The sequence below is a fragment of the Bradyrhizobium sp. BR 10289 genome, assembly GCF_019455385.1.
Taxonomy (GTDB): domain Bacteria; phylum Pseudomonadota; class Alphaproteobacteria; order Rhizobiales; family Xanthobacteraceae; genus Bradyrhizobium.
The window spans coordinates 1-56347 of sequence record NZ_JACOFR010000035.1 but is presented as its reverse complement, the minus strand read 5'-3'; the positions used below and the strand labels follow the sequence as shown (position 1 = coordinate 56347).

At 65.1% G+C, this 56347-nt stretch carries 53 protein-coding genes and 1 tRNA gene; 31 read left to right on the top strand and 23 right to left on the bottom strand.

Annotated features, from left to right (window positions below; all coding sequences use genetic code 11):
* Positions 1-125: 125 nt before the first annotated feature.
* Genes HYH08_RS34735 through HYH08_RS34725 form a run of 3 tightly spaced genes read right to left on the bottom strand, consistent with a single transcriptional unit; the run spans position 126 to position 1969 of the window.
* Positions 126-485, bottom strand: a complete 360-nt coding sequence (locus HYH08_RS34735) for a VOC family protein (protein WP_220014315.1) — start codon at positions 483-485, stop codon at positions 126-128.
* Positions 486-541: 56 nt separating this feature from the next.
* The gene (locus tag HYH08_RS34730) at positions 542-1381 is read right to left on the bottom strand and encodes a helix-turn-helix transcriptional regulator (RefSeq protein WP_220014314.1); all 840 of its coding nucleotides are present in this window, start codon (positions 1379-1381) and stop codon (positions 542-544) included.
* Positions 1382-1390: 9 nt separating this feature from the next.
* On the bottom strand, positions 1391-1969 hold the full coding sequence (locus HYH08_RS34725) for a methylated-DNA--[protein]-cysteine S-methyltransferase (protein ID WP_220014313.1): 579 nt from the start codon (positions 1967-1969) through the stop codon (positions 1391-1393).
* Between the two features lie 172 nt (positions 1970-2141).
* On the opposite strand from HYH08_RS34725, the gene HYH08_RS34720 reads away from it, so the two are divergent.
* From HYH08_RS34720 to HYH08_RS34705, 4 genes are all read left to right on the top strand, one after another.
* Positions 2142-2215, top strand: a tRNA-Gly gene (locus HYH08_RS34720).
* Between the two features lie 175 nt (positions 2216-2390).
* Entirely contained in the window at positions 2391-2972 is a 582-nt protein-coding gene (locus tag HYH08_RS34715; protein WP_220014312.1) for a helix-turn-helix domain-containing protein, read from the top strand.
* Positions 2972-3484 carry a GNAT family N-acetyltransferase gene (locus HYH08_RS34710; protein WP_220014311.1) on the top strand — a complete coding sequence of 171 codons (513 nt, stop codon included), beginning with the start codon at positions 2972-2974 and terminating at the stop codon, positions 3482-3484. Before HYH08_RS34715 ends, HYH08_RS34710 begins: the two co-directional genes overlap by 1 nt.
* A gap of 2 nt (positions 3485-3486) precedes the next feature.
* Positions 3487-3957 carry a GNAT family N-acetyltransferase gene (locus HYH08_RS34705; protein ID WP_220014310.1) on the top strand — a complete coding sequence of 157 codons (471 nt, stop codon included), beginning with the start codon at positions 3487-3489 and terminating at the stop codon, positions 3955-3957.
* 4 nt (positions 3958-3961) lie between these two features.
* Here the strand turns inward: HYH08_RS34705 and HYH08_RS34700 are convergent, their stop codons facing one another.
* Positions 3962-4489: a DUF1003 domain-containing protein gene (locus tag HYH08_RS34700; protein WP_220014309.1), complete on the bottom strand. Its 528-nt coding sequence runs from the start codon at positions 4487-4489 to the stop codon at positions 3962-3964.
* 112 nt (positions 4490-4601) lie between these two features.
* On the opposite strand from HYH08_RS34700, the gene HYH08_RS34695 reads away from it, so the two are divergent.
* The 8 genes from HYH08_RS34695 (at position 4602) to HYH08_RS34660 (ending at position 13296) form a co-directional block, all read left to right on the top strand.
* Positions 4602-5657, top strand: coding sequence for a LacI family DNA-binding transcriptional regulator (locus tag HYH08_RS34695; RefSeq protein ID WP_220014308.1), 1056 nt, complete (start codon positions 4602-4604; stop codon positions 5655-5657).
* 80 nt (positions 5658-5737) lie between these two features.
* Complete coding sequence (gene xylB, locus HYH08_RS34690) at positions 5738-7192, top strand: xylulokinase (protein ID WP_220014307.1); 1455 nt, start codon at positions 5738-5740, stop codon at positions 7190-7192.
* Complete coding sequence (gene xylA / locus HYH08_RS34685; protein ID WP_220014306.1) at positions 7193-8515, top strand: xylose isomerase; 1323 nt, start codon at positions 7193-7195, stop codon at positions 8513-8515.
* A 12-nt stretch (positions 8516-8527) separates the two neighbouring features.
* Positions 8528-9286, top strand: coding sequence for an ATP-binding cassette domain-containing protein (locus tag HYH08_RS34680; RefSeq protein ID WP_220014305.1), 759 nt, complete (start codon positions 8528-8530; stop codon positions 9284-9286).
* On the top strand, positions 9286-10356 hold the full coding sequence (locus tag HYH08_RS34675; RefSeq protein WP_220014304.1) for an ABC transporter permease: 1071 nt from the start codon (positions 9286-9288) through the stop codon (positions 10354-10356). Before HYH08_RS34680 ends, HYH08_RS34675 begins: the two co-directional genes overlap by 1 nt.
* Before the next feature lie 91 nt (positions 10357-10447).
* Complete coding sequence (locus HYH08_RS34670) at positions 10448-11380, top strand: sugar-binding protein (protein ID WP_220014303.1); 933 nt, start codon at positions 10448-10450, stop codon at positions 11378-11380.
* A gap of 92 nt (positions 11381-11472) precedes the next feature.
* Positions 11473-12450: an aldo/keto reductase gene (locus tag HYH08_RS34665; RefSeq protein WP_220014302.1), complete on the top strand. Its 978-nt coding sequence runs from the start codon at positions 11473-11475 to the stop codon at positions 12448-12450.
* A 3-nt stretch (positions 12451-12453) separates the two neighbouring features.
* Complete coding sequence (locus HYH08_RS34660; protein ID WP_220014301.1) at positions 12454-13296, top strand: amidohydrolase family protein; 843 nt, start codon at positions 12454-12456, stop codon at positions 13294-13296.
* Positions 13297-13486: 190 nt separating this feature from the next.
* Here HYH08_RS34660 and HYH08_RS34655 read toward each other — a convergent pair whose 3' ends face one another.
* From HYH08_RS34655 to HYH08_RS34640, 4 genes are all read right to left on the bottom strand, one after another.
* A complete protein-coding gene (locus tag HYH08_RS34655) occupies positions 13487-13852 on the bottom strand; it encodes a nuclear transport factor 2 family protein (RefSeq protein WP_220014300.1) in 366 nt (121 codons plus the stop codon).
* 112 nt (positions 13853-13964) lie between these two features.
* Positions 13965-14315: a RidA family protein gene (locus HYH08_RS34650; RefSeq protein WP_211402612.1), complete on the bottom strand. Its 351-nt coding sequence runs from the start codon at positions 14313-14315 to the stop codon at positions 13965-13967.
* Between the two features lie 109 nt (positions 14316-14424).
* A complete protein-coding gene (locus HYH08_RS34645; RefSeq protein ID WP_220014327.1) occupies positions 14425-15342 on the bottom strand; it encodes a CE1 family esterase in 918 nt (305 codons plus the stop codon).
* Between the two features lie 3 nt (positions 15343-15345).
* Entirely contained in the window at positions 15346-17004 is a 1659-nt protein-coding gene (locus HYH08_RS34640) for an FAD-binding dehydrogenase (protein WP_220014299.1), read from the bottom strand.
* Positions 17005-17284: 280 nt separating this feature from the next.
* On the opposite strand from HYH08_RS34640, the gene HYH08_RS34635 reads away from it, so the two are divergent.
* From HYH08_RS34635 to HYH08_RS34615, 5 genes are all read left to right on the top strand, one after another.
* Entirely contained in the window at positions 17285-17806 is a 522-nt protein-coding gene (locus HYH08_RS34635) for a hypothetical protein (protein WP_220014298.1), read from the top strand.
* Between the two features lie 128 nt (positions 17807-17934).
* On the top strand, positions 17935-18129 hold the full coding sequence (locus tag HYH08_RS34630) for a hypothetical protein (protein WP_220014297.1): 195 nt from the start codon (positions 17935-17937) through the stop codon (positions 18127-18129).
* A gap of 23 nt (positions 18130-18152) precedes the next feature.
* Positions 18153-18743 carry an SCO family protein gene (locus HYH08_RS34625; protein ID WP_220014296.1) on the top strand — a complete coding sequence of 197 codons (591 nt, stop codon included), beginning with the start codon at positions 18153-18155 and terminating at the stop codon, positions 18741-18743.
* A 155-nt stretch (positions 18744-18898) separates the two neighbouring features.
* Positions 18899-19831: an ABC transporter substrate-binding protein gene (locus HYH08_RS34620; RefSeq protein ID WP_220014295.1), complete on the top strand. Its 933-nt coding sequence runs from the start codon at positions 18899-18901 to the stop codon at positions 19829-19831.
* Between the two features lie 101 nt (positions 19832-19932).
* Positions 19933-21627 carry a lysine--tRNA ligase gene (locus HYH08_RS34615; RefSeq protein ID WP_220014294.1) on the top strand — a complete coding sequence of 565 codons (1695 nt, stop codon included), beginning with the start codon at positions 19933-19935 and terminating at the stop codon, positions 21625-21627.
* A 117-nt stretch (positions 21628-21744) separates the two neighbouring features.
* On the opposite strand, the gene HYH08_RS34610 is transcribed toward HYH08_RS34615, so the two are convergent.
* The 3 genes from HYH08_RS34610 to HYH08_RS34600 all read right to left on the bottom strand — a co-directional run bounded on the left by HYH08_RS34610 (position 21745) and on the right by HYH08_RS34600 (position 23514).
* Positions 21745-22728, bottom strand: coding sequence for a hypothetical protein (locus HYH08_RS34610; protein WP_220014293.1), 984 nt, complete (start codon positions 22726-22728; stop codon positions 21745-21747).
* Between the two features lie 24 nt (positions 22729-22752).
* The gene (locus tag HYH08_RS34605) at positions 22753-23157 is read right to left on the bottom strand and encodes a DUF2513 domain-containing protein (RefSeq protein WP_220014292.1); all 405 of its coding nucleotides are present in this window, start codon (positions 23155-23157) and stop codon (positions 22753-22755) included.
* 138 nt (positions 23158-23295) lie between these two features.
* Positions 23296-23514 carry a hypothetical protein gene (locus HYH08_RS34600; RefSeq protein ID WP_220014291.1) on the bottom strand — a complete coding sequence of 73 codons (219 nt, stop codon included), beginning with the start codon at positions 23512-23514 and terminating at the stop codon, positions 23296-23298.
* A 126-nt stretch (positions 23515-23640) separates the two neighbouring features.
* On the opposite strand from HYH08_RS34600, the gene HYH08_RS34595 reads away from it, so the two are divergent.
* The 6 genes from HYH08_RS34595 to HYH08_RS34570 all read left to right on the top strand — a co-directional run bounded on the left by HYH08_RS34595 (position 23641) and on the right by HYH08_RS34570 (position 32225).
* Positions 23641-24606 (top strand): nucleotidyltransferase family protein, encoded by a 966-nt coding sequence (locus HYH08_RS34595; RefSeq protein WP_220014290.1) that lies wholly within the window; start codon positions 23641-23643, stop codon positions 24604-24606.
* A gap of 545 nt (positions 24607-25151) precedes the next feature.
* Complete coding sequence (locus tag HYH08_RS34590; RefSeq protein WP_220014289.1) at positions 25152-25874, top strand: hypothetical protein; 723 nt, start codon at positions 25152-25154, stop codon at positions 25872-25874.
* Positions 25875-25940: 66 nt separating this feature from the next.
* The gene (locus HYH08_RS34585; protein ID WP_220014288.1) at positions 25941-28130 is read left to right on the top strand and encodes a TnsB C-terminal domain-containing protein; all 2190 of its coding nucleotides are present in this window, start codon (positions 25941-25943) and stop codon (positions 28128-28130) included.
* A 3-nt stretch (positions 28131-28133) separates the two neighbouring features.
* Positions 28134-29228, top strand: coding sequence for a TniB family NTP-binding protein (locus HYH08_RS34580; protein WP_220014287.1), 1095 nt, complete (start codon positions 28134-28136; stop codon positions 29226-29228).
* Positions 29218-31122 (top strand): TniQ family protein, encoded by a 1905-nt coding sequence (locus HYH08_RS34575; RefSeq protein WP_220014286.1) that lies wholly within the window; start codon positions 29218-29220, stop codon positions 31120-31122. Before HYH08_RS34580 ends, HYH08_RS34575 begins: the two co-directional genes overlap by 11 nt.
* A 38-nt stretch (positions 31123-31160) precedes the next feature.
* The gene (locus tag HYH08_RS34570; protein ID WP_220014285.1) at positions 31161-32225 is read left to right on the top strand and encodes a hypothetical protein; all 1065 of its coding nucleotides are present in this window, start codon (positions 31161-31163) and stop codon (positions 32223-32225) included.
* Positions 32226-32999: 774 nt separating this feature from the next.
* Here HYH08_RS34570 and HYH08_RS34565 read toward each other — a convergent pair.
* Positions 33000-33752 (bottom strand): carbonic anhydrase, encoded by a 753-nt coding sequence (locus HYH08_RS34565; protein WP_220014284.1) that lies wholly within the window; start codon positions 33750-33752, stop codon positions 33000-33002.
* Positions 33753-33842: 90 nt separating this feature from the next.
* On the bottom strand, positions 33843-34493 hold the full coding sequence (locus tag HYH08_RS34560) for a S24 family peptidase (RefSeq protein WP_220014283.1): 651 nt from the start codon (positions 34491-34493) through the stop codon (positions 33843-33845).
* A 286-nt stretch (positions 34494-34779) separates the two neighbouring features.
* Here HYH08_RS34560 and HYH08_RS34555 point away from each other — a divergent pair, with 286 nt between their 5' ends.
* Positions 34780-35124, top strand: a complete 345-nt coding sequence (locus tag HYH08_RS34555; protein ID WP_220014282.1) for a DUF952 domain-containing protein — start codon at positions 34780-34782, stop codon at positions 35122-35124.
* On the top strand, positions 35121-36218 hold the full coding sequence (locus HYH08_RS34550; protein WP_220014281.1) for a quinone-dependent dihydroorotate dehydrogenase: 1098 nt from the start codon (positions 35121-35123) through the stop codon (positions 36216-36218). Before HYH08_RS34555 ends, HYH08_RS34550 begins: the two co-directional genes overlap by 4 nt.
* Before the next feature lie 87 nt (positions 36219-36305).
* Here the strand turns inward: HYH08_RS34550 and HYH08_RS34545 are convergent, their stop codons facing one another.
* The 5 genes from HYH08_RS34545 to HYH08_RS34525 all read right to left on the bottom strand — a co-directional run bounded on the left by HYH08_RS34545 (position 36306) and on the right by HYH08_RS34525 (position 41766).
* Positions 36306-37688, bottom strand: a complete 1383-nt coding sequence (locus tag HYH08_RS34545; RefSeq protein ID WP_220014280.1) for an MATE family efflux transporter — start codon at positions 37686-37688, stop codon at positions 36306-36308.
* 1 nt (position 37689) lies between these two features.
* Positions 37690-38424, bottom strand: a complete 735-nt coding sequence (locus HYH08_RS34540) for an MBL fold metallo-hydrolase (RefSeq protein ID WP_220014279.1) — start codon at positions 38422-38424, stop codon at positions 37690-37692.
* Between the two features lie 29 nt (positions 38425-38453).
* On the bottom strand, positions 38454-38756 hold the full coding sequence (locus HYH08_RS34535; protein WP_220014278.1) for a DUF6460 domain-containing protein: 303 nt from the start codon (positions 38754-38756) through the stop codon (positions 38454-38456).
* Positions 38757-39070: 314 nt separating this feature from the next.
* Positions 39071-40732 (bottom strand): ATP-dependent DNA ligase, encoded by a 1662-nt coding sequence (locus tag HYH08_RS34530; RefSeq protein WP_220014277.1) that lies wholly within the window; start codon positions 40730-40732, stop codon positions 39071-39073.
* Positions 40729-41766 carry a ligase-associated DNA damage response exonuclease gene (locus tag HYH08_RS34525; RefSeq protein WP_220014326.1) on the bottom strand — a complete coding sequence of 346 codons (1038 nt, stop codon included), beginning with the start codon at positions 41764-41766 and terminating at the stop codon, positions 40729-40731. The genes HYH08_RS34530 and HYH08_RS34525 overlap by 4 nt, the downstream gene beginning before the upstream one ends.
* Positions 41767-41820: 54 nt before the next feature.
* Here HYH08_RS34525 and HYH08_RS34520 point away from each other — a divergent pair, with 54 nt between their 5' ends.
* The 5 genes from HYH08_RS34520 (at position 41821) to HYH08_RS34500 (ending at position 48163) form a co-directional block, all read left to right on the top strand.
* A complete protein-coding gene (locus HYH08_RS34520) occupies positions 41821-42747 on the top strand; it encodes a class I SAM-dependent DNA methyltransferase (RefSeq protein ID WP_220014276.1) in 927 nt (308 codons plus the stop codon).
* Between the two features lie 126 nt (positions 42748-42873).
* Positions 42874-44103, top strand: a complete 1230-nt coding sequence (locus HYH08_RS34515; RefSeq protein ID WP_220014275.1) for an ABC transporter substrate-binding protein — start codon at positions 42874-42876, stop codon at positions 44101-44103.
* Between the two features lie 219 nt (positions 44104-44322).
* Entirely contained in the window at positions 44323-46899 is a 2577-nt protein-coding gene (locus HYH08_RS34510; protein ID WP_220014274.1) for a ligase-associated DNA damage response DEXH box helicase, read from the top strand.
* Between the two features lie 42 nt (positions 46900-46941).
* Positions 46942-47613, top strand: coding sequence for a ligase-associated DNA damage response endonuclease PdeM (gene pdeM, locus HYH08_RS34505; RefSeq protein ID WP_220014273.1), 672 nt, complete (start codon positions 46942-46944; stop codon positions 47611-47613).
* Positions 47614-47731: 118 nt separating this feature from the next.
* Positions 47732-48163: a hypothetical protein gene (locus tag HYH08_RS34500; protein WP_220014272.1), complete on the top strand. Its 432-nt coding sequence runs from the start codon at positions 47732-47734 to the stop codon at positions 48161-48163.
* Between the two features lie 63 nt (positions 48164-48226).
* On the opposite strand, the gene HYH08_RS34495 is transcribed toward HYH08_RS34500, so the two are convergent.
* Both HYH08_RS34495 and pyrE read right to left on the bottom strand, forming a co-directional pair.
* The gene (locus tag HYH08_RS34495) at positions 48227-49003 is read right to left on the bottom strand and encodes a DUF2865 domain-containing protein (RefSeq protein ID WP_220014325.1); all 777 of its coding nucleotides are present in this window, start codon (positions 49001-49003) and stop codon (positions 48227-48229) included.
* 306 nt (positions 49004-49309) lie between these two features.
* Positions 49310-49873, bottom strand: coding sequence for an orotate phosphoribosyltransferase (gene pyrE / locus HYH08_RS34490; protein ID WP_220014271.1), 564 nt, complete (start codon positions 49871-49873; stop codon positions 49310-49312).
* A gap of 186 nt (positions 49874-50059) precedes the next feature.
* Here pyrE and HYH08_RS34485 point away from each other — a divergent pair, with 186 nt between their 5' ends.
* A complete protein-coding gene (locus HYH08_RS34485; protein ID WP_220014270.1) occupies positions 50060-50686 on the top strand; it encodes a glutathione S-transferase family protein in 627 nt (208 codons plus the stop codon).
* A gap of 120 nt (positions 50687-50806) precedes the next feature.
* On the opposite strand, the gene HYH08_RS34480 is transcribed toward HYH08_RS34485, so the two are convergent.
* From HYH08_RS34480 to HYH08_RS34470, 3 genes are all read right to left on the bottom strand, one after another.
* Complete coding sequence (locus HYH08_RS34480) at positions 50807-51442, bottom strand: LysE family translocator (RefSeq protein ID WP_220014269.1); 636 nt, start codon at positions 51440-51442, stop codon at positions 50807-50809.
* 270 nt (positions 51443-51712) lie between these two features.
* A complete protein-coding gene (polA, locus tag HYH08_RS34475; RefSeq protein WP_220014268.1) occupies positions 51713-54790 on the bottom strand; it encodes a DNA polymerase I in 3078 nt (1025 codons plus the stop codon).
* Positions 54791-55036: 246 nt separating this feature from the next.
* A complete protein-coding gene (locus HYH08_RS34470) occupies positions 55037-56104 on the bottom strand; it encodes an acyltransferase family protein (protein WP_220014267.1) in 1068 nt (355 codons plus the stop codon).
* Positions 56105-56347: the final 243 nt, after the last annotated feature.

Here is a 56347-nt window from a genome sequence, read left to right as displayed (position 1 = left end):
GCCCGGCTTGACCGGGCGATCCAGTATTCCAGAGACCATCGGGATGGAATCGAGAAGCCGCGGCGTACTGGATGCCCCGGTCAAGCCGGGGTATGACGGCGCGTCTGGTGACCGCCACCGCGCCTCTACACGCAAACCGCCTCGACATTGTTGCCGTCAGGGTCGATCAAAAACGCCGCGTAATAGGTCGGACTGTAATCCTTGCGCGGGCCGGCGCCGCCATTGTCGCGGCCGCCGCTCTTCAGGCCCTCGCTGTGAAACGCCTTGACCGCGTCATGATCTCCGGCGCGAAACGCGATATGCGCGCCGTCGGCCTTGCGTCCCTTGCTCAGATGCAGCCACAGCGCCGGCTCGCCCTTCGGCCCGAAGCCGGCATAGCCGTCGCCGCTGGAGCACAGGACATAACCGAGCGGCGCCAGCACCGCCGTGTAGAAGCGCGTGGCGGCGTCGAGGTCGGCAACGCGCAGTCCGATGTGGTCGTACATGATCGTCTCCATTCGCAAAGCGCGCCGAAACTGGCGCGCGCCGGAGACGAATCTAGTCAGTTGAGGGCAAGCCGCTCTTGGAGAATCTTGCGCTCCCCGCGCGAGGCCTGCCGGAACTTCGTCGGCGATACGCCGGCCGCGCGGTGAAAGGTGCGGACGAAATTGGAGAGATCGCCGAAACCGACGTCATAGGCGATGTCGGTGACCGCGATGTCGTCCTCGGTGAGCAGGCGCGCGGCGTGGCGCAGCCGGGAGCGCACCAGATATTGGTGCGGGGTGACGCCGAGCACGCTGGCGAACAGCCGCAGGAAATGGAACGGGCTGAGGCCCGCCTGCTTTGCAGCCTGTTCGAGATCGACCTCGGCATGCGAATTGTCGTCGATCCACAATGCGGCCTCCACCGCGCGGCGGCGGTCGCGTGCATTTGGCGTTGCCGGCTTGCGCGCCTTGCCGGAGACGATTTCGACAAAGCGGCCGGCAAGAATCTGCCCGGCCTCGTCGAGGCCGAGATCGCTGTTGCCATCTGCCGCCGTCTGGGCGAGCTCGCCCAGCACCATCAGCTCGGGCAGCGGCGGCGTCGCGCCAACCTGCCAGATCTCGCGTCGTCCCCCGAGGGCATCGACCAGATCCTCGCTGAAGAAGAAGCCCAGGCAGACATCGCCCGAGACATGCTCATGCGTGCAGGTGTATTCCTCGCCGGGCGCGCCGACCAGCATCGCGCCTGCCACCAGTTCGAAGAAACCGGCGCGGCAATGGCAACCAAAACTGCCGGAGCGGACATAGGCGATGGAATGACCGCTGCGGCACTCCGCAAACGGCTTGTCTCCCGGTCCCGCGTCGCAGCGAAACTCCGAGACCGTCATCGCGCGTGTCGTCAGCAGCGTGGTCGCATCCATGCCACCTATCTAGGTGGGCGCTCGCGGCGGAGCAACGGGCAGCAGCACCTCGAACAGCGTCTTGCTGGCGACCGGATGGGCGCCCTCCAGCGACAGCAACCGTCGCTTGGAGATCACCCCGCCATAAGGCGACAGCCGGCCGGTGTAGTTGCCGGCCTCCAGCACCCTGTGACAGGGCACGATCAGCATGTAGGGATTTTTCGCGATCGCCTGCGCCACCGAATGCGCCGCGCCGGAGGCGCCCAGCGCCTTGGCGATCTCGTGATAGGTGCGCGTCTCCCCGCGCGGGATCGTGCAGGTGTATTCGTAGACCCGCCGGCTGAAGGCCGGCACGCCGCCGGCATCGAGGCTGACGTCGGAAAAATCGGGATCGTGGCCCTGCAGCAGGCCGACGATGCCCTCGATCGCAAGCTCGGCGTTGAGCGGAGGCCGCTGCTCACGGGCTTCAGGGTGGACCTGGAAGATCCGGCGGCGGGTGTCGATCTCCCGCGCCTCCGGCAATTGCACGGCCACGACGCCGGTGCTGCTCCAGATGATGCCGCAGCGCCCTATCGCCGTGTCGAATATCGTATAGCCGCGCCCCACCATGCACACGCCCCACTCAGTGCACGCAACTCCCCCGACGGGCTAATCATAACACCGCCACAATCCGGCGCACCTGGAATCTTGCTGAAACCTTAAGAACCGTCCGGCCGGGTGCGCCAAAGCGCTTGGCGGGCGGCGCCGTCTCGGCTAATCAGAGCGGGCGCAACAGCGCTCCGCGGGCGTAGTTCAATGGTAGAACGGCAGCTTCCCAAGCTGCATACGAGGGTTCGATTCCCTTCGCCCGCTCCAAGTCTTCCCGACAGCATCACCATCTGATCCGCCGGCGCTCATGACGCGCTTCGCATGCAGTCCGAAGATTCTAATATATTAGCCCCTTGCTCCCGGCACGCGCGCCCCGCCCGCCCTAAGCTCTTCGTGCCCCCATGGGTGCGGTCCTCGTGTCGGGAATGTTCGGATGACAACCATGGACCAGCAGAAACTCGACCGTGCGATCGGTCGTCGCTTGAAGACGTTGAGGACGCAGGCGGGCATGACGTTGAACGAACTCGCAGGCCGCTCCGGCGTCAGCCGGGCCATGATCGGGCGGGTGGAGCGGGCGCAGAGCAGCGCCACGGCGGCGCTGCTCAACAAGCTCTGCGCGGCGCTCGATGTCACGCTCAGCGACGTCGTCGCGCTCACGGAGAAGCCGCCGGAGCGCTTGGTGCGGCTCGCCGACCAGCCGCACTGGCGCGATCCCGACAGCGGCTACCGGCGGCGCCATGCCTCGCCGCCGGATGCGGCAAGCGGCATCGAGATCATCGTCGTGGATCTGCCGGCCGGCGCGCGCGTGTCCTACAGCCCCTGGGGCCGCAATGCCTTCACCCAGCAACTCCTGATGCTGGAGGGGGCGGTCTGTGTCCATATCGACGCCAAGACGGTGCGCCTGCGCGACGGCGACTGTCTCGATTTCGACGTCATGCGCGCGGTGACCTTCGAGAACGAAACCAAGCAGGATGCGCGCTACGTGATCATCACGCGGCGCGGCGCATCGTACGGAAAAATGTGATGCCGCTGATCGTGCGGGACGCAACGCTGGAAGATGCCGCGGATATCCTCGCCATCTACAATTACGCCGCGGTCAACACCACGGCGGTGTGGACCGATGGCCCGGTCGATCTCGATTCGCGGCGCGCGTGGATCCGCGCGCGACGGGAAGCTGGCTATCCGGTTCTAGTCGCCATGAAGGGCAGGGATGTGGTCGGCTTCGCATCGTTCGGTGATTTCCGTCCCTGGCCCGGCTATCGGCACACGGTCGAGAATTCCATCTATGTCGACGAGCGGCATCATCGCGCGGGCATCGGTCGCGGCCTGATGGTCGCGCTGATCGAGCGCGCCACCGCGCTGAGCAAGCACACGATGGTCGCCGCGATCGAGGCCTCGAATTCCGCCTCGATCGCTTTGCACACATCGTTCGGTTTTGCCGAGGTCGGCCGTATGCCTGAGGTCGGCTGCAAGTTCGGCCGCTGGCTTGATATGGTCCTGATGCAGAAGCACCTTGCAAGCGGGGTGCGGCCCTGACCATGCAGATCCGGACCGGCGACACCTTCGATCCGCGCGTCGTCGCGCTGCTCGACCATCACGTCACGACCGCGCGGGCCCAGACTGCGCCCGGCAGCGCCCATGCGCTCGACCTTGCGGGTCTGCGCGCCAGCGATGTCGCGTTCTGGACCGGCTGGGACGGTGAGACCCTGGTCGCCACCGGCGCGCTGAAGACGCTTTCCGCCGATCACGGCGAGGTCAAGTCGATGCATACGCTACAGACCACGCGGCGGCGCGGGTTTGGCGGCCAGATGCTCCGTCACATCATCGCCGAGGCCCGCGCGCGCGGCTTGAGGCGGCTGAGCCTCGAGACCGGCTCGTGGGACTATTTCAAGCCGGCGCATGCGCTCTACCAGGCGCATGGCTTCGTGCCCTGCGGCCCGTTCGAGGGTTATGTCGAAGATCCCAACAGCCTGTTCCTGACGCTGGAGCTTTCAGCACCGTCAGGCTGACGGTTCAGGGGCGCGTCTCCTCGATCTTGTCGAGCACGCGCTCCGGCGCGATGTCCCGGGCCGCTTCGTCCAGATCGCGCTTTGCGTCCGGCTCGACGTCGAGCCGTTCGGCGATTTGGGTGAGCAGGCGGGCAACCTTGGTCAGCTCGTGTTCCGCGAGCAGGCTGATCTGGAGATCGAGATCGGCGCGCTTGTCGGCTGCCGCGGTCATGCGGTTCTGCGAGATCAGGACGAAGGTGGAGAGGAAGATCGCCTCGACCGAAGCGATCATCGCCAGCACCACGAAGCTCTCATCCCAGGCTGGGATTCCCGGCAGCCAATGCAGGTTGGCGATGATCCAGAAACCGAACGCGGCAAGGTGGAGGTAGACGAACGTCATGCTGCCGGTGAAGGCCGTGACGGCGTCGGCAACCTTGTCCTGGCCCCTTGCTGCTTGTTGCTCGCGGCGGCGGCGCTCCACCAGCGCCTGGATGTTGCGCTCCAGCGTCGGGCTCAGTCCTTCGCTGGGGTCATGGGTGATGTCGTTGCGCACGCGACGGCAACGGCCGACTTGAACGGCTGTTCCTGCCAGTGGCCCGGCAAAAATCGCTGGCGCTCCTCAAAATGAGTTGCGTACCTCAAAACACCTCTGGTAGCCTTCAGATATGGCCCAGGAGACCCATTCCGACACCCTGACCGCGGCGGCGCTGACGCTGAAGGACATCGCCCGTCAGGCGGGCGTCAGTCTGGCCACGGTGGACCGTGTCCTGCACAACCGGCCGGGTGTGCGGCCGGATACGGTGCGGCGCGTCAGGGAGGCGATCGAGCGCAATTCGTTCCAGCCGCATGTGGCGGCCGCCGAGCTTGCCCGCGGCCGCGCCCGCCGCTTCGCCTTCGTGATGCCGTCGGGGCCGAACCCGTTCATGCAGCAGATCCAGGCCTATCTCGGCGAGATGTCGGCCTGGCTTGCGGCGCGCCGTCTGAACGTCGAGATGATCGCGACCGACGTGTTCGATCCCTCGGTGCTCGCGGCCTCGCTGGAGGCGCTGTCCGGCGATTATGACGGCGTCGCCGTGGTGGCGCTGGATCATCCCGGCGTTCGTGCGGCGATCAACGATCTCGTCGATGCCGGCACCAAGGTGGTGACCCTGGTCTCGGACGTGCCGTCCTCGCGCCGCCACCACTATGTCGGCATCGACAACATCGCGGCCGGCCGGACCGCCGGCGCGCTGGTCGGGCGGCTGGTTGGCGGGCGGGCCGGCAAGGTCGCGATCGTCGCGGGATCGCAGGGCCTGCGCGACCATGCCGAGCGCATTTTCGGCTTCAACCAAGTGATGGCGTCGGAATTTCCCGATCTCAGCGTGCTGCCGGTGCTGGAAGGGCGCGACGAGGACGAGCGGTCCGAGCAATTGCTGGCGCGGCTGTTCGGCAGGCATGCTGACATTGTCGGCCTTTATAACGTCGGCGCCGGCACACAGGGCGTTGCGAACGCGTTGAGCAAGGCCGCCCGCGAGACGGTGGTGTTCGTCGGGCACGACGTCACTGCGCTGACGCGCCGGCTGCTGCTCCAGGGCGTGATGGATGCCGCGATCTCGCAGAATCCGGGACACGAGGCGCGCGCCGCCGTGCGCGTGCTGCTCGCGCTCGCCCGCGGCGAGCCGATCCTGCGCGAGCAGGAGAAGATCAGGATCGACATCGTGATGCGGGACAATCTGCCCTAGCGGCAGGAATTTCGGGAAGGCCCGTTGCGGGGAATGCGACTTCAAGTTCGCACAGCGCATCGGACGAAAGGGAGGACGGCGTGTATCTCGGACTGGACGTCGGCACGTCAGGTGTGAAGGCGGTGCTTGTGAACGAAGCCGGCGCGGTCGTCGCGACGGCGGCGCGCGAGCTCTCGCTGTCGCACCCGGCGCCGCTGTGGTCCGAGCAGGACCCCGATGCCTGGGCCGAGGCGGCCACCGGTGCAGTCGACGATCTCGCACGCCATCATCCGCGCGAGGTCGCGCGGGTCCGCGGCATCGGGTTGTCCGGCCAGATGCATGGTGCGGCGCTGCTGGACGAGAACGGCCGGCCGCTGCGGCCCGCGATCCTGTGGAACGACGGCCGCTCGCAGGCCGAATGCGGTGAGTTGGAGCGGCGCTGTCCGTCGCTGCACGCCATTGCGGGCAATCTGGCGATGCCCGGCTTCACCGCGCCAAAGCTGTTGTGGGTGGCGCGGCATGAGCCGGAGATATTCTGGCGCGTCGCCAAGGTGCTGCTGCCGAAGGCCTATGTCCGCTATCGCCTCACCGGGGCGATGGTCGAGGACATGTCGGATGCCGCCGGCACGCTGTGGCTCGACGTCGGCCGGCGCAGCTGGTCTTTGGAACTGCTGAAGGCGACCGGGCTCGACCTGCATCACATGCCGGACCTCGTCGAAGGCAGCGCGGTGAGTGCGGTGCTTGCGTCTGATCTCGCACAACGCTGGGGGATGGCGAAAGACGTCGTGGTCGCAGGCGGCGCCGGCGACAATGCCGCGAGCGCGATCGGGCTCGGCGCGATCGCCCCCGGCGACGCCTTCCTGTCGCTCGGCACATCGGGAGTCGTCTTCCGCGTCACCGACCGTTTTGCGCCAGCACCTGTCTCGGCTGTGCACGCGTTCTGCCACGCACTGCCCGGCCTCTGGCACCAGATGGGCGTGATGCTGTCGGCGGCGGCTTCGCTGGCCTGGCTCGCCGGCGTGATGGAGACGCCGACCGCAGCGCTGCTGGCGCCGCTCGGCGAGCGCGTCGAGGGGCCGAGCCCCGTCAAATTCCTGCCCTATCTCGATGGCGAGCGCACCCCGCACAATGATGCTACCGCCAGCGGGGCCTTCGTCGGCCTGCGGGCTGCGACCGGGCGCGGCCAGATGGTGCAGGCCGTGCTCGAGGGTGTTGCCTTCGCCGCACGCGACAATCTGGCGGTGCTGAGCACGGCGAGCGGGCCGATCGTCGAACTCGACCTTGTGGGCGGCGGCTCACGCTCGCCGCTCTGGGCGCAGATCTGCGCCGACGTGCTCGGGATTCCCGTGCACCGGGTCGAGGAGGGCGAGGTGGGCGCCGCGCTCGGCGCCGCGCGGCTCGCCCGCCTCGCTGTCACCGGCGAAGATCCCGCTGACGTCTGCACCCGGCCGCGCCGGCTCGCGAGCTTCGTGCCCCGCGCATCCGTCGCATCCGCCTACGACGAGGCCTATCGCCGCTGGCGCGAACTTTATCCCGCGTTGAAGGAGTCTCCATAAGTGAACGCATCCGCAAAATTCTTCGATGCCAGCGCGCCAATTGCCTTTGCCGGCAAGGATGCGGGACATGCGCCGGCCTTCCGCTGGTACGACAAGGACCGCGTCGTGCATGGCCGCAGGCTCGAGGATCATTTGCGCTTTGCGGTCTGCTACTGGCACTCGTTCTGCTGGCCCGGCGGCGATCCCTTCGGCGGCGAGACTTTTCTGCGGCCCTGGCACCACGGCACCGACGCGATGGCGATGGCGCGCGCCAAGGCCGATATCGCCTTCGAGCTGTTCCGCCTGCTCGACGTGCCCTTCTTCACGTTCCACGATGTCGATGCGGCGCCGGAAGGCGCTTCGCTCGGCGAGTCCGTCGCCAATCTCAATGCGATCGCCGATCTGTTCGAAGAGAAGATGGCATCAAGCAAGGTGCGCCTGCTCTGGGGCACCGCCAATTTGTTCACGCACCGCCGCTATATGGCGGGCGCGGCGACCAATCCCGACCCCGACATCTTCACCTATGCGGCCGGCCAGGTGCGCGCCGCGCTGGAGGTGACGCACCGGCTCGGCGGCCAGAACTACGTGCTGTGGGGCGGCCGCGAGGGTTATGAAACGCTGCTCAACACCGACCTCAAGCGCGAGCTCGACCAGCTCGGCCGCTTCGTCTCGCTCGTGGTCGAGCACAAGCACAGAATAGGCTTCAAGGGCCCGATCCTGATCGAGCCCAAACCGAAAGAGCCGACCAAGCATCAATATGATTTCGACGTCGCCACCTGCTACGGCTTCCTCGAACGCTACGACCTGCTCAAGGACGTCAAGCTCAACATCGAGCAGAACCACGCCATCCTCGCCGGCCATTCCTTCCATCACGAGGTCGCGCTCGCCGAGGCGCTCGGCGTGTTCGGCTCGCTCGACATCAATCGCGGCGACGACCTGCTCGGCTGGGATACCGACCAGTTCGCGATGAACGTTCCCGAGCTGGCGCTGGTGTTCCACGAAATCCTGAACCGCGGCGGCTTCACCTCGGGCGGGCTCAATTTCGACGCAAAAATCCGCCGCCAGTCGATCGATCCCGACGATCTGATCCACGCCCATGTCGGCTCGATGGATGCCTGCGCGCGCGCCTTCCTCGCCGCCGCCGACATGCTCGACGCGGGCGCCCTCACCGCGCCGGTCGCCTCGCGTTACGAGGGATGGGCCGGACCTGAAGGCCGCGCCATCCTCGGCGGCCAGCGCTCGCTCGCCGATCTCGCCGACCGTGCCATGAGTCCCGGCTTCGACCCGCAGCCGCGCTCGGGCCGGCAGGAATATCTGGAATCCCTGGTCAACCGCTATGTCTGAGCGAGGCCGCTGATGACAAATGTCGAAGCAAGACCCGTCCTGGAGCTTTCCGGCGTCGGCAAGGAGTTCGGCGCGATTCGCGCGCTGCATGACGTCGACATGCATGTGTTGCCCGGAGAAGTGATCGGCCTGATGGGCGACAACGGCGCCGGCAAGTCGACGCTGGTGAAGATCATCGCCGGCAATTTCCGCCCGACGCACGGCGAAATCCGCTTTGCCGGCGATGCGGTGCATTTCAACCGGCCCGTCGATGCCCGCGCGGTTGGCATCGAGGTGGTCTACCAGGATCTCGCGCTCGCCGACAATCTGACGGCCGCGGCCAACGTCTTCCTCGGCCGTGAGCTGAAGCGCAGATTCGGGCCGCTTGCCTTGCTCGACCACAAGGCCATGGCGGCGCGCGCGCTGGAGCTGTTCGGCGAGCTGCGCTCGGAGACGCGGCCCGACGATCTCGTCAGGCAGATGTCGGGTGGTCAGCGCCAGGCCGTCGCGATCGCGCGGACGCGGCTTTCCAACGCGCGCCTGGTGATGATGGACGAGCCGACCGCCGCGATCTCGGTGCGCCAGGTCGAACAGGTGCTCGGCCTGATCCACCGGCTCAAGGAGCAGGGCGTCGCCGTGATGCTGATCTCGCACCGCATGCCCGACGTGTTCGCGGTGTGCGACCGCGTCATCGTCATGCGCCGCGGCGAGAAGCGCGCCGACAAGCCGATCCACGAGACCTCGCCGGAGGAAGTCACCGCCCTCATCACCGGCGCGAAGGAGGCGGCGTGATGGCCATGCCCCTGGAATCCCCAATCACCTTCAGCAATGTCGGCAGGATCAGATGGTGGCAGCGCGGCATCTTCGCCTCGCAGACCGGCTACGTGCTGCTGGCGCTGGCCGTGCTGCTGGTGATCATGCATTTCGCCAGCCCTTATTTCTTCACCGAAGGCAACATGCAGAACGTGGCGAAGAACTTTTCGTTCATCGCGATCGCCACCCTCGGCGTCACCTTCGTCATCATCACCGGCGGCATCGACCTCTCGGTCGGCTCGATGATGTGCTTCTCGGCCATGATCGCCTCGATGGTGATGACCGAGCTGTCGGCGCCCGGCTCGCCGCTGGTGCACATGGCGGCCGACGGCAAGACCGTGCTTGCCAACGTGCCCGGCCTGATCCTGCTGATGTCCATTCTCGCCGGACTCGGGGTTGCGCTGGTCGTGGGCCTCGTCAACGGCTTCTGCATTGCCGTGCTCGGCCTGTCGCCTTTCGTCACCACGCTCGGCATGCTCTCGATCGTGCGCGGGCTCGGCTATGTCGTGTCCAATGGCCGCGGCAGTTTCCCCGGCGGCCCGGATGCCGATTATTTCTACGCGCTCACCTCGGGCGACGTGCTCGGCGTGCCCGTGCCTTTCATTTATCTGGTGATCCTGGCGCTGGCGATGGCCGTGGTGCTGCACCACACCGCGTTCGGCCGCCACGTCTTCGCGCTCGGCGGCAACGAGAAGGCGGCCGAGCTCACCGGCATTCCGGTGGTGCGGGTGAAGATCGAGGTCTACGTGATCTGCGCGCTCGCGGCCGGCCTCCAGGGCATCATCATCTCCGGCTGGCTCGGCTCTGCGCCGGCCAACATGGCGACGTCCTATGAGCTCAACGTGATCGCGGCTGCCGTGATCGGCGGCGCCAACCTCGCCGGCGGCATCGGCGGTCCGCTCGGGGCCATCGTCGGCTGCGTGCTGCTCGAGGTGATCCGCAACGGTCTCGTGCTGGCGCAGGTTTCCTCCTACTGGCAGCAGACGCTGGTGGGCGTGATCATCATCCTGGCCGTGCTGGTCGATCGTATCCGCTCGCGGATGACCTGACGTGACGTCGCTTCGGGAAGGCAATGAAAATGCCTGTCCGCTTCCCGGACGCGTTGAAAAGGATAGGCGCTAAACAAGGGTGGAGGAGACGATGAGGAAACTTCTTCTTGCCGGCATTGCCGTCGCGCTGATGGCGACGCCGGCGCTTGCCGCGAACTACCGCTTCGTGATCGTGCCCAAGGCGATGAACAACCCGTTCTTCGACTTCGCGCGCGACGGTTGCCAGAAGCGCGCCAAGGAGCTCGGCAATATCGAATGTATCTACAAGGGGCCGGTCGAGCACGAGCCGGCGACGCAGGCGCAGATCATCCAGGACTTCATCACCCAGAAGGTCGATGGCCTCGCCATCTCGGTCGCCGACGTCGCGGCCATGACCAAGTCGATCGAGGCGGCGACCGCGGCCGGCATCCCCGTCATCACGTTTGACGCCGATGCGCCCGGCTCCAAGCGCATCGCCTATATCGGCACCAACAACAAGGAATTCGGCCTCGCGCTAGGCAAGCAGCTGCTGAAGATGCGGCCGGATGGCGGCAAGTACGCCGTGGTTTCGGGTGGTCCCGGCGCGAAGAACCTCGCCGAGCGCGTCGACGGCGTCCGCGAGGCGCTGAAGGGCTCGAAATGGACCGAGGTCGCGGGCTCTCCGACGTTCTGCAACGACGATCCCGCGCTCGCGGTTCAGCAGATGACCGACATGCGCACCTCGACGCCCGACCTTGCCGCGATCGTTCCGATCGGCGGCTGGCCGATGTTCGCGCCTGAAGGCTTCAAGGCGTTCGCCTCGAGGTCCAAGAAGGACCTCGATTCCGGCAAGTTCACGCTGGTCGTCGCCGATACGCTGAAGATGCAGCTCGAGTTGCTGCGCGACGGCTATGCCAATGCGCTGGTCGGCCAGCGTCCATTCGAGATGGGCGAGAAGGCGATGGACACGCTGCTCGCCATCAAGAAGGGCGAGAAAGTGCCTGAGATCGTCTATACCGGCCTCGATCTCGTCACCAAGGACAACGTCGCGCAGATGTTGAAGTAGGAGCCTCGCCAGCCCCCCGGCTCCTGCGTGCCTCTCCCGCTTGCGGTTTCCGCAAGCGGGAGAGATGATTTGGGCTGCTGGAAGGATTTGGAATGAAGCGATCGCGGCTCGGCTCCCTCGACGTCACCTCAATCGGGCTCGGTTCCGCCCCGCTCGGCGGATTGTTCGCTCCCGTCAGCGATGCCGATGCGGAAGCCACGCTCGCGCGCGCCTGGTCGGCCGGCATCCGCTTCTACGACACCGCGCCGCTCTACGGTTTTGGCCTCGCCGAGCGGCGGCTGGGCGCATTCCTGCGGCAACAGAAGCGCGACTCCTACGCCATCTCCACAAAGGTCGGCCGCCTGCTGCGTGCGCCAGATGGTGCCGCTACAGAAGATGAGCACTACAAGGGTACATCGCGCGAGCGGCCGGTGTTCGACTTCTCCTATGACGGCGTGATGCGGTCGGTCGAGGAGAGCCTCGGCCGTCTCGGGCTCGACCGCGTCGACGTCCTGCTGGTGCATGATCCCGACGATCACTACCACGAGGCCATCACGGGGGCCTTTCGCGCGCTCCAGCGCCTGCGTAGCGACGGCACCGTCAAGGCGATCGGTGCCGGCATGAACCAGTCGGAAATGCTGGTTCGCTTTGCCGAAGCCGTTCCCGTCGACTGCTTCCTGCTCGCCGGGCGCTACACGCTGCTCGACCAGGGCGCGCTGGATGCGCTGTTCCCGATCTGCGCGGCGAAGAACATCGGCATCCTGCTCGGCGGCATCTACAATAGCGGAATCCTCGCCAATCCGGCTGCAGGCGCGAAGTTCAATTATGAGGATGCCGATGCGGCATTGATCGCGCGGGCGCTCGAGCTGGATCAGCTCTGCCGCAAGCACGGCACCGAGCTGAAGGCGGCCGCGCTCCAGTTCTGCATGGCGCATCCGGCGGTCACGGTCGCCGTGCTGGGCGCGCGCAACGCCGGCGAAGTCGCCGACAACATCGCGATGTCGGAGAGAGCCGTGCCGCCGGCGTTCTGGCAGGAGCTGCGTGCGAAGAAGCTCGTGGATGAGCGGGCGCCGCTGCCGGGCGGAGTGTAGGGCATGATCATCGACGCCCATCAGCATTTCTGGGATCCGGCGCGTGCCGACTATCCCTGGATGAACGCGCCCGAGCTCGCGCCGATCCGCCGCGCCTTCGGTCCCGCCGATCTCGCGCCGTTGCTGAAAGCGAGCGGCGTCGACGCCAGCATTTTGGTGCAGTGCCGCTCCGCGCTGGAGGAGACCGAGGAATTCTTGCACATCGCGCACACGACGCCTTCCGTCGTCGGCGTTGTCGGCTGGGCCGATCTGACCGACGGAGCGCTCGGCGACACGCTCGACCGGCTGCGCGCCTCGCCCGGCGGCGACAAGCTCGTCGGCATCCGCCACCAGGTCCATGATGAGAGCGATCCCGACTGGCTGCTGCGCGAAGACGTCCAGCGCGGCCTCGCCGCGGTGTTCGCGCGCGATCTCGCCTATGATTTCCTCGTCCGCACCCGCGAGCTGCCCGCCGCAATCGCAACTGCGCAGGCCTTTCCGCAAGCGCGCTTCGTGCTCGACCACGCCGCAAAACCGCCGATCGCCGATGGCGGCAGCGCCGAATGGCCCGACCGCATCGAGGCGCTGGCTGCCTGCGGCAATGTCTGGTGCAAGATCTCGGGCCTTGCGACGGAAGCGAAGTGGAGCGATTGGGATGCGGAGCGGCTGTTTCCGTTCGTCGAACACGTCGCCAAATGTTTCGGCAAGGATCGGTTGATCTACGGCTCGGACTGGCCGGTGTGCTTGCTCGCCGGGAGTTATGACGAGATCAAAGGCGCGCTGGAAGCGTGTCTGGCGAAGGTCGGCGCGAGCGTGCGTGAGAAGGCGTTCGGTGTGAATGCGAAGATGGCGTATCGGCTGGGATGATGCGTTGGGCGCAACGCTCGCGCCCAACTACAGGTGTCGTCCCTGCGAACGCAGGGACCCATACCGCGTGATCTATCGGTGCGGATGAGTGTGAGTACCGAACTCTGAATCTTCGCCAAACCTCTCCCTGTGGTTATGGGTCCCTGCGTTCGCAGGGACGACACCGGAGTGTGAGGCGGCATTTAGCCCCTCACACCCCCGCAGGCACCTGGTCCAGAAATCCGGTGATGCTCCTGATCCGCCCGTCCTTCAGCACGGCGAAATCCGTTCCCTTGATCAGGCCATCGACGCCGTCAGGACCCAGGCCCCAGGAAAAGCGCAAATGGTCGCCGTAGCCGTTGGGCTCGCCGATCAGCGTGAACCTGAACTCGGGAAAACGCTGCTGCACGCCCGCGATCAGCGCGTCGATGCCATCGGGGCCGTCGCCCTTCATCAGAGGATCGACATAACTCGCGTCCGCCGTCCAGGTCTCGCTCAGCAGCTCGCGTCGGCGGCTGGTCGTGCGCTCGTTCCAGAGATCGATATAGCAGTGGGCGATAGCCGCATAGTTGGTCATGTTGCTCTCCTTCGATGGTGCCGTGTCCGGCTGTCCCCGACTATCGAAGGTTTACGCGCGCCGATCGATTACCTCGGAGGTCATCGGCGCGCGCGAATGTTTTCGAAGATTATTACTTCGCAGCCGTCACCATGATCTCGACGGTGTATTGCGGTGCCGCCAGCTTGGCTTCGACGGTGGCACGCGCGGGGGTGTTGCCGGGCGAGACCCAGGCGTCCCACACCGCGTTCATCTCGCCGAAGGTCTTCATGTCGGTGATGTAGATCGTGGCCGAGAGCAGTTTCGACTTGTCGGTGCCGGCCTTGGCGAGGTGGCCGTCGATGGTCTTCAGGATGTCCTGGGTCTGCTTGGTTACGCTTTCGCCCGCCGCATTGCTGGCAACGACACCGGCGAGATAGACGGTGTTGCCGTGCACGACGGCCTGGCTCATGCGCGGGCCGGTTTCAAAACGCTGAATGCTCATTGGGGTCTCCTGCTGGAATGGCGGCCCTGTCTAGCCCAGCGCCTTGCGGCTTGCCACCCCCGGCACGCATGCGTTGCCCGGCACGCATGCGTGGGCGCCGATGCAAGCGTCAGGGAAACTGGCTGAAGAATGTCCAGATCGTCTCGGCGCCATCGATGTCGCCATTCTGCGGTCCGAGCAGGCCGGCCGCGATCTTCGGGAAGCGGGCATCCGGAAACAGCCCGGGCATGCGATGGCCGCCATTGTTGACGCGGTAAAGCAGGACATCGTGCCCATTCGGGCAGCGCGAGGTGATCCGGGTCACCGTGGACTGGTCCTCGGGATTCTTGTCGGGCAGCTCGGTCTTCGTGGCGTCGTTCGCATCGCAGCCATTGAGCTTGCGCCAGAACGCCACCGTCTTCTCCGTGGACCAGAACCCGGCTGCGGCAAAATAGCCCGAGCCGCGGCCGCCCTCATAGGGGATCAGTGGATCGATCGTGCCGTTCATGACCAGCATCGGCAGGGCGCGCGACGGATGGCAAGCTGCGGCCGATTCTTCGGTGAGGTTCATGATCACGCTTGCCCCGGCCGCGAACAGATCGGCGCGTGCGCAGACCAGCGTCATCGCCATCGCGCCGCCATTGGAGATGCCGGTGACATAGACGCGCTTGGCATCGGCGATGCCGTCGGCCACCAGCTTCTCGACCAGCCTGGCGATGAAAGCGACGTCGTCGGTCCCCTCTGGTGGGCCGCGGCCGGCGCGGCGCTCCTCTGGCCGCGCGTCGGCCCATGAATTGTTCAGCCCGTCGGGATAGGCCACGGCGAATCCGTCGCGCTTCGCGATCAGCGGCCACGCGGTTCGCGTGATCATGTCGGCGCCGCGCTGGGTCTTGCCGTGCAGCACGATGACGAGTGGTGCCGGCCGTTTCGCCGGCAATTGCGCCGTGTAGGACCGCAGCGTGCCGTAGACGTCGATCGTTTCGGCGAACGCGGCCGGGGCGGCGGCGAGACCTGCCAGAAGCGCCCAGACGCACATCCACCGCGGCATCATCTATCCCACCGCCTTCGCCGCGGCACGGCCGGCATTGCGGCCCGAGAACAGGCAGCCGCCGAGGAAGGTGCCTTCCAGCGAGCGATAGCCGTGCACGCCGCCGCCGCCGAATCCGGCGGCCTCGCCGACCGCGTACAGGCCGGGAATGACGCTGCCTTCGCCACCGAACACGCGGGAGTCGAGATCGGTCTCGAAACCGCCGAGCGTCTTGCGCGTGAGGATATTGAGCTTGACCGCGATCAGAGGTCCGTGCGCGGGATCGAGGATGCGGTGCGGCGACGCCGTGCGGATCAGCCTGTCGCCGATATAGCGCCGCGCATTGTGGATGTTCATCACCTGCGCATCCTTCACGTAAGCGTTGGCGATTTCACGGTCGCGCGCCTCGATCTGCATCCTGATGTGCTCGAGCTTGAGGAGATCGTTGCCGGCGAGCTTGTTCATCTCGGCAACGAGGTCCTCGATCTTGTCGCGCACGATGAAGTCGACACCATGGCGTTTGAACGCTTCCACCGGCGCCGGTGCACCCTTGTTGGTGGCGCGCTTGATCGTCATGCGCCAGCTCTTGCCGGTCAGGTCGGGGTTTTGCTCCGAGCCCGACAGCGCAAACTCCTTCTTGATGATGCTCTGGGTCAGGACGAACCAGGAATAATCGTAGCCTGTCGACATGATGTATTTGAGCTGGCCGAGCGTGTCCGAGCCCGGGAACAGCGGTGCCGGCAATCGCGTGCCGGTGGCGTCGAACCACATCGAGGAGGGGCCGGGCAGGATGCGGATGCCGTGGTGCGGCCAGATCGGTGACCAGTTCTGGATGCCTTCGACATAATGCCACATGCGGTCGCGGTTGATCAGCCGCGCGCCTGTCTTCTCCGTGATGCCGATCATGCGGCCGTCGACATGCTCGGGCACGCCGGAGATCATGAACTTCGGAGGATCGCCGAGCCGCTGTGGCCAGTTCTGCCGCACCAGTTCGTGATTGCCGCCGATGCCGCCGGACGCGACGATCACGGCCTGCGCCTTCAGCGCAAATTCTCCGACCACATCGCGGGACGAACTCTTGCCGCGCTCGACATTGTCGGCTGTGAGGATCGCGCCGCTGACGCCATCGACCGTTCCGTTGGTGATCGAGAGCGCATCGACGCGATGGCGGAACTTGAAGGTGAGCCGCCCGCTCTTCGCCGCCTCGCGGGCGCGGCGCTCGAACGGCTCGACGATGCCGGGCCCGGTGCCCCAGGTGACGTGAAAGCGCGGCACCGAATTGCCGTGGCCCATCGCGTCATAGCCGCCGCGTTCGGCCCAGCCGACCACGGGGAAGATGCGATGGCCCATCGCGCGCAGCCAGTTGCGCTTCTCGCCGGCCGCGAACGCCACATAGGCCTCAGCCCATTGGCGCGGCCAGAAATCGTCGTCGCGGTCGAAGCCGGCGGTGCCGAGCCAATCCTGCATGGCGAGGTCGAAGGAGTCCTTGATGCCGAGCCGGCGCTGCTCCGGCGAATCGACCAGAAACAATCCGCCGAACGACCAGAACGCCTGGCCGCCGATCGACTGCTCGCCTTCCTGGTCCACCACGATCACGCGCTTGCCCGCATCCGCGATCTCGGTTGCGGCCACGAGGCCCGATAGTCCAGCGCCGACGACGACGACGTCCGCCTCTTCAGCCATGTGTTTCCCCCTCCCTGTTTCCCCCGTCTACAGGTTCCGCCCTGTAGTTGCCCGGATTGAAGCCAGCGGTTGTAACTGAGATCAAGGGTGTGGCGCGCAAGACATCGTTAACTTGTTCCACTTTGGGATTAAGTCCGTTCGGGTGCAGCGCCGACGCAACACTGGATTTGAATTTGTTTTGAGCGAGCCGGCCTGCCTAGACAAAACCGCGGTTACGACCGACGCTAGCCAGGCATCACCACCTGACACGCAGATTCGAATTCGACTGGGGCGGGGGACAATGAAGTTTCTGACGGGATTGCTTGCGGCGGTTCTCCTGATCGGGGGCATGGGGGCCTCTCACGCGGTGGTTCGTATCGCGGACGACCGCGGTGGCCGGATCGGGACCTACGTCGACAAATACCAGGACCTCAGGCAGTCGGGCGAGACCGTCATCATCGACGGTCTCTGCGCCTCGGCCTGCACCATCGTCCTCGGCGCCATCCCGCATGACCGCATCTGCGTGACCTCGAGCGCGACCCTCGGTTTCCATGCCGCCTGGGATTTCGGCGCCAATGGCCGCGCCGTTACCAATGCGGAAGCGACCCAGATGCTTTATGCGATGTACCCCTCGCAGGTGAAGCGCTGGATCAGCCAGCGCGGCGGCCTCACCCCGCACATGCTGTTCCTGAAGGGCAGGCAGCTCCAGGCCATGTACAAGCCCTGCTACCTCGACGCTCAGGCCTCGACGATCAAGCCGTCGCGCCGACCCCTGCCGCAAGGCGAGCAGGTCGAATCCGCCCGGGGCCAGCTCCTGCACTGATCGTCCCGGCCTGAAGCGATCGGTCCGGCCTGTCAGCAGCGCTTCGATAGCCTGCCGCGCCTTGCCCGCAGGCGAACCCAAGCCTATTTGAGAGCCAGGGAACCGGGGCCTTTGCCCCGGCGCGTGTCATGGCTCAACCACTGCATCCGGCCCGTCCTGTATCGGACAATTCGCCCACTGCCGGCCGGACGCCGGCCGTGCTGCTGTGGGCCGGCGCCGGCATCGGCGGGCTGATCGTGGCCGGCACCCTTGCGCTCTGGTTCCACTACGGCAGCCAGGTGTTTTTCGAAATGATCAGGACCGGCTTCGCCGCCTGCTTCTGACCCCGACAGGAAGTTTCCCGCTCATGAGTTCCGCCGCCCGTCCGCTGGTGATCGCGACCGCCTTCGCCGCAAGCCTGGTCCTCGGACTGCTTATCGTGTTCTGGGCCATGGGCGGGGTCAGCAAGGTGGCGCAGCCAGCCGCGATCGGCGGCCCGTTCCAGCTCACTGACCAGCACGGCGCGGCCGTCACCGACAAGAACCTCAAGGGCAAGCCGACCCTGATCTTCTTCGGCTACACCCATTGCCCCGACGTCTGCCCGACCTCGCTGTTCGAAATCTCGGAAGTGCTGCGCGCCATGGGCAAGGACGCCGACAAGGTCAACGCCGTCTTCATCTCGGTCGATCCCGAGCGCGACACGCCTGCGGTCATGAAGGACTATCTCGCCAGCTTCGACCCGCATCTCGAAGGCCTCAGCGGCGACCCCGCCGAGACCGCCAAGGTCATCACCTCCTACCGGGTCTACGCCAAGAAGGTCCCGACCAAGGACGGCGACTACACCATGGACCACACCGCGCTGATCTACTTGATGGACCGCGACGGCCGCTTCGTCTCGCCGTTCAACCTGAAGCGCACCCCGGAAGAGGCCGCGGCAGATTTGAAGAAGTATCTCTGAGGTTTACCTCTCCCGCTTTGTCCGCCGAAATCTCGGCGAAGGCGGATGCGGGGCAGGGAGCGGACCTTCACCTTGGCCGCATTCCGCGCTCGCGTTCCCGGCGGGATGGTCTATAACGCCCCCCGATCCCAACGAAATTCGTTCATTTCCCGCCGATGGCCCCGTCGCGACAGGCAAAATCGTCCAAATCTGTCCGCGGCCTGCTGGCTGCGGTGGCCGGCATTTGTCTGCTGGCCGGCTTGCCCGGCGCGCGCGCCCAGGCCCCCGCCAAGCAGCCCCCGGCGGCCCCTCAGGCGACACCGCAAACCGGGCCCCAGGCGGCCCCCCAGGCCGTCCCGGGCTTCTGGGACCCGCGGCGGCGGCCGGAGCGGCCGGACCTGTCGCGCCTGACCGTGATCCGCTTCCTGACCGAGACCGACTATCCGCCGTTCAACTACACCGGCGCCGACGGCAATCCGGCCGGCTTCAACGTCGATCTCGCCCGCAGCCTGTGCGAGGAGATCAAGGTCACCTGCACCGTGCAGATGCGCCGCTTCGAGACGCTGGTCGACGCGCTCTCCTCCAACCGCGGCGATGCCATCATCGCCTCGATGGCGGTGAGCCCGCAGCTCCGCGCCCGCGTCGATTTCACCGATCCCTATTACCGGGTGCCGGCGCGCTTCGTCTCGCGCAAGGACGCGGTGATGCCGGAGATCCGCCCCGAATATCTCGAGGGCAAGAAAGTCGGCGTGATCGGCGGCTCCGCGCACGAGGCTTATCTGAAGGCGATGTTCACTGACGCCGAGCTGCATCCCTATCCCAATGACGATGCTTTGCGCACCGGCTTGCGCAAGGGCGAGGTCGATTTCATCTTCGGCGACGCCATCTCGCTGGCGTTCTGGATCAACGGCACCGATTCCGGCGATTGCTGCGCCTTCTCCGGCGGCCCCTTCGTCGAGAGCCGCTTCTTCGGCGAAGGCATCGGCATCGCGGTGCGCAAGGGCAACGACGTGCTGCGCCAGGCCCTGAACTGGGCCTTGTTCCGCGTCTGGGAAAAAGGCCGCTACACCGATTTGTGGCTGCGCTATTTCTCGGTGAGCCCGTTCTAGTTTCGCCGCTCTTGCGGCGAGCGAGCTGCCCGCGCTAGTTGCTCCGCAACTTTTGCATTCTGCCCGGAAATCGCTATTTTCCGCGGCCCGGAGGCCCCTTGATGTCCGTTATCGATCCCAGCATGAGCCCGAGCGATCTGCGTGCGCTCGCCGAACAATCCAACGCCTGGCCGTTCGAGCAGGCGAAGGCCATTGTCGCGCGGCTGAAGAAAAGCCCGAAGGACGAGGTGCTGTTCGAGACCGGCTACGGTCCGTCAGGCCTGCCGCATATCGGCACGTTCGGCGAGGTCGCGCGCACCTCGATGGTGCGCCATGCCTTCCGCGTGCTCACCGAGGACAAGATCAAGACGCGTCTGCTCGCCTTCTCCGACGACATGGACGGGTTTCGCAAGGTGCCTGACAACGTGCCGAACAAGGACCTGCTGGCGCAGTATCTCGGCCGCCCGCTCACCGCGGTGCCTGATCCGTTCTCGAACGAGCATCCGTCGTTTGGCGATGCCAACAATGCGCGCCTGCGCGCGTTCCTGGATCATTTCGGCTTCGACTACGAATTCGCGAGCTCGACCGTCTATTACAAGTCCGGCCGCTTCGACGCGACGCTGCTCAAGATGCTCGCCGCCTACGACAAGATCATGGACATCATCCTGCCGACGCTCGGGCCCGATCGTCGCGCCACCTATTCGCCGTTCCTGCCCATCAGCAAGACCACGGGCGTCGTGCTCCAGGTGCCGATGATCCGCCGCGACGTCGCCGCTGGCACGGTGACCTATGTCGACCCCGACACCAACGAAGAGGTCGAAACGCCAGTTACCGGAGGTAACGTCAAATGTCAGTGGAAGGCTGATTGGGCGATGCGCTGGGTCGCGCTCGGCGTCGACTACGAGATGGCCGGCAAGGACCTGATCGACTCCGTCAAGCTGTCAGGCGCAATCACGAAGGCGCTCAGCGCCACGCCGCCGGAAGGCTTCAACTACGAGCTCTTCCTCGACGAGAAGGGCCAGAAGATCTCGAAGTCGAAGGGCAATGGCCTGACGATCGACGAATGGCTGCGCTACGCCTCGCCGGAATCGCTGTCGCTGTTCATGTATCGCGAACCGAAGGCGGCGAAGCGGCTGTTTTTCGACGTCATCCCGCGTCAGGTCGACGACTATCAGCAGTTCCTCGACGGCTTTCCGAAGCAGGATGGCAAGCAGCAGCTCGGCAATCCGGTCTGGCACATCCATGCCGGCAAGCCGCCGCAGGGCGACATGCCTGTCACCTTCCAGCTGCTGTTGACGCTGGTGTCGTCGTCGAACGCGGAGAATGCCGAGACGCTGTGGGGCTTCATCGGCCGCTATCGTCCCGGCGTGAGCCCGCAGACCCATCCCAGGCTCGATGCAATGGTCGGTTATGCCATCAACTATTACCGTGACTTCGTCGCGCCGACGAAGACGTTCCGCGTGCCGACCGACACCGAACGTGCCGCGCTGCAGGACCTCCGCGATGCACTGTCGCAGTTGCCACAGGAGGCCTCGGCCGAGGACATCCAGAACGTCGTCTACGAGGTCGGCCGCCGCGAGCCGTTCCTCGACCAGGTCAAGAAGGGCAAAGACGGCCGTCCCGGCGTCACACTCGACTGGTTCAACATGCTCTACCAGGTGCTGCTCGGCCAGGAGAAGGGCCCGCGCTTCGGATCCTTCGTCGCGGTCTATGGCGTGCAGAACGCGGTCAACATGATCGACGGTGCGCTGGCAAGTGCTACCCGACCCATAGTTAGCCCGCATCACAACCAAGTACGCCCGCAAACGGAAGCATAGTACGCCCGCGCCCTACCGGGAGCATGCAGGCTATGTATCGTAGAGACTGGCGTTGCTTGTAGATGAGCTAACGCGCCAGCTTGCACGGCAAGCGTTCGACTGAAGGTAGAAGCGGAGCTAGGACTTCTTGCTTGATCGTTGCGTTTCGCGATCTTCCCTGAGTTCTCGCAGCATATCCTCGACCTGGGAGGGCGACTTCTGGAATATGACGTTCGCCGCGTGGATCCCGCGGAACATGACGTCGGCAATCAGCAGCCCGTTGATGCAGGCCTTCTGGCAGTCGTATCGGAGAACGCCGTGGGCGACGGCGTGGCGGTTTGGGAAGTGCAATTGGGCGGGCAAAACGTTGTCCTGGTCGACATCCGTGTAGCAGAAGTCCCTGATGATCTGCTCCTGCTGCGGCAGCCACACGCCACGAGCATCGAACAGCGCACCCAATGAACCGATCCTCCATAGTAATCGGATCACGTCTTGCAACTCTAGAAGGCGGGTAGGCCTCTTGCTTCGGCGGCTCCAGGATATTCCTAATGCACGGTAGAAGGCTTCAAAGGCGCAAGCCTCGATCTCGGGGAAGATGACCCTGAGGGCGGCGTTGTACTTCTGGGACTGGTAAAGTGAGACCGCCGTTGCGAAGGATTCTTTGGCAGGTTGCCCGACGGTGCTGAGGTCGTGCACCTTTGTGATGGACGACCAGTCCGTGCCGCCGTTGGCGTCGATCCAGGCGGGGATGGCTGCCTCGAAGTCGTCCTTCGTGACGACGGAAAGCGGAATCGCGCCGTGCGGGAACCAGCCGGCCTTCTCGAGCGATTGCCCAACCTTTGCGGCCACGGTCGATTGGACGTGAGCTTCACGGACCTTCTGAAGCGCGGGCTGGAGGCCCTCCAGAAAGGGCTTTACCGTTGTTTGAAACGCCCGCTCGGCGGATTGGGCAACCCGACTGGCCGCCTGCAAGCTCGCCTGGAGCGGAACGATGTTCTCGTTGATGGCCTTCACGACGGCATGGGCGATCCGATCGACGGACTGGAGCTTTGAAGCCACATCTACGGCAAAGCTCGACAAAGGAGCGTTGGCCAGGGTATCGCGGTCACGGGGCTCGGTCATAGATAGCCTATCCGTTCCAAGGCTTCACTTCAGCACGTCGTCGACCTTCTTCTTCACGTAACCTTCCAGCAGCTTCAACGAGACGCTCTTCAGGGTCGAGAGGCTTGCGTCCTTGAAGCCGCTTTTGATCGCGGCCCACACCTCCTTGTTCGAGAGGGCCTCGATGAAGTCGTGGCCTGCTGCCGTGAGGCGCAACGGGACCACGTTCCAGGACCGAAAACCATCGATGCTCTTTTGAAGGCCGAACCCCGGCTCGCCATCATCCTGCTCGATGAGACGTTGATCAGCGAGGATCTTCAGATGGAACTCGAACCGATCGTCGGAACGGTCAAAACCGAGCGCGTCCAAGTCTCGGATATCGAAAGTCGGCTTTTCCGACGCCTGGCAGGCTTCGAGCAGCCGCTTCAGGTAATCTTGGTCGATGTGCACAGCGGCAGCTCCTGCTGACGGTCGGTGGGAAGGCTGTATTCGCCGAGATCGGCAAATTGTCGCGGCGTCAGATACGCGAGGCTGCGCGACAGGAGCAAGTCTGCGAAACGAAATGCTGGGGATCTGTGGTGAAAACTATTAACCGTCGCTCTTACGTTGCAGCTTGTAGGTGCCGTCCAACCACCCCTGCAGCAGCTTCTCAACCACCGCAGAAACGCTCGTCTTCTGGCGGATCACCTCGATCTTGGTGTCCTCGATGGTCTGCTCGTCGATGAGAACCTGGAGCGGGCTTTTGCCAGCGGGCGCGCGCGGTCCGCTCCGGCTTTTCCGCTCCGTTGGCTTGCCGCTCTTCGCCACTAAAACCCCCTTGATTCGGCCGCGTTAACCATGATGCACGCCCCGTTCATGGCGGCAACAGCAGAGGTCCACAGGCGCACATGTGCGCACTTGACATGGAACCCCTGATAGCTTATCTGGAATTTCATGGAAACTGCAGAAGATGTCGAGCTCGTGCCGCTCAACAGTGCCCAGACCGAGCAATTCGCCCGGATCGAGCAGCTGTGGCCTGAGTTCGGGCATTCCCTGCAGGTGCTGGCCGCCTCGGACGGCGGCGGCATGGCCTGGCGGACCGTGGACGGCATCGAATACCTGACGCGCTACACGCGCGAGGACGGCAAGCAGAAGGTCAAATCCCTCGGACGGCGTACCCCGGAAACCGAAGCGATTTTCGCGCAGTTCGAGAGCACCGTGCTGAAGGCGCGCCGCGTCCGGCGGGAGCTGCGGGAAGACGTCCTGCTGTCCTGCAAGCTGGCGAAGGCTTACGGCGTGGCCCGGCTGCATGGGCGGCTGGCCGAAACCCTGGACCGGCTTTGGTACACGGGAGCTTCCAGCCGGGTTTCGCTGTTCGGCGGCAGCGCGCTGCTCGCCTACGAAAGCGGCTCCGGGATCCTGGCGCCGGCGGCACTCGTCAAGGACAGGCACCTGCAATTCGTGGCCCGGACCGAGGACCTCGAGACCCTCAATCTGGCGGAGATCGCCGAGGCCTGCGATGTCGACAACGAGGGCGCCTCCTACAAGTACGATGAGGACCGGTACTTGATCCGGACGAAGCGCGAGCGGCGGACGCTGGCCGAAGTCTTCCTGCCCACCTACTTCGTCCGGCGGCTGGACGGCGATGCCCATCGCGAGCTCAGGGCCATGCTCCGGGGGCCGGGCACCAAGGGCCTGACGTTCAGCCGGGACACGCGCCCCATCGAACTCACCGCGCTCGACCCGGCCGCCTACGCGATCGCAAGCCATTGCATGCGCGACGACGAACTCTGGGCCCACAGGGCCGAGTTTGCCTGCTCGCTGGTTAGACATTGCTGGCCCGATACATTCGATGTGGTCCAGGAGGCCATTCTTGATGTCGATCCCGAAGTACGTTGGCTCCGCCTCAGAGGACCATAGGGGAAGCTGAATCATATCCAGCAGCGTGATCGCTGTGGACGGAGTGTTGAAAACTCGGCGGCACCGGGCCTGGCCCGGCAGTCGACGACTGCGAACGAGTCCTTGGAAAATTGTCAGGCCCGAAAGGCCGGGTTTTCGAAAACGTCGATTCCGCGGCCTCGGACGTGGTTAACGCTTCGTTGTCCGGTTCTCGGGCGTGGCGCCGAAATCGGGCGTCAAGCCGAAAGCGGGCCTGAAAACAACATTCTTGCCCTGGGCGATCGCGCTCGGGCACGGTGAAACGAGCGAAAAGGAGAAGCGACCTCCCAAACGAAAAACGCGGCCCGTGCGACCGGACCGCGTCTCGATTGGGGAAACCAGAGAAGAACCTCGGAAGAGACACCTCGGACCGGCCACCGCCAACTAGCACCCGGACCAGATCACCCCTGGGCCGGGTTGGCAAGGCCGGTTCGAGGCCAACTTCCGACAGATCCACGGAATCCACCGCTCCCGTCCGGAAACCCGCTTTCCGGCGACGGCAGCGCTTTGCCCGGACCGAACCGTACATGATGACGCGTGAGCAGTATCTGACGCCCAACCCGAACGTCCCGCCGCCGTGGGTTCTGCCCCGCCGGTGGACGCCACCCAGCGAGAAGGACACCCGTGGTGCGCGCTCGATCGGCTTCTCGTCGAAGGGCTCGTCGCGGACGGTCTTCGTGGTCGACGGACACGTCGAAGGCGTCGAGTCGGACCTGGAACTCAGCAGCGGTCTCTGGCTGCTGGCTCAGCCCGACATCGTCGATGTCATCAGCCAGTGGCCGCAGGTGCAGTACGTGGACCGCGACGGCGTGCTCCGCCGCTTCACCTTCGACTTCACCTCCGTCCACTCGGACCGCTCGCGGACTGCACATTCAATCAAGCCCGAGGACAAGGTCGCGTCCTCGGAAGTCGAGGAGATCCATCGACTCCTGCAGCGCCAGATGTCGCCCAAGCTCGCGAGCCGCATCAACTTGGTCACGGAGGCGAAGCTCAAGCCCCAGGACCGCTTCAATGCGGAGGTCATCTACACCGCCCGCCGCTTCCCCGTGCCCGAGCACGACGCCGCGATCGAGAAGCTGATCGGCGACCTGCACGGCACCACCACCGTCGGAGCGCTCCGCCAGGCCAGCGGCCTGCACGGCGCCGGCTTCCGTGCCATCGTGCGCCTGATCGCCGCCCGCAAGCTCGAGCTCGTCGAGCATGTCCGCATCGTCTCGCAGGCGGTCGTGCGCCGTCCGAAGGGCAGCTGAGGCCGGATGGCGCATCTCCGCACCACACCCCCGCCGCCGGCGCCGCTCCCTCTCGGGGCGCCTCCGATGCGATACGGGCCCCACGACCAGATCGTCATCGACCGGGTCGAGTACACCTGCGTGGGCGTCGTCCGGGGCCTGACGACTATCGCGCGGGTCGACAATCCGAATGTGACGCAGACGTTGTCGCGGGACGATCTGACCGTGGTGCGGCACAGCCGCGGTTACAGCCACACGCGGGACTTCTACAATCCAGAAGCGGCGCGGGCGCGCAAACACGCTGGTGTCGCCTACGTCACGGACCTTCCGGACGAGGAGCAGAAGGAAATCCTCTGGAAGGAGCGATGGTGCCTGACGGTGCTCCGCAAGAAGGAGGCTGGCGAGATCTCGTTTACCGACGACAGCCTGTTGATCGCCATTCCGCAGATCGCCCAGGAAATCGGCAAGCTCGAGAAGATCATCGGGAGAGGCGGCAAGCGCAAACGCGCCGGGCGGAAGACGGTCGTCGTCGACAGCCCGGGTCCCAAGGCTTTGCGCGAGTGGTGCGCGGCTCTGATTGCCGGCGGCATGAATCCGCTGTCGCTCCGCAACCAGCTGCGCAAGAGCGGCAACCACGACCCGCGCCTCGAGCCGGAGGAATACGCCTTCCTGGTCCGTTTTGCCCGCCAGGTCGCCACTCCCGAGGTCCCCACGGCGGCCTTGATCTGGCGGCGGATGTCCGCCGAGATCAACGAAGAGAACAAGCGCCGGAAAGCCGCCGGCCGTCGCTTGCTGAAGGTGCCTTCGGAGAAGCGCCTCCGCGAGGAGATCGACGCCATCCCCGCCTACGACAAGATGGCTGGCCAGGAGGGTACGGACATCGCGCGCAACTACTTCCGCGCGGTGACCACCGGTCTGTCAGACGTGGTCCGTCCGCTGCAGCGGGTCGAGTTCGACGAATGGGAAGTGCACCTCCATGTGCTCGCGATTCTGACCGGCGTTTGGGACACTTGGAGCGACGCCCAGAAGGAGGCCGCCGAGAAGATCCGCCTGGTGCTGTGCATCGCGCTCGATGTCGCGACCAAATGCGTAGTCGGCATGAGCGTCGCCCGGACCGCGTGCCCGGAAAACGCCGTCCGCTGTCTGGAAATGGCCGTCTCGGACAAGCAGCCTTACGCCGATGCGGTCGGCGCCCTGACGCCGTTCGACATCTGCGGCACCATGGAGACCGCGGTCGCCGACGCCGGCTCCAGCTTCGCCAACTACGACTTCCACGCCAAGACCGTCGATCTCGGCATCAAGTTCACCACGACGGTCGCGGGGCTCCCCTGGCTCCGCGGCAATGTCGAGCGCGTCTTACGTTCCACCGACGACAAGTTCGTCGGACTATTCGCCGGCCGCACTTTTGGCAATGTCGTTGAAAAGGGCGAATACGACAGCGAAGGCAACGCCTGCCTGACCATCGACGAGTTCGTCGAGGCACTCGTCCGCTACAAGGTCGATCATTACCACAACTCGCCGCACGAAGGCCTCGGCGGCGAGACGCCCCGCTCGGCCTGGCTCCGTCTGTCCGCGGAGTTCGGTGTCGATCCGCCCCCGGACGACAATTTACGGCGGGTCGTGTTCGGGCAGCGCCTGAGCCCCATGCTGGGCGCCCACGGGCTGCGTATTCTCGGCATCGACTACCAGTCGGCCGAACTCAACGAATTGTTCAAGCAAGCCGACCACATCAGGGTCGAGTCCCGCGTCGATCTGCGCAACCTCGGTGCCGTCTCGGCCAAGATCGGCGACGAATGGGTCACGATCGACGGCGCTCCCGAGCTTTTCCGCGTCACCGCCGAGGACTGGATCGCCGTCTGGGACGAGCTCCAGGCCCGGAACGCCGTCGTTAACGCCATCACCAGGGAGATCCTCGACGACACCATCACCCATCTGGTCGAGGTCGGCCGGATTGCTCGCAAACGCCGCAACATCGCTGAGGAGCCGAAGGACGCGGAGACGCTGGCCTACCACCAGAAGCGCATGAACATCGGGGTGAAGTTCGCGCGCGACCGGATTGCCGCCGAGGCGACTGAGCCGGTGTCCCTGCTCGATGGCGCACTTCTCGTCGGCGGGGCGACGTCCGGCGACGGCGTGGCCCCGGTCGACGAGCCGGAGGCGAAGTCTATCCATGCCGTCGAGAAGGCGCCGAAGAGAGCGCAGCGGGCCCCGACCAACGGAGCGGAAAAAGCGCCTGCCAAAAAGGGCCGCAAGGTCCGCTACAAAATCGAGGAGTAACGCATGGTGCGCAAGACTGAGCACGTCTCCGAGCTTGAGACGGTGGATCGGCTCGGCCCCCTGAAGGCCTATCTGAAGGACGAGGACGACCGCGTCTCGGCCGTAATGGCCAAGCTGCAGGCCTGCTACATCGAATCCGAGCGCGACGACGCCGTAGGCGAGCAGGTCACGCGCCTCATCCGGAACGCCCTGAAGAAACGGTATCCGAAGCGGCCCGAGGGCGACGAAAATCGCCGCGCCGGCGTCGGCTTCGTGGTCGTCGGCGGCAGCGGCTCGGGCAAGACGGCGGCTCTCGAAAGGGTGCTGGTCGATCATCCGGCCTTTCCGGGCTACGGGATCGAGGGCTCGGGCTGCGTCTTCGTGACCGTGCTGGTGCCGTCGCCCTGCACGCTGACGCAGCTTGGCGACGCCACGCTGGAGGCGCTCGGGTACGACACCGAAAAGCCGCTGCGGGAGAACGAGGCCTGGAAGCGGGTCCGCAAGCTCCTCCGCCGCAAGCGCGTCATGTTCCTGCACTTCGACGACGTCCACAACGTCCTGCAGAACGCGCATGACCGGGAAATCAAGAAGATCCAGGCCACTTTCCGCAACCTGATGATCTCCCGCGTGTGGCCGGTGCAGCTGGTGCTGTCGGGCATCCAGGAGACCCTGCTGATCTTCCAGAAGGACCGCCAGCTCAAGCGGCGGCTCAAATACGTCATGTTCGACGATCTGGTCGCTGCGGACGATGCTGCCTGGATCGGCGACGCCATGAAGGACTTCGCCGAGGCCGCCGGCCTGAAATACGTCGAGCGGGCGGGATCCACCATCGTCGATCGCCTGATCCATGCTGCGGCCTACCAGTTCGGCCTCGTCTTCGAGATCCTGCTGGACGCCATTGAGGTGGCCGTGACGGCCAAGAGCAAGACCTTCGGAATCGATCACCTGATCGAAGCATACGCCGAGCGGACCGCCCAACCCGACGAGCTCAACGTGTTCGCGTCCCCGGGCTGGCAGACCATTGACCCCAGCATCATCTTCGAAAAGGAGAACGAGCAGGTCGAGAAGTCCGCCAAAAAGCCGGTCAGGAAGTCGGAGCCCCGACGTTATGACCGCTAAGCTCGATCTCGCTCCGCCCTACCGCTCCGGAGAGCCGCCGACGGCCTACGCTTCGCGCCTGGCGAGGGCGCACGACCTGCTGGTCAGGGAGCTCTGCGGTGATTTTGGAATCAAGCATTGGCAGCTGACCAACGGCGACGAAGCCGCGATCGCGAAGATCGCTGCCCTCGGCGGTATTGACGAGGTCGATCTGGCGGCTTGCGCCTTTGTCAGGACTGGAGATCACGATTTCGTCTACCGCGGTCAGTCGCTCCGCCGGGAAACCTTGGTCGTGGGGCGCCTCGACGTCTGCCCCCGTTGCCTCGTCGAGGACGCGCGGAACGCAGGCAAGACGCCGGCCGATGCGGCGTATGTCTGCCGCGCCGAGTGGCTCCTGGACGTGGTCGATACCTGCCCGGTCCATGGCTGCGCCATGGCCACCGTGCACAAGGCGCCCGGCACGGCCTACTGCTTCGATTTCTCGGACATTCTGGTCGCCAAGGCGGCCGGGCTCGCCGAGATGGCAGAAAAGGCGCCGCTGCGCGACCCGACGGGCCTGCAGGACTACGTTTTGGCCCGTCTGGATGGTTGCGACACGGGCGCGCCGTTCCTCGATGCCATGCCCCTCTTCGCGGCGATCCGGACCTGCGAGATGCTGGGGGCGGCCGCCTGCTTCGGCCGAAAGGGCAAGCGGGACAATCTCAGTGGCGACAAGCTCCGGCAGGCGCGCGTTCGTGGGTTCGAGATCGCCAGCCGCGGTAAGGAAGCAATCGAGGAGCTCTTGCGGACCATGGCCATGGCCCACGCGCGCCGGCGCACCACCGTGCGCGACCAGATCGTGCGCCAAGCCTTCGCGTCGCTGTACAATTATCTTCACGTCAACCCGAAGCGTCCGACTTGGCGGGTGCCGGCGTTCGCCCCGCTGCGAATCCTGGTGTCGGACTTCGTCAAGGCCAGCTTCCCGCTCAAGCCCGGCGACAATGTCCTTGGCGAGGTCATCACGGAGAGGAGGCTGCACTCGGTGACCTCCCTCGCCAAGGAGATCGGCCGCGGAGCCGGTCGCGTGAAGAAAATACTTCTGCTCGCCGGGATGATCGATGAGGAGCAGGTCAAGCTGCCCGATCCCCACATCCTTTTCGACGCCGTAGAGGGCGGTCGGATCGTTCGCGATGCCGTCGCGGCGCTCCCCTATCATGAAGTCGCCAAGAGAATCGGCACCGGTCTTTATCAGGTGAAGATGCTCGTAAAGGCGGGCCTTCTCGAGCCGATCGCCGACGGTTCGCTTGGCCTGCGGGCGACGGTCTCGACGGCCGCAGTGGATGCGTTCGTCGCCCGCCTCTTGAAGCGCGCTCGACCCGTGACCGCAAAGGAAACCGGTCATGCGACCCTCTTGGAAGCCTCCTGGAAGGTCTCGTGCGCTCAGACAGACATCGTCAGGCTTATCCTCGACAGGCGGCTGAAATGGGTCGGGGCTTTGACCGGCAAGAGCGGCTGTCGTTCGATTCTCGTCGATCTGCGCGAGGTCCGCGTATTGGTCCATGGACGGCAGGCGAGGACGATCTCGGTGGACGAGTTCGCCGACAGGCTCGGCTTGCGGAAGCAGACGGCTCAGGCGCTGGTCGCGCGCGGTTACGTCAAATCAGCTACCATCGAACGCGCCGGTCATCGCATCGCCCGGATCCAGCCCTCGCAGGTGAAGGCCTTCCATAAGCGCTACGTGGCGCTCGGCGAACTCGCCCGGGCCCGCGGTCTGCATTCTGCGACCATGAAGGCGAAGCTCGATGCCAAGGGTATCAAGCCGGCGCTCCAAAAGCACGACGTGTTCACGATTTTTTACCGGCGGGCCCACATCAGGAGTTCAGGAGATCGTCGCTTGAACAGCGACGGGCAACCCGAGCCAGCCTCCGCGTCTTGAACCGGCCCGAAAAATCCTCATCTCTATGAGCTAGGGCGATGATCGCCGTCGCCCGTTGGGGGCAGTCCGTGGCTGGACGGAGAACCGTTCCGCTTGAGGAGCTCTTGTGGCACTTCAGGCATAGCAGAGGTCTATTCCTGCTTGGCGCTGGCGCGTCAGCGGGTATCGTTCCGTTTGGCCAGCGCTTCATGGCGGCTCCCTCCCTAGACTTTCTTGAAAAGTGGACCGCGCTTTCGGCGTCCCGCGCCAAACAGGACCTGTTGACCCGCCGGTCGATCGAGTTCGCCATGCCGAGCTTGTTGGCGCGGAGGGGCGAACTTGGCTTCGATCTTGAGATGTCGAAGGCGATCCTTAGTCACATGCCGAACGGCGTTGCCAGCTTTCATCAGGTTCATGAATTGGCGAAGGCTAGGCTGAACCAGCGCAGAGATGACCTGCGGTACCGGAACTACGGTATCTTCGAATTCTTCCCGTCGACGACCCTGCTGAACTACAATCTCGACGGGATCGCGGATGATATCTGTGGCGGCCATCATCAGGTAATCCCGGTGCACGGAAGCGTGAAGGTGCATCTCGGAGCCCCGGACATCGCCCGTGTGCTTCAGAGCGTTCGCGATTTCGGATTTGAGATCGAATTCGAGGATTTGCTCCTATGCGTTCCCGAGCCGAATTTTGGTAAACCCGGGCATCAAGAACTTGTCGCGCGATTGGCCCCGATGTGGGGATTCGAGCCAGATTTCGTGGCAATTTGCGGCTACAGTTTTGCCTCGACGGACCCGACCAGTCATCTCAAGCACGACGATCATGAGAGCCTTCGGCTGTTCGTAGATCGCTTCCGAGATTACGATGGCCGGATCTACGTCTTGAACCCGGATCGCTCGATCGCTGAAATGATTGAAGCGAGGCTGAAGTCGCGCAACGTGATTTGGGTCCCGCAAAAGTGGAACGTTCTGGCGGCTGCAATGATGGACCGGATCACAGGAGGCGGCCGCAGCGAGCCGCTCCGGGATGCCTACTCCCGCCTGGAGGACGAGACCGGCGGCTTTAAGGCATTTCACGGTCCAAAGGCGGGTTCTTCGCGGTTCGCAGGGCGCGGGTTCTGATCAAGTCTGGCCTCCGCTTGCACCGTATCCGAGACGGATCTTGCGGCTCCGACGGCGAAAATCTGGGAGGAAGTATGCCGATTGTCGCGAGTACATTTGTGGAAGGAAGGCCGGTTTTGCTTGTGGCGGTTGGGGCGCCGGGGCACGCGCAGCCGACAAGAGAGCTCGTACGGGCTACGGGGATAGTCGATACCGGCTCGAGCGTGACTGTTTTGTCGAGGAGGTTGGTTGAGAGGCTCGGGATTACGGCGGTGGTGCCCGATCAAGGCGATATTGCCGAGTTCAGATTTGAGGGGGACATAGCCATCCCCTTTTCGCGCAATGGAGGGGAAGGGATCTCGCTGTGGCCAAACGTGCAGTTGTACGGAGCGAACCGACTGTTTGGCGGGCATGATTTGCTGCTGGGACGTGACTTATTGAAGGAAGGCACTTTGTTGTATGATGGACGAAGCGGAGCCCTCTCGTTCGCTTGGCCAGATAATGTCGTTTCTTGATCTTTGCGGGGCCCTCCGCGGGTTCGTGGTCATACAGATGGTCCTGGTTGAGGCCGCTGATTCACTCTTTTGCGGGCGGACTATGCTTCCTCCTGCGGTCAGATCCATTCTTCCCCGTTGAAAAACGCCCAGCAAATTCAAGGACCGGAAATCTGGGGCTGCGGACATACTATGGGTCGGGCAGCAGCAAGGAGTGCGTGACGGGCGTGTTGCTCTTCGCTTCGCTCGCCGCTGCCATCCCGGCGAACGCCGGGACGACAGCGTTGTGTGGAGCACTAGTTCAGCTCGACCGCAGCACGTAACGCCTGTTGTCCTTCTGTACCGGGCGCGCGTTCATCGGATAGAGCTTTGCGAACGCGGCGACGTCGGCCGCCGAGACCTGGATCGGATCGGTCAGCAGCAGCCATTCCACCACCTCCGAGCAGGGCGGCGTCGTCAGCGAGCCGGGATAACGGAAATAGCTGAGCTTTGCCGGCAGCATCGCGTGCGGATCGATGCTCGGGTCGGCTTTCACCGCGGGCCCTTCCGCCGCCGGCATGGTCTTGACGATCTTGCCGAACGCCGCGTTCGGCTTGCCCTCGGCCATCAGCACACCGACCACGGCGAGCCCGCCGGCCTCGTTGCGGTGGACGAAATGCGCCTCCATCGGAAAATTCTTGCCGCCGATCTGATGCTCGCTCGGCCGGTGGAAGTGCACCTGCAGCAACTTGTATGTTACGCCGCCGAGCAGAAGCGTGCTGCCCTCGGCGAAGTTGAGCTGGATCGTATGCCCGTTATTGACGATGGTATCGGCGCTCTTGCCCCAGTTCAGCTTCAGCGCGGGCAATTGCGATTTGACCGTGGCCTCGATGTCGATCGGCGATTGCTGCAGGCCGACCGCGCAGGCCTTGTTGGCGGCATCCAGGTCGCCCCATTTGGCCGGCCCGCCCGCGCCTTCATAGCTCCAATGCGCGCCTTCGGCGGCGAAGCTGGGCTTGCACAGCGGACAGAGCGCGAGACCGGCGAGCGCTTTCAAGGCGTGACGGCGATTCATGATTTCTCCCTTAAGATGCATTTGGTCGGCAATGTGCGCGGAACCTAGGCGAGGAGCGGAGTGAGTCGCAATGGCGATCGCGCGTCGCGCCTACTGGCTCGCCCACACGATCCGCGCGATCCACGCGACGTCACCCGCCGCCATCGTCCGCTCGGCCTGCGCGGTATCGAGCGGCTGCAATTCCAGCGCCTTGGCGGTGCGGCGCTTCAGCGTCGCGACGGTCACCTCACCCGCTCTGGCCTTCACCACCACGCGATCGCCTTTGCGGACCGGTGCACCCGGCGCGACCAGGATGACGTCGCCGTCGCGGTAGACCGGCGCAAGCGCATCGCCCGAGATTTCCAGCGCAAAGGTGCGGCGGTCCTCGGCCGGCAGCGCAAATTCGCTCCAGCCCTTGCCGGATGGCAGGCCAGCCTCGTCGAACGCGGCGCTCGTGCCGGCCAGCGCGAAGCCGAGCAGCGGTACGGTGCGGCCGTCGCCAGCCTCGTCGTCGACCAGCTTTGCAAAGATATCGATGGAGGCGTCGGTGGCCGCCAGCGCCTTGGCGATCGATTCGGTCGATGGCCAGCGCTCGCGGCCGTCGGGGGTGACGCGCTTGGACCTGTTGAAGGTGGTGGGGTCGAGGCCTGCCCGCTTGGCAAGGCCGGACGGCGACAGGCCGGCGCGCGCCGCCAGCCGATCCAGTGCGACCCAGATCTGGTCGTGAGTCAGTATCCTCTGCGCTTTGGCCTGTCTGACCATGGAAGGTCCAGCCCGTCGCAACTCAGGAAAACTATCCTCAAATCAACCGGTTTTCCGTTTTTCGCGCAAGAGGCAGCGAAGCGTTTTCAAGCGAAGTGGATACCGGCTCGCGGCAAGAAAACGCGTCAAAACAACAATTTGGGGCTTCGTCCGGATTTCATCCGAACGAAGCAGCTAACGCTTGAGTTCGGCAGGGGCCACCTTTACGGTCGCGCCCGGGTTTCAAAGAGCCCTAGCAGACGAAAAAACCCAGAAGACTCAAAGAGCAAACAGGGCTGCGTGAGCGGTGGTGAAGATCTACAAAATCTGTCCGGCCTCGGCCTGGCGCGAGGCGGAACGGCAGGGCGTGTACTGCGGCAGCGCGGACGATGCGCGCGACGGCTTCATCCATTTCTCGACCGCGGCCCAGGTCCCCGAGACCCTGCGGAAACATTATTTCGGCCAGCGCGCGCTGTTCCTGGTCGAGGTCGACGGCGAGGCGTTCGGCAGCGAATTGCGCTGGGAGCGCTCGCGCAATGACGAGCTGTTTCCGCACCTCTATGGCGAGCTCGATCTCGGCGCCGTGCTCGCGGTGATCAACCTCAACATGCGCTCCGATGGCAGCCATGACGTTCCGGAGCTGCTGCCGTGATCCGCGCCTTCGATGCGTTCTCGCTGCCGGTGCTGCGCCTGCTCGATGCGGAAGATGCCCACCGCCTCGCGATCCAGGGCCTGCGCTTCCTGCCAGCGATGAAGCCGCGGCCTGACGATGCCAAGCTCGCGGTGCGCGCCTTCGGGCTCAACTTTCCCAACCCGATCGGCATGGCCGCGGGTTTTGACAAGAGCGCCGAGGTGCCCGACGCGCTGCTGCGGCTCGGTTTCGGCTTTGTCGAGATCGGCTCGGTGACGCCGAAGCCGCAGGGCGGCAATCCGCGACCGCGGCTGTTTCGGCTCGAGCGGGACGAGGCCGTCATCAACCGCATGGGTTTCAACAATGACGGCGCCGAAGTCGTGCTGCGCCGGCTCGCGGCGCGCGCGCAGCACGGCGGCATCGTCGGCGTCAATGTCGGCGCCAACAAGGATTCGCCCGACCGCGTCGCAGATTACGTCAAGCTGATCGAGACGTTTGCGCCGGTCGCGAGCTATTTCACTGTCAACGTCTCCTCGCCGAACACGCCGGGCCTGCGCAATCTGCAGGAAGGTGCGCTGCTCGACGATCTCCTGGCGCACGTGATCGACGCGCGCGAGCGTGTCAGGCAGAAGGCCGGCGACACGCCGGTGCTGCTCAAGATCGCGCCCGACCTCAGCCTCGCCCAGCTCGACGACGTCGTGCAGGTCGCGCGTTCGCGCAAGGTCGACGGCATGATCGTGTCGAACACGACCATCGCGCGGCCGAGCACACTGCGCGAGGAGATGCGCGCGAAGGAGCAGGGCGGCCTGTCCGGGCGGCCGCTGTTTCGCCTGTCGACGCGCATGGTCGCGGAGACCTATGTCCGCGTCGAAGGCGCCTTTCCCCTGATCGGCGTCGGCGGCGTGGACTCGGGTGGTGCGGCGCTGACAAAAATCCGCGCTGGCGCGAGCCTGATCCAGCTCTATTCGTCGCTGGTCTACAAGGGCCTCGGCCTCGTCGACGAGATCAAGCGCGACCTCACCTCGACGTTGCTGCGCACGGGCCGGGATTCGCTGTCCGAGATCGTCGGCGCCGATGCCGCGACGCTCACGGCAGAAGACTGGCCGGGGATGTAGCCTCTTCGCCTCTCCCCGCTTGCGGGGAGAGGCCGGAATTTGCGAGAGCAAATTCCGGGTGAGGGGGACTCTCCGCGAGTCCAATTCTCACCGGCCCCGCGGAGAGCCCCCCTCATCCCGACCTTCTCCCCGCACGCGGGGAGAAGGAGAAGAAGAGAACGTTTTCCGATACAGCGCCGGATACCGTGCGCCCTGCAGGCCGCCGCGCGCCACATAGGAGGCGATCAGCGCGCTCCACAGTCCGGCATTGCCGAACGACTGCAGCGCCAGCCAGACGCCGAAGAAGATCGCGAGCGAAGCCAGCATCAGATTGCGCATCTCGCGCGCCCAGGTCGCGCCGACATAGATGCCGTCGAAACCGAAGGCGAACACGCCAGGAATGGGGGCGACCACGACGAACGGCAAAAATTCGCGCGCGGCGCGGCGGACGGCGTCGCTCGCCGTCATGACATCGATCAGGGCCGGCCCGAACAGCGCGAACAGCACCGCGACCACCAGTGCGAAGCCGAGTCCCCACGAGAGCACCAGCCGGGTCGAATCGGCAAAACCCCCGGCATCGCGGGCACCAAAGCTGCGGCCGCAGAGCTGCTGGGCCGCGTTGGCGAGGCCGTCGAGGAAGAAGGCACTGACCAGCAGGAAATTGTTGAGCACTGAGTTCGCCGCCAGCGTGACGTCGCCGGCGCGCGCGCCCTTGGCGGTGAAGAACAGGAACACGGCGATCAGCGCCGCGGTGCGGATCAGGATATCGGTGTTCACCGCCAGCAGCCGCATCAGTTTGGCACGGTCGAACAGCGTGGCGCGCGGAACGGCAAAGCCGCCATCCGCATAACGCCGGCACACCAGCCAGCCGAGCACGAAGCCGATGCCCTCCGAGAGCAGGGCGGCGATCGCCGCGCCTGCGATGCCGGTGTCGTAGACCAGCACCAGCAGTATCGTCGCCGCCATGTTGATGAGGTTGATGACGATCTGGAGCAGCAGCGCCGGGTTGGCGCGGGCCTGCCCCACCAGCCAGCCGAGAATGACGTAGTTGGCGAAGGCGAACGGCGATGACCAGATCCGGATCATGAAATAGGTCTTTGCCGCGCGCGTCACGCCCTCGCTGCCGCCCATCAGGTCGAACAGCACGCCGGCGAGCGGCAATTGCAGCGCGATCAGCGCGGCGCCGATCAGGCCGGCGACGATGAAGCCGCGGACCAGGATCACGGTCTGCTCGCGCGTCTCGCCCGCGCCGAGCGCCTGCGCGGTGAAGGCGAGCGTGCTCATGCGCAGGAAGCCGAACAGCCAGAACAGGCAGTCGAAGATCACCGAGGCCATCGCGACGCCGCCGAGCAGGGCGGCATCGTCGAGCCGTCCGATCGCGGTGGTCGAGACCACGCCGATCAGCGGCGTGGTCAGGTTGGCGATCATCGCGGGCCCCGCGATGGCGAAGACCTGGCGTGAGCCTATTTTGGCGGAAACCGGCGCGTGCATGTCAGAGTTCGAGCACCATTCCGTCTTCGGCGGAAAGGTGTGTGATGTCCGCGAGACGCGACAGCATGTCGTCGCTCATATGGGTGAGGACGAGGCGTTTGGCGCCGATCGCTGGCAGATGCTGTTCCAAGGTCTTCAGGCTGAGATGGTTCTTGACCGCCTTCTCGTACATATAGGCCTCGGCAATGAAAAGGTCCGCGCCATGCGCCAGCGGAATGAGTGCCTCCGTCCATTCGGTGTCGGCGCTGTAGGCGAGCGTGCGGCCCTCGGCCTCGACGCGGTAGGCGAGGAACGGCCCGCCGGATTCGCCGTGCACGACCGGGTAGGGCGTCACCTTCACCGCGCCAAAGCTTTGGCCTTGCCCGGGCGCGAGCGCGGTCACGTTGAGCTCGAAGCGCTGCTTCGTTTTCGAGGAATGCTCGAACAGCGCTTCCATCACCTGCGCCAGCCGCGTCGCGATGCCTTGCGGGCCCGCGATCGTCAGCGGCCGCGTCCGCCGCCCGAATTGCGCGTCGAGCAGGAAGAACGGCAGCCCGGCAAAATGGTCGCCGTGGAAATGCGTGATGAGGATGAGATCGATATCGTTGCGGTCGATCTCGAGCCGCTTCAGCGCCGGCAAGGCCGACGCGCCGCAATCGATCAGGAAATTGGCTTCGCTCCCGGAGACATGGAAGCAGGTGTTGAGCCTGCCGCCCGAGCCGAAGGCATCGCCGCAGCCTACGAAACGCAATTGCATCGGCTGCGACTCCCTGAATTTGTCCGGCGTTAGCGGCGCGGCGCGCCGAAGATGCGCGAGAGCAGCCAGATCGGGATCACGATGACGGCGCCGAGGAGGAAGTAGCGCCACAACCAGTTCACGGCATCGAAGCCGAGATCCCACAGACGCTGGAACAGCAGGCGAATGCTGTTGATGATGTTCCAGGGATCGAAGCCGATCGCTGCCAGCACGACGCCGACCAGGATCGAGAGCAGGACCAGGCGAAACGCGACAGCCAGCGGCGAGCCGCCGAGAAAGCGGTTCAGCCCATCGCTGCGGCCGGCCGGCATGTCTCTGACGTCTTGGACCATCTCAAACTCCTTGAGGGGATTCGACCCCATTATAGGGCACGGCGAGGCACATGGGGAACCCGCAACGGCGCGTCAATCGGGTTACCGGAGTTTAATTCGTGCGGATATGTCGAGCTTCGATTTGGCACGCTGCTGCCGCGGGCTCCGGCCTCTCCCGCTTGCGGGAGAGGCCGACACGCTCGCAGAGCGTGGCGGGTGAGGGTTTTTTCCTCTAGGGGATTGTCCCGTTGCGGAGAAAGCCCTCTCCCCACCCCTCTCCCGCAAGCGGGAGAGGGAGCGCACCGCCGTCGTGGCGATAATCAGCCTCGCACGTTTCACGCCTCAACCTCCGCCGCCTCCGCCTTCAGCATCTTCTCCAGCGTCTCCAGCCGGTCGGCTTCTCGCGGCGGCTTGTCCCAGCGCAGGCGGCTGATGCGGGGAAAGCGCATGGCGACGCCGGATTTGTGCCGCGGCGAACGCTGCAGTCCTTCGAAGGCGACCTCCAGCACCAGGCCCTTGTCGCCCTCGTGCACGACGTGCCGCACCGGGCCGAACTTTTCCGTGGTGTTGCGGCGGACGAAGCGATCGATCTGCAGCAGCTCCTCGTCGGTGAAGCCGAAATAAGCCTTGCCGACCGGCACCAGCTCATCACCGTCAGCGCCTTCGGTCCAGACGCCAAAAGTGTAGTCGGAATAATAGGACGAACGCTTGCCATGCCCGCGCTGCGCATACATCAGCACGGCATCGATGATGTGCGGATCGCGCTTCCACTTCCACCATTGTCCCTTCGGTCGCCCCGGCAGATAAGGCGCATCGCGCCGCTTCAGCATCACGCCCTCGACGGCATCGGCGTCTTCACCCGCGCCAGCGCTTGCGGGATCGGCGCGCGCGGCGGTGAGCGCGTCCCAGCTCGCGAAGGGCACAGTCGGCGAGAGATCGATGCGGGGATCGCCAAGCTTGCCGATGAAGGTTTCCAGCCGCTCGCGCCGCTCGGCGAACGGCAGCTCGCGCAGATCGTTCTCGTCATCGCCCAGCAGGTCATAGGCGCGCAGGTGAATCGGAAATTCCTTGATCAGCTTGGGCGAGACGACCTTGCGGTTGAGGCGCTGTTGCAGGACGTTGAAGCTCTGCACGCGGCCCTCGCGCAGGATCAAGAGCTCGCCGTCGATCGCGCCGGGTAGCCGCAGCGACGGCACGAGGTCCGGAAAGCTGCCGGTGATGTCCTCTCCGGTGCGCGAATAGAGCCGCGCGGTGATCTGGCCGCGCTCGTCGCGGCCGGCCACGGCCTGCACGCGGATGCCGTCCCATTTCCACTCGGCGATATAGTCGGCGGGATCGAGCGCGGCGAAATCGCCGTCCTCGATCGCATGCGCCAGCATGACGGGGCGGAACGGTGCGGGATCGCGATTGACCGGCTTCTCGCTGCGGCCTTCCAGCCAGGCGAACAGGTCGAGATAGGGTGGCGAGAGGCCGGGCCAGATCAGCTCGATCTCATGCGGGTCCTTGTCGCCGAGCGCGGCGGCTGCGGTCTTGGCGAGGCGCGCCGAGATGCCGATGCGCAATGCGCCGGTGACAAGCTTCAGCAGCGCCCAGCGGCCGGTCTCGTCGAGCTCATCGAGCCAGCGTTCGAGCTGCTTCGGCAGCTCGGTCTTGCCGAGGGTGCGGAGCGTGGTGACGACCTCGGTGAGGGTCGGAGGCGGCGGGTTGTTGTGAGCCGCCATCGCGGCCTTCGGCCACATCAGCGCCACCGTCTCCGAGAGATCGCCGACATAGTCGTAGCTCAACCCGAACAGCACCTCATCCGTGCGCGATGCGATGAGATCGCGGATCAGCGCCGGCTTGGCATGCTTGAAGCTCAGCGCGCCGGTCAGTGCCGCCAGCGCGTAGCCGCGGTCGGGATCGCCGACCTCGCGAAAATAGGCGGTGATCAGCCGCAGCTTGTTGTTGCGGCCGGGCTCGTAGGCGAGGCGGTCCAGAAGTTCGGCGAAGCGGTTCATGCCTCCGCCTCGCCTTGAGGCGGCGTCTCGCTCTCTTCCTCGTCGCCATAGCCGACGAGATCGAGCGGCTGCGCCCGCAGTCCGCGTGACTTGCACCAATGCACCAGCGCGTCTTCCTGGCCGTGGGTGACCCAGATCTCGCCGGCGCCGGTCGCCGCGATCGTTGCAGTGAGGCCGTCCCAATCGGCGTGGTCGGAAATCACCAGCGGCAATTCGATGCCGCCCTGCCGCGCGCGGGCGCGCACGCGCATCCAACCCGAGGCAAACGCAGTGACGGGATCGGGGAAGCGCCGCGCCCAGATATCCGATGTCGCCGACGGCGGAGCCAGCGTGATGGTGCCGGCGAGCGCCGCCTTCTTCATGCCGGCCACCGGCCTGAGCTCGCCGAGCTCGATGCCGCGGCTCTGGTAGTAATACGTGATCTTCTCCATCGCGCCGTGCAGATAGATCGGCGCGTCATAGCCGGCGAGCCGCAGCAGCTTCATCACGCGCTGCGCCTTGCCGAGCGAATAGGCGCCGACGAGATGTGCCCGCTCGGGAAACAGTGCGACCGAAGCCAGCAGCTTCTTCACCTCGTCCGCGGCATCGCCATGCCGGAACACCGGCAGGCCGAAAGTGGCCTCGGTGATGAAGACGTCGCAGGGCACCAGCTCGAACGGCGTGCAGGTCGGGTCGGGCGCATCCTTGTAGTCGCCGGAGGCGACGATGCAGGTGTCTTTGCAGGTTACCGCGATCTGCGCCGAGCCCAGCACATGGCCGGCCGGGTGAAACTTCACCTTGACGTCGCCAAGCCGGATCTCCTCGCCATAGCTGATGACTTGCGTCGATCCGGCAAAATTCTCGCCGTAGCGCAGCCGCATCATGTCGAGCGTTTCCTGCGTCGCCAGCACGGCGCCGTGGCCGGCGCGGGCGTGGTCGGAATGGCCGTGGGTGATCACGGCCCGCTCCACCGGTCGGACAGGGTCGATGTGGAAGCCGCCGGGCTTGCAGCACAGGCCGGCAGCTGTTGGCAGCAGGATGTCTTGCGGGCGCATTTCTGTCATATAGGCTGCGCCGTCAATTCTTCGAGTCATCCTCCGGTTCCTTCAATGCCGCCCCGCCTGTTCCTGACCTCCGGCGATCTCATGGCCGACCGCCGTTTCGAGTTCGCGCGCGACCTCCAACTCAAGGGCGATCTGCCCGCCGCCGCCGACCTCATCGAGCAGGCCATCGAGCTCGCGCCAAACTTCACCTCGGCCTGGTTCACGCTCGGCGAGATCCGCCTTCAGCTCGGCGAGCGCGACAAGGCGATCGCGGCGTTTCGAGAAGCGCGGCGGTCCGATCCTGAAGACCAGCACGGCGCCGGCCTGCACCTGATCCGGCTCGGCGATGCGCAGCTCGCCGAAATGCCGAAGGCCTATGTGCAGGCGCTGTTCGACCAATACGCGCCGCGCTTCGAGCACGCGTTGATCAACGATCTGGGCTACCGCGCACCTAGCCTGATCTTCAAGGCGGTGCTGGCCGCGCGCGTCGCGGCGAAGAAGCCGGCCTTCTTCAAGCGCACCATCGATCTCGGCTGCGGTACCGGACTTGCGGCTGCGGCGTTCGCAAAACAGGTCGATCATTTCATCGGCATCGATCTGTCGCCCGGCATGATCAAGGAGGCGCGTGCCACCGGGCTCTATGCCGAGCTCGAAGTCGCCGACATGATCGAGGGCTTGCGCGCCAAGGCCGATGGATGCGCGAATCTCGTCGTCGCGGCCGACGCGTTCGTCTATCTCTCCGATCTCACGCCTGTTCTCACCGAAGCCAGGCGCGTGCTCGTCTCCGGCGGCGTGCTCGCCTTCACGCTGGAGACGCATGCAGGCGACGGCATCGTGCTCGGCGAGGGCCTGCGCTATGCCCATTCAGCGGAATATGTGCGCGGCGTCATTGCCAAGGCTGGCCTGAAGCTGCTCACGCTGGAGCCATGCTCGCCGCGCAACGAGAACAACGAGCCGGTGCGCGGTCTCGTCGTCGTCGCCGAGAAAGCTTGAGAGAAACTTGAGTCTAGGCGCTGACTCACTCTGATTCCGGCGTCATTGCGTCGCAACGCGACGACTTCCTGCTTGCGAGCCGTGCTCCGTTCCCAGCACAATGCGCCCGCTAGGGAGGAACGAACAATGACAAAGAATCCATCGCGGCGCGATTTCAGCGCCGGCGCGCTCGCCACCATCGCCGCATCGACCTTGCCTGCGCCTTACGTCTGGGCGGCGGAGAAGAAATACGACGCGGGTGCCAGCGACACCGAAATCAAGATCGGGCAGACCGTGCCGCATTCCGGTCCCGGCTCGCTCTACGGCGTCTTGGGCCGCATCGGCGAAGCCTATTTCCAGATGCTGAACGAGAAGGGCGGCATCAACGGGCGCAAGGTCAAGTTTCTCACCATGGACGACGCCTACAGCGCGCCGAAATGCGTCGAGGCGACGCGGCGCCTGGTCGAGCAGGAAGAGGTGCTCGCGCTCTACGGCTCGCTCGGCACCGCGCCGCAGACTTCCGTGCACAAATATCTCAATTCCAAGGGCGTGCCGCAGCTGCTGCTCAACACCGGTGCGTCCAAGTGGAACAACCCGAAAGAATTCAAATGGACGATGGCGGGCCTGCCGCTCTACCCGACCGAGGCGCGCATCCTGGCGCGGCACGTCGTCGCCGTGAAGCCGAATGCGAAGGTCGGCATCCTCTACCAGAACGACGATTTCGGCCGCGACTTCCTCGGTCCGTTCAAGAAGGTTCTGGCGGACGCCGGCGGCACCGCATCTGTCATCATGGAGCAGACCTACGATCTCACCGATCCGACGGTCGATTCCCAGCTCATCAATCTCTCGAAGTCGGGCGCGGACGTCTTCTACAACATCACCACCGGCAAGGCGACGTCGCAGTCGATCCGCAAAGTGGCCGAGCTCGGCTGGAAGCCGCTGCAGCTGCTGTCGGCCGGTTCGACCGGGCGCTCGATCCTCAACGCTGCGGGTCTCGAGAATGCCACCGGCATCGTGGCCATCCGCTACAACAAGGAGGTCGGCCTGCCGAAATGGGAGAAGGACCCCGACGTGATGGCGTTCGAGGAGCTGCGCAAGAAATACACGCCGGCGATCGACCCCGACAACACCATCGCCTTCGCCGGCTACGGCCAGGCGGTCACCATGGGCGAGATCCTGCGCCGTTGCGGCGACGATCTCACCCGCGCCAACGTGCTGAAGCAGGCCTCCAACCTCAAGGGCTTCCACTCGCCCTATTTCCTCGACGGCGTTACCTATGACTATACGCCTGACGACTACACGCCGATGAAGACGCTCTTCATCTCCACCTTCAGCGGCAAGGATTGGGACATCTCCGACAAGCCGATGTCGGAGTAATCTCCTTTCCTTCTTCCCTTGTGCGAGAAGGTGGCGCGAAGCGCCGGATGAGGGGGTCTGTCCACGCGTCAGACTGTTAGCGAGGATGGAAACCCCTCACCCGTCTCGCCGCTTCGCGGCGATCCACCCTCTCCCACAAGGGGAGAGGGGAAGCGGTGCCCAGCGCTTAAGTCCTCCCACCCCTCGACGAACCCATTCCCACGGCTTACCTGTGATGCCGTGCCGCCCCGCATCCTCAAAATCCCGGCCGAGCCGGCCCCGCTGCTGCCCGACCGCTTCCAGAAGTGGTTCGCGGCGCGCGGCTGGTCGCCGCGCGCGCATCAGCTTGCGCTGCTGGAAAAGGCGCGCGAGGACCGCTCCGCATTGCTGATCGCGCCGACCGGGGCCGGCAAGACGCTGGCGGGCTTTCTGCCGACGCTGGTGGAGCTGAGCTCTGCACCGGCGACACCGGCGAAATCCGTGGTCTCCACGGGCCGTTCCGTCCAGCGCAGCGCCGGCCTCCACACGCTCTACATCTCCCCGCTCAAGGCGCTCGCCGTTGACATCGCCCGCAACCTCGAGCGTCCGATCGCCGAGATGGCGTTGCCGATCAAGGTCGAAACCCGCACCGGCGACACGCCGGTGTCGCGGCGCCAGCGGCAGCGGCGCTATCCGCCGGATATCCTGCTGACGACGCCGGAGCAGCTCGCGTTGCTGCTTTCCTCCGACGACGCGCCGTTTTTGTTTTCCTCCCTCAAACGCATCGTGCTCGACGAGCTGCACGCGCTGGTGACGTCCAAGCGCGGCGATCTCTTGTCACTCGGCCTTGCGCGGCTGTGGCGGCTGGCGCCGCAGATGCGCGCGATCGGCTTGTCCGCGACCGTCGCCGAGCCGGACCAGCTCGCGCGTTTCTTGGTGCCGCAGCCGGGCGGCAAGGAGGCGGCCGCCGACATCGTCGTCGCAGGCGGCGCCGCGCCGCCGCAAGTCGAGATGCTCGATACGCGTGAACGGCTGCCTTGGGCCGGCCACAGCGCGCGCCATGCGCTTCCCGAGATCTACGAGCTGATCAAGGCCAACAAGACCACGCTGGTTTTCGTCAATACCCGTAGCCAGGCCGAGATGCTGTTCCAGAATCTTTGGAGCATGAACGACGACGCCCTCGCCATCGCGCTCCACCACGGCTCGCTCGATGTCGCGCAGCGCCGCAAGGTCGAGGACGCCATGTCGGCCGGCAGATTGCGCGGCGTGGTCTGCACCTCATCGCTCGACCTCGGCGTCGACTGGGGCGATGTCGATCTCGTCGTCAACATCGGCGCGCCCAAGGGATCCTCCCGCCTGATGCAGCGCATCGGCCGCGCCAACCATCGTCTCGACGAGGCCTCGCGCGCCGTGCTGGTGCCCGCGAACCGTTTCGAGGTGCTGGAGTGCCGCGTCGCCATCGACGCCATCGCCGAGAACGCCCAGGACACGCCGCCCTTGCGCACCGGCGCACTCGACGTGCTGGCCCAGCACGTGCTCGGCTGCGCCTGCGGCGAGCCGTTCTTCAGCGACGATCTCTATGGCGAGGTCAACACCGCAGCACCCTACGCCGGGCTCACGCGGCAGGATTTCGACGACGTCGTCGATTTCGTCGCCTCGGGCGGCTATGCGCTCAAAACCTATGAGCGCTTCGCGCGCATCAAGCAGGATAAGGAGGGCCGCTGGCGCGTCGCCAATCCAAAGGTGCGCCAGAGCTACCGGATGAACGTCGGCACCATTGTCGAGGACGACATGCTCAAGGTGCGGCTGGTGCGCTCGCGCGGCGGCGGCGGTACTGGATCGACCGGCGTGATCGCACGCGGCGGCCGCTTGCTCGGCGAGATCGAGGAGGCTTTCATTGAGGGCCTCTCGCCCGGCGACACTTTTGTGTTCAGCGGCGAAGTGGTTCGCTACGAAACCCTGGTGGAAGACCAGGTCTATGTCTCACGCGCGCATGACAAGGATCCGAAAGTGCCGTCCTATATGGGCGGCAAGTTTCCGCTTTCGACCTATCTGGCCGAACGCGTCCGCCGCTTGCTCGATGACGGCCGCGCGTGGAACGGTCTGCCGGAGCAGGTGCGGGATTGGCTGTCTTTGCAAAGGGACGTCAGCCGCGTGCCCGCCGTACGCGAGCTCCTCGTGGAAAGTTTTCCCCGCGCCAACAAGCATTACATCGTCTGCTATCCCTTCGAGGGCCGCCTCGCGCACCAGACGCTCGGCATGCTGCTGACGCGTCGGCTGGAGCGCGCCCGCGCCCGGCCGCTCGGCTTCGTCGCCAACGAATATGCGGTGGCGATCTGGGCGCTCGGCGACCTCTCCTCCATGATCCGCGACGGCCGCATCGACCTCAACGCGCTGTTCGACCCTGATATGCTCGGCGACGACCTCGAAGCCTGGCTCGCCGAATCGGCGCTGATGAAGCGCACATTCCGCAACTGTGCCATCATCTCCGGCCTGATCGCGCGCCGCCACACCGGCGAAGAGAAGAGCCGCCGCCAGGTGCTGTTCTCGACCGATCTCGTCTACGACGTTCTGCGCAAACACCAGGCCGACCACGTCCTCTTGCGTGCCGCCCGCGCCGATGCCGCCACTGGCCTGCTCGATCTGCGCCGTCTCAGCGACATGCTGATGCGCATCCAGGGCCGCATTACCCACCGGGAACTCGACCGTGTCTCTCCGCTCGCCGTGCCTGTGATGCTGGAAATCGGCCGCGAGTCAGTTTATGGCGAAGCAGCAGACGAGCTGTTGGCCGAAGCCGCCGATGAGCTGGTCAAAGAGGCGATGGATAGAAGCGGGTAAGACGTGACTTTGGGCGCGCTAGTTTCGGGGGATGTCGAGGACATGCGCGTTTCCAGGGTCACCATCCGCGATGTGACCTTCGCCGCCGATCTCTCCGGCGCGCTGTACTGGGACGAGCAGCGCCTGCTCGTCGTCTCCGACCTGCATCTGGAGAAGGGCTCGAGCTTCGCCACCCGCGGCGTGCTGCTGCCGCCTTACGACACGCTCGCCACCCTCGGTCGCCTCGCTGCTGTCATCTCCCGCCATAATCCGCGCACCGTCATCGCGCTCGGCGACAGCTTTCACGATCGCACCGCGCATGAGCGTCTCTCTCCGGACGATCGCGCCGCCGTCGCCGCACTCCAGGCCGGCCGCGACTGGATCTGGATTTCAGGCAATCACGATCCGGCATTGCCGCGCGATCTCGGCGGCACCATCGCCGACGAAGTCGCTGTTGGACCGATCACCTTCCGCCACGAGCCATCAGGTGCGCCTGGCGAGATCGCCGGCCATCTCCATCCTAAGGCGCGCGTCTCCGCGCGCGGCCGCTCGATGGAGCGACGTTGTTTTGCCAGCGACGGCCTGCGCGCGGTGATGCCGGCGTTCGGCGCCTATGCCGGCGGCCTCAGCATTCGCGATGCCGCGTTCGCAAAGATCTTTCCGAAGAACGGCTTTGTCGCCCATCTGCTCGGCGACCGCCGCGTCCACGCGATTGCGGCCTCGCGCTGTTATTGAGCGTTTCGGGATCCCTTGGAACAAATTAAGAACACTTTAGCAAGTCTTTGATATATCATTGTGATTCGGCACATTGCCGACACAATATCTAGCGTCTGTCAGACTTTGCGAGGACTACATGTCCACCGTTGCCTTCGACCAATTCGCTCTCACCCGGATCGCTGATTTCGCGCGCTCGCTGTCGCGGCTGCACCAGGCCGCGCGCCGCCAGCGGATCGACGACGATCAGTTCGACCGCGAGTTCAATGCGGTGTGCCAGTCGATCTGGGGCTACACCATCGACGATATCAGCGACGATCTGTTCTCGACCGAGGACCACCTGTTCCTCGATACGCTGGACGAAGCGCATGCGCGCATCTTCGCGGCCGAGCAGGGCTACGACCTCGTTGGCGATCAGGGCATGCTGACCGACTGGTGGGGTTTCTGCTGGATGATCTTGGCCGAGAAGCGCGGCCTGCTGACGCCGGAGAATCGTGCTGCGGCGCGCGCGGCGATCGAGGAGAAATATCTGGCCGCGCCGAACGTGATCGGGGTGATCATCGGGAGATAGTCTCTTGCCCCGGACGCGGCGCGGCGCTACGCGCACGCACCGCGTCCTTGACACGAGAGTGCGTTACTCCAAGCCCGCCCGTTTCGCCGGCTTCGCCGTCGCCTTCGGCGCCGTCACATCGGGCAACGCCTCGCGCACGATCTCGGCCGGCGCCGGGGCATCGGCTGCAACCGTCTCGGCCCGCACCGGCGCCACCTTCATCTCGCCGAGCCGCGCCCGGACCTGCGCGGTGAGGCCGGGATAGGAGGCGACCGGGGTGAAGTCGGCGGCCTGGTCGTTGCCGACGCGGATGCCGGTATAGGCGACGAGGCCGTCGGTGGTGGCGATCACGTCGCCGGCTTTCAGCGAGGAGTCCAGCGCGAGGTCGACCGGGGCAAGCCCGACCGGCTCGCGGCCGTTGCAGGTGCAGTCCGCGCGCAGCGCCTTGCGATAGGCGAACGCGTTCTCGCTGTCGGCGTAGCGCTCGCCGGTCTGCGCAGTGGCGCCGTCGATCGAGGAGCCGAAATACACTTTCGTCGCGCTGGCAGGGCAGAACGCCTGACACATCTGCGCCGGCGAGGCGAGGCCGCGCATCAGCGGAAAATATTTGCCGTCGCAGCTGCGCACGCAGAATGCCGGGCCGGAGCTGCCGGCCGCAGCCGACCGCGTCGGCGGCACATATTGCGGGTTCGCGTTCTGCTGGCCGGTGAAGGGATCGGCGTAGGAGTTCGCCTGCTGCGGCACTTCGCGCTGCGGCCGCTGCTGCTGCATGCCGCCGAAGAAGAAGTCGAACAGCCCTTCGGCCGAAACCGGGGCCGGTGCCGCACACAGCGGGCTAGCGAGAGTGGCGGCTACCAGCATCGCGCGACGCCGCCGGCGCGCATGGGAAACTGTACGCAACGCTTACTCCACCCGACGCTACTGAACCGGGCCGGGACCCAACGAGGTCTCAGCGACTGATTCACCATAAGCCGCGATGGTAAATGAGCGGTTGACCTTCACCTCTCCCCGCTTGCGGGGAGAGGTCGGATCGCTCTTGCGATCCGGGTGAGGGGGTACAGGTCTCACGGCGATCTCGCGCGTGGAGAGAGGCACCTCACCCCAACCCTCCCAGCGCGAGCGAAGCTCGTCGCGGCCCCGTAAGAACGGGGAGAGGGAGAAGAAAGATCACGCCTTCAAAAACTCCGACGCCTTATACAGCGAGCGGAACGGCAGGCCGGCCGCACCGAACGTGTCGGTGGCGCCTTCCTCGCGGTCGACCATGGTCAGCACCAGCACGACCTCGGCTCCGGTCTCGCGCACCGATTCCACCGCCTTCATCGCCGAGCCGCCGGTCGTGGTGACGTCCTCGACGATCACGACGCGTTTGCCGGCCAGCGTCTCGCCCTTGGGCAGGCCCTCGATCGCGAGCCTGGCGCCATGCTCCTTCGGCTTCTTGCGCACGAAGAAGGCCGCGATCGGATGGCCCTTGATCCAGGAGATCTGCGCCAGCGCGCCGGCGAGCGGCACCGCGCCCATCTCGAGGCCGCCGATGAAGTCGAGCTGGTCGTCCTTCAGCGCCTCGTAAGTGAGTTCGGCGAGCAGCGTCGCGCCCTCGGGATCGAGCATGGTCGGCTTCAGGTTGAAATAGAAATCGCTCTTGCGGCCCGACGCGAGCGTCACCTCGCCGCGGCCGAAGGAGCGCCGGCGGATGATTTCGAACAGGCGGGCGCGGGAGGCAGATTTCGACACGGCGGTCCCTCGAACAGCGTTTTTGGAAGTGGCGGAATTTATCCGCGACGGGCGCGACATTCCAGAGGGGGCGCCTCCCGTCAACAGGGATCGGCCATCCCGCTCCGCCGGTTGTGGGGGTGCAATCTTCTGGAGTAGGTGGATGCCGGAGATTTCGGGCAGGAAACTGGGCAAGGAAACAGGGAAATGACCATCGAGCTGCACACCTGGAACACGCCGAACGGCCGCAAGATCTCGGTCGCGCTGGAGGAGATGGGGCTGCCCTACAAGGTGGTCCCGGTGAACATCACCAAGGGCGAGCAGATGGCGCCGGAGTTCCTGAAGCTCTCCCCGAACAACAAGATCCCGGCGATCCTCGACCCCGAAGGTCCCGACGGCAAGCCGGTCAGCATCTTCGAGTCCGGCGCAATCCTGCTCTATCTGGGCGAAAAGACCGGCAAATTCCTGCCGAAATCGCTTCGCCAGCGCATCCCGGTCTATGAATGGCTGATGTGGCAGATGGGCGGCTTCGGCCCGATGCCCGGCCAGGTGCACCATTTCATCGCGCTCGAGAACGAGCAGGACCGCGCCTATGGCCTGAAGCGTTACATGGCCGAAACCCGGCGGCTCTACGGCGTGCTGGACAGGCGCCTCGCCGACCACGACTTCGTCGCCGGCGAGCTCTCGGTTGCCGATTTCGCAATTTTGGGGTGGGCCTGGCGCCACCCTCGCCACAAGGTTGAGCTGGCCGACTTTCCCAACGTCAAGCGCTGGTATGACACCCTGATGGCCCGCCCGGCCGTGAAGCGGGGCATGGAGGCGAAGCTGGATTGAGCGGACGCTGTCGTCGCCCGGCTTGACCGGGCGACCCAGTATTCCAGAGACGGTGGTGATAGAGCCGAGAGGCCGCGGCGTACTGGATGCCCCGGTCAAGCCGGGGCATGACAGGGTGCCTCACACCTTCTTCGCTTCCACCGCCATCCGCACCGCGAGCCCCGCCAGCACGGTGCCCATCAGCCAGCGCTGCACCAGCATCCAGCTCGGCCGGTTCGCCAGGAATAGCGCGATCGAGCCGGCCGCGAGCGCGATCATCGCATTCACGCTGACACTGATCGCGATCTGGATTGCGCCTAGCATCATCGACTGCGTCAGCACGCTGCCCGCGCCGGGATCGATGAACTGCGGCAGCAGCGCCAGGTACAGCATCGCGATCTTCGGGTTGAGCAGATTGGTGACGAAGCCCATCGCGAACAATTTGCGCGGGCTGTCGATCGCGAGCGTCTTCACCTGGAACGGGGAGCGCCCGCCCGGCTTCACCGCCTGCCAGGCGAGCCACAACAGATAGCCGGCGCCGGCAAAGCGCAGCGCGTCATAGGCGAACGGAATCGCCAGCAGCAACGCCGTGATGCCGAACGCTGCGCACAGCATGTAGAATACGAAGCCCAGCGCGACGCCACCGAGCGAGACGATGCCAGCGGCCGGCCCTTGCGTGATCGAGCGCGAGATCAAGTAGATCATGTTCGGCCCGGGCGTGAGCACGAGACCAAGGCAGACCAGGGCGAAGCCGAGCAGGGCGGAGGTGTGGGGCATGATTGAACCGGTGCGGGAGATGCAAGGGTTCTAATATGCGAGGCGCGCGACTGCCATCACGCAATTGCTCGGAGGACAATTCGAGTCTCGTCCCCCGGACGCGGCGCAGCGTTCTTGCGCAGGTGCGCTCCCTCGCCCCGTTCTTACGGGGAGAGGGTTGGGGTGAGGGGCCTCTCTCCGCGGGAGAGATCGACCTGAGACCTGTACCCCCTCACCCGGATCGCAAGAGCGATCCGACCTCTCCCCGCAGGCGGGGAGAGGTAAGAAAGATCAATGCGCCTCGTCCCAATTGCTCGCCGCTCGCGCGTCGACATGCAGCGGCACCGACAGGTTCACGGCCGGGAACGGCGCGTCCTGCATCACGTGCTGCACGACGGGAAGCGTCGCCGCGACCTCGTCGTCGGGCACCTCGAAAATCAGTTCGTCATGCACCTGCAAGAGCATCTGCGCCGAGAGCTTCTTGGCGGCTAGCGCATCCTCGACACGGGTCATGGCGCGGCGGATGATGTCGGCGGCGGTGCCCTGCAGTCGCGCGTTGATCGCGGCACGCTCGTTGAAGGCGCGCACCGAGGCGTTGGACGCCTTGATATCGGGGTAGTGACACTTGCGGCCGAACAGCGTCGTGACGTAGCCGTGTTGCCGGCAGAAGTCGCGCGTCTCGTCCATATAGGCGCGGATGCCGGGGAAGCGCTCGAAATATTTCTTGATGTAGGCGGAGGCCTCCTCGCGCGCGATGCCGAGCTGGTTGGCAAGGCCGAACGCGGAAATGCCGTAGATGATGCCGAAATTGATCGCCTTCGCACGGCGGCGGATCTCGCTCGGCATGCCCTCGATCGGCACGCCGAACATTTCCGAGGCGGTCATGGCGTGAATGTCGAGCCCGTCCTTGAAGGCCTGCTTCAGCACCGGGATGTCGGCGATCTCCGCGAGCAGGCGCAGCTCGATCTGCGAATAGTCCGCGGAGACGAGCTTGTGCCCCTTCGTTGCGATGAACGCGCGGCGGATTTTCCGGCCGTCCTCGGTGCGCACAGGAATGTTCTGCAGATTCGGCTCGTTCGACGACAGCCGGCCCGTCGTGGTCGCGGCCAGCGCGTAGGTGGTGTGGACGCGATGGGTCTGCGGATTGACGTAAGTCGGCAGCGCGTCGGTGTAGGTCGATTTCAGCTTCGAGACCTGGCGCCACTCCAGAATCTTCTTCGGGAAGTCGTGGCCCTGCTCGGCGAGCTCGTCGAGCACCTGCGCGGTGGTCGACCACGCGCCGGTCTTGGTCTTGGTGCCGCCTGACAGGCCCATCTTGCCGAACAGGATGTCGCCGATCTGTTTTGGACTACCGACATTGACCGGCTCGCCGGCGATCTCCTGGATCTCGGCCTCGACGCGCGCGGCGGTCTGGGCGAAGTCGCCCGACAGGCGCGACAGCACCTGGCGGTCGATCGAGATGCCGCGCCGTTCCATGCGTGCGAGCACCGACACCAGCGGCCGCTCCAGCGTTTCGTATACGGTCGTCATGCGCTCGGCGACGAGCCGCGGCTTCAGCACGCGCCAGACGCGCAGCGCCATGTCGGCGCCTTCGGCCGACAGCGGCGCGGCCTTGTCGATCGGCACCTGGTCGAAAGTGATCTTGCCCTTGCCGCTGCCGAGCAGCTCGCTCTCCTTCAGCATGGCGTGGCCGAACCAGCGCTCGGACAACGAGTCCAGCTCCTGCGAGCCGCGCCCGGCGTCGAGCACGTAGGAAATCAGCTTGGCATCGTCGATGTTGCGCAAGGTGATGCCGTGCTGCGCCAGCATCACGGCGGCGAATTTGACGTCGAAGCCGATCTTGAGGATGCCCGCGGATTCCAGCACCGGCCGCAAAGCCTCGATGGCATCTAAGTGCTTGACCTGATCCGGCGCGAGGCCGGCGTCGAACAGCCCCGCGCCGCCGCCGGATTGCTTGTGCGCCAGCGGCACATAGCAGGCCTCGTTCGGCGCCAGTGCCAGCGCGATACCGCAGAAATCGGCCTGCATCGGGTCGATGCTGCTCGCCTTGATCTCGATCGCTACATGGCCGGTGTCATGGATGCGCGCGATGAAGGCCTCGAGCTCCCTTGGCGATTTGATCGTCTGGTACTTGCTGCGGTCGAACGGCAGCTTGCGCAGCGCCGCTTCGCGCGCCGCAGCGAGCGAGACCGGCGCGCCCTTCAGACTCGCGGCCTTGTCCTCCTTGCCCGCCGATGTGTTGGGTTCGCCGGGACGGGCCTGCGTCGCCGTGCCGGTTCCGGGGGCGGGCACCACGTCCGAGGGCGGCAGCGGCGAGAACACGCTGGCCCCGCTGGAATAGCCGGGATCGGCATCGACGTTGCTGGGATCGATCTGCGAATAGTCGGCGACGCGGCGAGTGAGCGTCGTGAATTCCATCGCCTTCAGGAAGGCGATCAGCTTGCGCGCGTCGGGCTCGTGCACCGCGAGGTCGTCGAGCGGCACGTCGAGATCGACCTTGTCGTCGAGCAGCACCAGCTGGCGCGAGATCCGCGCCTTTTCGGCATTCTCGATCAGCGCCTCGCGCCGCTTCGGCTGCTTGATCTCGGGGGCGCGGAACAGCAGTTGCTCGAGGTCGCCATATTCCACGATCAATTGCGCCGCGGTCTTGATGCCGATGCCGGGCACGCCGGGCACGTTGTCGGTGGAATCGCCGGCCAGCGCCTGCACTTCCACCACCTTCTCCGGTGGTACGCCGAACTTCTCAATCACCTCGGGAACCCCGATACGGCGATCCTTCATGGTGTCGTACATCGTGATCTTGTCGTTCACGAGCTGCATCAGATCCTTGTCGGAGGACACGATGGTCGTGGTGGCGCCGCGCTCGCTGGCCTGCCGCGCATAGGTCGCGATGAGATCGTCGGCTTCGAAGCCCACCTGTTCCAGGCAGGGCAGGTCGAAGGCACGGACCGCTTCGCGGATCAGCGCGAATTGCGGAATGAGATCGTCAGGCGCCGGCGGCCGGTGCGCCTTGTACTCGGGATAGATCCTGTTGCGGAAGGTGATCTCCGACTTGTCGAACACGATGGCCAGATGCGTCGGCCGATTGTCCTCGGGCATATCGCGGAGCAGCTTCCACAGCATGTTGCAGAAGCCGAGCACGGCGTTGACCTGAAGCCCGTCGGATTTGCGGTTCAGCGGCGGCAGTGCGTGATAGGCGCGGAAGATGTAGCCGGAACCGTCGACTAAAAAGATGTGGTCGCCCTTGCCGGCCGCCTTCGCCGCAAGAGGTTTGGCAGCAGCTGGCGCAGCGGCTTTGGTCTCGGCGGCAGCCTTCGGCGCGGCCTTGGTGTCGGCTTTGGCGGAGGTCTTCGGGGATGTCTTGGGCATGGCCGCAATGTATGAATTTTTGCGGGCTTTGACAGCCTTGGGAGGGGGATTTTTAGGCGGATTCCCACACGCAAATCGTCGTCCCGGACAAGCGCAGCGAAGCGGAGCGCCGATCCGGGACCCATACCCACAGGGAGAGCTTTGGCGAAGGCTGGTAGTGATTAGGCCTTGGTACGAAGATCGCGGTTTATTGACAGATCACGCAGTATGGGTCCCGCGTTCGCGGGGACGACACCGAGAGCTCAGCTACTCCGCCGCCTGCAACACCGGCCGCGCCTTCTTCGGCGCGATCCAGAACGCATCGGGCCGCTCGAACAGGAAGTGCGCTCCGAGCCGCAACGCCGCCTGCCAGACCGCCAGCGATCCGATTACGCCGACAACCGTGACGATCAGCGACACCGTGCCGATGTCTGTGATGATGCCAGTGCGCAGCAGCAGCGTGCGCGTGGCCGCCATCGGCAGGAAGAAGGCGAGATAGATCACGATCGAATGCTCGCCGCAGAAGCGCAGGAAGTTCAGCCACTGTATGCGCGCGAGCAGCGTGCCCATGGTGATGATCGCGCAGGCGCCGGCAAAACCGAGCAGGAGCGACACGATCTTCCATTCGCTGGCGCCGATCGCGACGAGGCCGCCATTGACCAGCGCCCACGCCGCGAGCACGACCAGTGCCCATGCGGGATGATTGCGCGCACGATCCGACAGTGCGAACACGTAAGGCGCGAACAGGTAGCCCGAATAGAAATAGACGAAGCGCGCGCAGAACTCGTCGATCGCGGTCCAGCCGGTCGTCGCGCGGGCAGTCTCCAGCGCGGCCCCGATCAGCCAGATCGCGAGCGGCGGAACCTGGCGTGTCAATTTTGTGACGACGAAAAAGACTGGCAGCAGGTAGATGAACCAGAGCGTGCCGAACGGCTCGATGAAGGATTCGAGATACAGCAGGCCCGCCTCGCGCCAGCTGGTTTCCGCCGCGAAGGCGGGGGCCTTGAAGCCGAACTGGATTGTCACCCAGACGACATAGAAATAGGCGAAATGCACCACTTTGCGGTCGAGATAGGTTCGCCAGTCCCGGTCGATCACCAGCGGCAGGAACAGGCCCGAAATCAGGAAAAAGTCCGGCATCCGGAACGGCTTTGCGAACGCCACCAGAACATGCATGAAACCGGTCTCGCCGGCGGCGAGCTCGACCCCCAGCACCGAATGCATCATCACCACCATGATGATGCAGATGCCCTTGGCATAGTCGACCCAGTCGACACGCGCGGCGGGAGGGGCCTTGGAAAGCCCGCTCGCGGCGATTGTGCCTGATGGTGCCATGGTGTCCCGTTTCGAGGCGTGTTCCGCCCGATTTTGTGCGGGCGTGGGGCAGTTTGGAGCCCAGTGGTTTCCGACTTCTTTACCGGTTCAATTCGCGTGCCGGTTTTTACACGCGGACTGTTCCCTCCCCGCAGGAAAGTGCTAAACCGCCCCGCGTTGGGGTTTCGTTAACCAAGCCAGAACAGGGATTTTCATGCGAATCGCGATGATCGGAACGGGCTATGTGGGACTGGTGTCCGGAGC

Excerpts from the sequence above, each read along its gene's own strand:
- HYH08_RS34585 (WP_220014288.1), top strand. The coding sequence starts at position 25,941 with ATGCGATACGGGCCCCACGACCAGATCGTCATCGACCGGGTCGAGTAC.
- HYH08_RS34535 (WP_220014278.1), bottom strand. The coding sequence starts at position 38,756 with ATGGTCCAAGACGTCAGAGACATGCCGGCCGGCCGCAGCGATGGGCTG.
- HYH08_RS34725 (WP_220014313.1), bottom strand. The coding sequence starts at position 1,969 with ATGGTGGGGCGCGGCTATACGATATTCGACACGGCGATAGGGCGCTGC.
- HYH08_RS34675 (WP_220014304.1), top strand. The coding sequence starts at position 9,286 with ATGGCCATGCCCCTGGAATCCCCAATCACCTTCAGCAATGTCGGCAGG.
- HYH08_RS34615 (WP_220014294.1), top strand. The coding sequence starts at position 19,933 with ATGTCCGTTATCGATCCCAGCATGAGCCCGAGCGATCTGCGTGCGCTC.
- HYH08_RS34500 (WP_220014272.1), top strand. The coding sequence starts at position 47,732 with ATGTCCACCGTTGCCTTCGACCAATTCGCTCTCACCCGGATCGCTGAT.
- HYH08_RS34565 (WP_220014284.1), bottom strand. The coding sequence starts at position 33,752 with ATGAATCGCCGTCACGCCTTGAAAGCGCTCGCCGGTCTCGCGCTCTGT.
- HYH08_RS34625 (WP_220014296.1), top strand. The coding sequence starts at position 18,153 with ATGAGTTCCGCCGCCCGTCCGCTGGTGATCGCGACCGCCTTCGCCGCA.
- HYH08_RS34480 (WP_220014269.1), bottom strand. The coding sequence starts at position 51,442 with ATGCCCCACACCTCCGCCCTGCTCGGCTTCGCCCTGGTCTGCCTTGGT.
- HYH08_RS34670 (WP_220014303.1), top strand. The coding sequence starts at position 10,448 with ATGAGGAAACTTCTTCTTGCCGGCATTGCCGTCGCGCTGATGGCGACG.
- HYH08_RS34620 (WP_220014295.1), top strand. The coding sequence starts at position 18,899 with ATGGCCCCGTCGCGACAGGCAAAATCGTCCAAATCTGTCCGCGGCCTG.
- HYH08_RS34595 (WP_220014290.1), top strand. The coding sequence starts at position 23,641 with ATGGAAACTGCAGAAGATGTCGAGCTCGTGCCGCTCAACAGTGCCCAG.
- HYH08_RS34580 (WP_220014287.1), top strand. The coding sequence starts at position 28,134 with ATGGTGCGCAAGACTGAGCACGTCTCCGAGCTTGAGACGGTGGATCGG.
- HYH08_RS34495 (WP_220014325.1), bottom strand. The coding sequence starts at position 49,003 with ATGCTGGTAGCCGCCACTCTCGCTAGCCCGCTGTGTGCGGCACCGGCC.
- HYH08_RS34630 (WP_220014297.1), top strand. The coding sequence starts at position 17,935 with ATGGCTCAACCACTGCATCCGGCCCGTCCTGTATCGGACAATTCGCCC.
- HYH08_RS34520 (WP_220014276.1), top strand. The coding sequence starts at position 41,821 with ATGCCGCCCCGCCTGTTCCTGACCTCCGGCGATCTCATGGCCGACCGC.
- HYH08_RS34655 (WP_220014300.1), bottom strand. The coding sequence starts at position 13,852 with ATGACCAACTATGCGGCTATCGCCCACTGCTATATCGATCTCTGGAAC.
- HYH08_RS34515 (WP_220014275.1), top strand. The coding sequence starts at position 42,874 with ATGACAAAGAATCCATCGCGGCGCGATTTCAGCGCCGGCGCGCTCGCC.
- HYH08_RS34645 (WP_220014327.1), bottom strand. The coding sequence starts at position 15,342 with ATGCCGCGGTGGATGTGCGTCTGGGCGCTTCTGGCAGGTCTCGCCGCC.
- HYH08_RS34575 (WP_220014286.1), top strand. The coding sequence starts at position 29,218 with ATGACCGCTAAGCTCGATCTCGCTCCGCCCTACCGCTCCGGAGAGCCG.
- HYH08_RS34525 (WP_220014326.1), bottom strand. The coding sequence starts at position 41,766 with ATGCGCCCGCAAGACATCCTGCTGCCAACAGCTGCCGGCCTGTGCTGC.
- HYH08_RS34640 (WP_220014299.1), bottom strand. The coding sequence starts at position 17,004 with ATGGCTGAAGAGGCGGACGTCGTCGTCGTCGGCGCTGGACTATCGGGC.
- HYH08_RS34470 (WP_220014267.1), bottom strand. The coding sequence starts at position 56,104 with ATGGCACCATCAGGCACAATCGCCGCGAGCGGGCTTTCCAAGGCCCCT.
- HYH08_RS34485 (WP_220014270.1), top strand. The coding sequence starts at position 50,060 with ATGACCATCGAGCTGCACACCTGGAACACGCCGAACGGCCGCAAGATC.
- HYH08_RS34735 (WP_220014315.1), bottom strand. The coding sequence starts at position 485 with ATGTACGACCACATCGGACTGCGCGTTGCCGACCTCGACGCCGCCACG.
- pdeM (WP_220014273.1), top strand. The coding sequence starts at position 46,942 with ATGCGCGTTTCCAGGGTCACCATCCGCGATGTGACCTTCGCCGCCGAT.
- HYH08_RS34705 (WP_220014310.1), top strand. The coding sequence starts at position 3,487 with ATGCAGATCCGGACCGGCGACACCTTCGATCCGCGCGTCGTCGCGCTG.
- HYH08_RS34660 (WP_220014301.1), top strand. The coding sequence starts at position 12,454 with ATGATCATCGACGCCCATCAGCATTTCTGGGATCCGGCGCGTGCCGAC.
- HYH08_RS34570 (WP_220014285.1), top strand. The coding sequence starts at position 31,161 with ATGATCGCCGTCGCCCGTTGGGGGCAGTCCGTGGCTGGACGGAGAACC.
- HYH08_RS34610 (WP_220014293.1), bottom strand. The coding sequence starts at position 22,728 with ATGACCGAGCCCCGTGACCGCGATACCCTGGCCAACGCTCCTTTGTCG.
- HYH08_RS34715 (WP_220014312.1), top strand. The coding sequence starts at position 2,391 with ATGGACCAGCAGAAACTCGACCGTGCGATCGGTCGTCGCTTGAAGACG.
- HYH08_RS34680 (WP_220014305.1), top strand. The coding sequence starts at position 8,528 with ATGACAAATGTCGAAGCAAGACCCGTCCTGGAGCTTTCCGGCGTCGGC.
- HYH08_RS34540 (WP_220014279.1), bottom strand. The coding sequence starts at position 38,424 with ATGCAATTGCGTTTCGTAGGCTGCGGCGATGCCTTCGGCTCGGGCGGC.
- HYH08_RS34695 (WP_220014308.1), top strand. The coding sequence starts at position 4,602 with ATGGCCCAGGAGACCCATTCCGACACCCTGACCGCGGCGGCGCTGACG.
- HYH08_RS34560 (WP_220014283.1), bottom strand. The coding sequence starts at position 34,493 with ATGGTCAGACAGGCCAAAGCGCAGAGGATACTGACTCACGACCAGATC.
- polA (WP_220014268.1), bottom strand. The coding sequence starts at position 54,790 with ATGCCCAAGACATCCCCGAAGACCTCCGCCAAAGCCGACACCAAGGCC.
- HYH08_RS34635 (WP_220014298.1), top strand. The coding sequence starts at position 17,285 with ATGAAGTTTCTGACGGGATTGCTTGCGGCGGTTCTCCTGATCGGGGGC.
- HYH08_RS34590 (WP_220014289.1), top strand. The coding sequence starts at position 25,152 with ATGATGACGCGTGAGCAGTATCTGACGCCCAACCCGAACGTCCCGCCG.
- HYH08_RS34530 (WP_220014277.1), bottom strand. The coding sequence starts at position 40,732 with ATGAACCGCTTCGCCGAACTTCTGGACCGCCTCGCCTACGAGCCCGGC.
- HYH08_RS34710 (WP_220014311.1), top strand. The coding sequence starts at position 2,972 with ATGCCGCTGATCGTGCGGGACGCAACGCTGGAAGATGCCGCGGATATC.
- HYH08_RS34545 (WP_220014280.1), bottom strand. The coding sequence starts at position 37,688 with ATGCACGCGCCGGTTTCCGCCAAAATAGGCTCACGCCAGGTCTTCGCC.
- HYH08_RS34730 (WP_220014314.1), bottom strand. The coding sequence starts at position 1,381 with ATGGATGCGACCACGCTGCTGACGACACGCGCGATGACGGTCTCGGAG.
- HYH08_RS34650 (WP_211402612.1), bottom strand. The coding sequence starts at position 14,315 with ATGAGCATTCAGCGTTTTGAAACCGGCCCGCGCATGAGCCAGGCCGTC.
- HYH08_RS34665 (WP_220014302.1), top strand. The coding sequence starts at position 11,473 with ATGAAGCGATCGCGGCTCGGCTCCCTCGACGTCACCTCAATCGGGCTC.